This is a genomic window from Exiguobacterium sp. s150, assembly GCF_018618435.1.
Lineage (GTDB): Bacteria > Bacillota > Bacilli > Exiguobacteriales > Exiguobacteriaceae > Exiguobacterium > Exiguobacterium alkaliphilum.
Map to the genome: position 1 here is coordinate 1 of NZ_JACSMC010000022.1, position 43,567 is coordinate 43,567.

Sequence of the window (43,567 nt, forward strand, 5' to 3'; positions counted from 1 at the left end):
TCAGCGCCGAAAGTAGTTGGGGGTCTCCCCCTGTGAGGATAGGACGTTGCCAGGCAACATGAGACGATCAAGCATCTGCTTGGTCGTCTCTTTTTTGTCTATATGCAAAACGATTAAGGAGGTTTTTTGATGACACGCCGATCTAAAAAGAACCCTTTCACATTCATGGAAGTTTTAGAACAACATGTGCGGGAAAGTCGTGTATCCTTTCATGTCCCTGGCCACCATAACGGTACTGTTCACGATCCAAGTTTACCGACAGCGTTCCATAAAATCATGCCGTATGATTTAACCGAGCTCGAGCACTTGGATGATTTACATCAGGCAGAGGGAATCATCCAGCAAGGTGAGGAGGCGCTTGGGACGCTCTATAAAAGTAAAAGTAAATGGTTGGTCAATGGTTCGACCGCGGGAAATTGGAGCATGCTAGCTGCGACTGTAAAACGTGGGGAACGTGTGTATGTACAACGAAATTCACATAAGTCCGTGTGGAATGCGATTGAGTGGTTAGGCTTAGAACCGATTTTATTGTCACCTGAATTGGAACGGGGAAGCGGTATTCCTACGGTCGTCAATTTAGCTACGGTTCAAGAAGCGGTCGAGCGCTATCCAGGTGGTAAAGCACTGCTTCTCACATCACCGACGTATTATGGCGATATGGCTGATATTCAAGCAATCAGTACGTATTTAAACCAACATATGATCCCGTTGCTCGTTGATGAAGCGCACGGTGCGCACTTGATTTACGACGGATTGCCAAGACGTTCAGCGATTTTTGAAGGGGCGAGCGCGGTTGTTCAGTCGGCTCATAAAACGTTGCCTGCTTTTACGATGGGCGCTTGGTTACATTACAAAGAGAATGTCGATGAGAACCGATTGTTTCATGCCCTGTCTTCATTTCAAACGTCTAGTCCGTCTTACTTGATTATGGCGTCGTTAGACCATGCGCGGACTTATCTTGAACACTTGACGGAGCGAGACTGGTCAAGTATTCAAACAAGTCATTTCGCTTTTGTCATGGAATTGAAGCGCGCAGGATTTGCCGTTAAAGTCGGAGACGATTTTACAAAAGTCACGATTCTGACGTATCCGAAAAACGGTTTGATCTTTAGTCGCCACTTAGCATCGATTGGCATAGATATCGAGCTTGCCGCTGAAGATCATGTGTTACTCTGTTTGCCGTTACGGGAAATAAAGATGGAAGAGATTCATCATTGGGTGAAACTGATTCAAAATGCATCGAAACATGTGCCGCTGATTGAGGACGATGAAACGATTTATCCTTACCCTTCTACGGAGCAAGTCTCGAAATTAACTGTGCTTCATGACGTCGTGACAACGGTGAGGCTTTCTTTTCAAGACGCAGTCGGTCAAATTGCAGCGGAAACGATTATCCCTTATCCTCCAGGTATTCCGTGGATCTTAAAAGGGGAAATGGTGACAGAGGAAAAAGTTCGCGTGTTGGTCGAGTGGATTTCTCTCGGGCGGAAGCTTCAAGCGAGCAGACATGTTATGATGAAACAAATCGATGTTATCGTAGAGGAGTTTTAAGTGTGAATGGGATGTTTATTACAGTGGAAGGGCCAGATGGCTCTGGAAAAACGACACAATTGAAATTACTAGAGCAAGCTTTAAGCGCTCAAGGGTATGAAGTCGTCACCACACGTGAGCCGGGGGGAACGAAAGTCGGAAACAGCATCCGCGAGATTTTGTTATCACCTGAACACGATGAGATGACGGCTAGGGTAGAGATGATGTTATATGCAGCCTCGCGAGCCCAAAACGTAGAACAAGTGATTCGACCTGCCTTGTCACGAGGTGCGATTGTCGTCTGTGACCGTTTCATCGATGCTTCGGTCGCCTATCAAGGTTTCGGATTAGGATACGATTTAGAACACGTCCTATCATTAAATGAGTGGGCAACAGGCGGCTTAACCCCAGACTTAACGTTTCTTTTCGATTTGACACCAAGTGAAGCAAGTAACCGTATTCGGGAACGCGGGCAATTGGACCGAATCGAGAGCCGGGACGAAGCGTTCCACCAACGCGTCTATGACGGTTTTCAAACATTGCTTGCGCAGCACCCTGATCGGATGGTACGAATCGATGCGAATGAGACGATTGAATCGATACAAGATGAAGTACTAGATATTACATGTGAGCGATTAAACGAAAAAGGAGTGAACAAAGCATGAAGATGGTAATTGCGATTGTACATGATAAAGATAGCGCCCGTTTATCTGACGCTTTGATTGAAGAGGACTTTCGAGCGACGAAACTTGCGACGACTGGTGGGTTCTTAAAAGAAGGAAACACGACGTTCATGATCGGTGTACCGAAAGAACGACTCGAGGATTTGCTTTCGCTCATCAAATCAAATTGCTCGAGCCGTGATCAGATGATCACACCGATTTCTCCGATGGGTGGCCACGCCGATTCGTATATCCCGTATCCCGTAGAAGTACAGGTAGGCGGCGCTACGGTATTCGTCTTGCCGATTGAAGGATTCCATCAGTTTTAATGGGAGTGGGACAGATGCGTTTTGAACAATTGGCCGCGTCTCAGACCGTTGTCGCCAAAGTGATGGAGAACTCGATTCGGACTGATAAAGTCGGGCACGCCTATATCTTTTCGGGCGATTATGAACCTTACTTGATTGAGACCGCTCAACTGTTTGCCAAGTCACTCTTTTGTGAGGCGCCAGATGGGGTAGAACCTTGTGGAGATTGTCGGAATTGTCGGCGGATGGATTCAGGAAACCTAGTCGATTATCTCGAGATGGAGCCGGACGGGGCAAGTATAAAAAAAGAACAGATTCAACAACTGCTCAGTGATTTGTCGTTACGCGGAGCCGAAGGAGATCGGCAAGTGTATGTGATTCATCAGGCCCATAAAATGACGACGCAGGCGGCGAATAGTCTGCTTAAGTTTTTTGAAGAGCCAGGCGTCGGGAAACTCGCGATTCTTGTGACGACACAGCCGCAACTGTTGTTGCCGACAATTCGCTCACGAGCCCAGCAGCTCGTCTTTCGACCGATTGATCGGAATGAGTTGGCGGATAAGTTGTCTGCGGACGTCGCATGTACGACGGATTTGGCTCGCTTGGCGCTCGCTGTTTATCCGAAATGGGATGACGCCCGTGAAGTGCTTCACAACGAGTGGTTTGTACAGTCGTATGGGCTAGTGGTACAATTAGTTGAAGTATTGACTAAACGACCACAGGAGTTACTCCTATTCGCCCAAGAGAAGTGGCTCGGCCATTTTAAAGGGCGCAATGAGTTACGAGTGGGCCTCGAATTGTTTGAGAGCTGGTTAGAAGAGTCGCTCCGGTTCAAAGTCCGGACGGATTACACGCCGCAACTGTTCACTCGCGAACAGGTGTTGTATCAGGCGTTCATCAGTAATCGTTCGGCGCATAAGATTGTCCATGCGATTGAACACGTCCATGAGGCGATTCGACGACTCGAGGCAAACGTCAATCCTCAATTAACGTTCGAACGGTTAACGTTCGATTTACAGAAAGGATAAGAGAGCGTGCTTGAAGTAGTCGGAGTCCGCTTTAAAGAAGCGGGAAAAATCTATTACTTTTCACCAGGCGAAGCAACGCTTGAACGTGGGGACCATGTCATCGTCGAGACGGTGCGTGGTATTGAATACGGGGAAATCGTCCAAGTCGGGAAACAACTTGGGGAAGATGAAGTCGTTTTACCTCTAAAAACGATTCTTCGTGTCGCTGATCAAAAAGATGCTCAAATCGTCCAAGAAAATCGATTGGCAGCTTTTGACGCTCACGCCGTCTGTGAAGAAAAAATACGTGAACATCGACTGGAGATGAAACTCGTCGATGTTGAATATACATTTGATCGCAACAAAGTCATCTTTTATTTCACGGCAGAAGGTCGGGTCGATTTTCGAGAACTCGTCAAAGATTTGGCGAGCGTCTTCCGCACGCGCATCGAACTCCGTCAAATCGGTGTCCGGGATGAAGCGAAACTACTCAGTGGGATCGGTCCATGTGGCCGTGTCTTATGTTGTTCTTCCTTCTTAGGAGAGTTTGAACCGGTTTCGATCAAGATGGCGAAAGATCAAAACCTTTCCTTGAACCCGAATAAAATTTCCGGTGTGTGCGGCCGTCTCATGTGTTGCTTGAAGTATGAGAATGATACGTATGAAGAGTTGAAGCGTGACTTGCCGGACGTTGGGAAACGAATCAAGATTCCTGAAGGTGACGGACGTGTCATCGGCCTCAACATTTTGGATCAACTGATTCAAGTCGAGTTGAGCGACCGGACCCGTGTTGTGACGTATACGATTGACGAACTCGTTGAGGTCGGTGCGATCAAACGAAAACCGTCGAAACAGTGATGGGGTGCTGAGCAGTGGAACGAATGGATAAAAAGGAAGTTATGATGCGCGTCGATGCCATCGAGCAACAAATGCAGCTGTTGACGGAGCATCTAGGTGTACTGAAAGAGCAGTTGGCCTATTTGCTCGAAGAAAACCAGCATATGTATCTCGAGAATCATCACTTGCGTGAAAAAGTCGAGCAACTTGCAGAAGTGGAGACGACGGATGGCGATGCGCAAATCGCATTGTCGGGCAAAGGGCAAAACAATTTGGCCGCCTTGTATCAAGAAGGGTTCCATATCTGTAATTTGCACTACGGACAAGTACGAAAAGACGGCGATTGTCTTTTCTGCATGTCGATGTTAAATAAACACTAATACATTGGGGCGATAGACGGGGAAGTCACCCGTCCGTCGCCTTTGTCGTTATGTAGGAGGGAACGAAGCGTGACTGTAAAACAAGGGGAGCGGCTCGATGATTTGCTCGGACGCCCCGGAAAAATTATTCAAAGCGACGATGTGTTTTCGTTCTCGTTAGATGCGGTGCTACTCGCTGAGTTCGTCTGGGTACCCATCCAAAAAGGAAACCTAGTCGATTTGTGTGCCGGAACGGGTGCGATTCCGCTCTTCTTATCGTATCGGACAAAGGGGAGCGTCACAGGCATCGAGATTCAACCGAGACTCGTCGATATGGCGAACCGCAGCATCGCGGTGAACCGTCTCGAGCATCGACTGCAGATTATAGAAGGCGACGTCAAAGAAGCGGCGACACGGCTAGGCCACGCCCGTTACGATGTCGTCACGTGTAATCCACCGTATTTTCTGGCAAACGAGACGTCGCTCCGCAATCAAAACGAACACCATACGATTGCGCGCCATGAAGTGCTCTGTACACTCGAGGATTGTATCCAATCGGCGAGTCAGCTCGTCAAACCAGGCGGAAAAGTGGCGTTCGTCCACCGTCCGGAGCGGCTACTCGATATCGTCACGCTCATGCGGACATATCGAATCGAGCCGAAGCGGATGCAGCTCGTCTATCCAAAAGCGGGACGAGCGGCGAATACATTATTGATAGAGGGGTCAAAAGATGGAAAAGCTGGGCTCACGATTTTACCACCGCTTATCGTCTATGAAGATGATGACACGTATACGAAAACGATGCGAGACATCCTCGATGCGTAAGCACTACGTATATATTTTGGAGTGCCAAGACCACACGTATTACACGGGTTATACGAACGACCTCGACAAGCGGCTTCGTACCCATAACGCTGGAAAAGGTGCCAAATACACGCGAGCACGTTTACCTGTAACGCTCTGTTACGTGAAATCGTTTGAGACGAAACGAGAAGCGATGCGTTATGAGTGGTCAATCAAGCAATTGACCCGCGCCCAAAAACAAACGTTGATGGAGGGGACGAGCAATGAACTCACAGAAAAGTTACCAGACTGACGGACCGACGCTTTACATCGTGCCGACCCCGATCGGTAACCTAGAAGACATGACATATCGCGCCGTGCGTACGTTGCGCGAGGTGGACTTGATTGCGGCCGAAGATACACGCCAGACGATGAAACTGTGCCGTCACTTTGAAATCGATACGAAGCTTGTCAGTTACCATGAACATAATAAACAAGTGAGCGGGCCACGGCTGATTGAAGATATCGAGAATGGAAAATCGGTGGCTGTCGTATCCGACGCCGGGATGCCTGGCATCTCTGACCCCGGTAGTGACCTCGTTCGGCTCGCGATTCAAGCGAAGGTACCGGTCGTCGTCTTGCCAGGGGCAAATGCAGCGCTCACAGCGCTCGTCGCGTCCGGACTGCCGACAGAACGCTTTTTATATTACGGGTTTTTGCCACGCAAAAAGAAAGAACGGGTCGACGTGCTAGCGTCGCTTCAATATGAGCCAGGGACGCTCGTCTTCTACGAAGCCCCGCATCGCTTAAAAGAGATGCTACAAGGGGTGAAAGCTGTGCTCGGCAATCGTGACGTCGTACTTGGGCGGGAATTGACGAAGACGTTCGAGGAGTTTTTGCGAGGAACGGTCGGTGAGGCGCTCGCTTGGTGTGAAGGTGAAGTCCGCGGAGAGTTCGTCGTGTTGGTGGGCGGGTCGACCGAGTCGGCTCCGACGCAAGATTGGTGGGAGACGCTCTCGCCGCTCGAACACGTCGATCGTTATATCGAGGACGGGCTAAAGCCGAACGCAGCGATTAAACAAGTGGCGAAAGAGCGTGGTCTCTCACGCAACGACGTCTATGACGCGTATCACGGAGTCGACAAAAAAGAGTAAGCAAGGAGTCCCTTGCTTACTCTTCGTTGTAGTAATTCTCAAGCATGTTTTTCAACTCGACGAGAACACGTTGTGCGCCTTCTGGTGAAAGAATCAACTTTCCGTCCGCCAACTTGAAGTTATCGTCTGATACTTCGCCTGTTACTTGGCAAGTCATGTTCGGCTTATATTTTTTCAAAACGATTTGCTCGTTGTCGACGTAAATTTCAAGTGCGTCTTTCTCAGCAATTCCGAGTGTGCGGCGCAATTCGATTGGAATAACGACCCGACCGAGTTCGTCCACTTTCCGTACGATACCTGTTGATTTCATTTTGTATTTCCTCCTCCGATGATGTCGAAATCTCTTGGTGACATAAATCGTCAAAATTCGACAATGTGGCTACAGCAAAAAGCATACTAAACTTTCCAATTGCAGTCAACTGCTTACTATTGGAATTGTGCTTTTTCGAAAAATGACGATAATGGAACGATATACACCTAAATTTCCCCGTAACGTAGAGCTTTAAACAAAGAAAGGGTTTTTTTGGAACATTTATTTGAATAGGCAACAAATTAATTCCAAACAATTGGTTTGGAAAAAGGTTTGTCGAACCGTGTATAATGGAAATTGCAAATGTCGAAAGGATGGAGAAAAACTATGGCGAAGCCTACTTTTTATATTACGACCCCAATCTATTACCCGAGCGCGAAGTTGCACATCGGTCACGCCTATACGACCGTGGCAGGTGACGCGATTGCCCGCTATAAGCGATTGAAAGGATTTGACGTCCGTTATTTGACGGGCACTGACGAGCACGGACAAAAGATTCAAGAGAAGGCGAAAGAAGCCGGCGTCACCCCACAGGCGTTCGTCGACGAAGTCGTGAAAGATATCAAAGTATTATGGGATCGCCTCGAGATCTCGTACGACGATTATATTCGAACGACGGAAGGCCGTCATAAGGCTGTCGTCGAACACGTCTTTGAGACGCTTCTTAAGAACGGAGACATTTACCTCGGTGAATATGAAGGCTGGTATTCGGTGTCGGACGAGACGTATTACACCGAGTCGCAACTTGTCGACGGCAAGAGCCCCGACAGCGGACATCCAGTCGAACTCGTGCGGGAAGAGTGTTACTTCTTCCGTCTCAGCAAGTATGCGGACCGCCTCATCGAATATTTCGAGTCGCATCCGGACTTTATCTTGCCAGAATCGCGAAAGAGCGAGATGATCAACAACTTCTTGAAGCCGGGTCTTCAAGATTTGGCCGTCTCCCGGACAACGTTCGACTGGGGTGTCCAAGTCCCGTCGAACCCGAAGCATGTCGTCTACGTATGGGTCGATGCGCTCACGAACTATATCTCGTCACTCGGCTACGGGACGGACAACGACGAGTTGTTCAACCGTTACTGGCCGGCTGACGTGCATTTGGTCGGAAAAGAGATCGTCCGTTTCCATACAATCATCTGGCCAGCTCTCCTCATGGCGCTTGACCTTCCGTTGCCAAAACAAGTATTTGCGCACGGTTGGCTCCTCATGAAAGACGGCAAGATGTCCAAGTCAAAAGGGAACGTCGTCGACCCAATTCCGCTCATCGATCGCTACGGCCTCGACTCGCTTCGTTACTACTTGTTGCGTGAAGTCCCGTTCGGCGCGGACGGCACGTTCACACCAGAAGCGTTCGTCGACCGGTTGAACTTCGACCTCGCCAACGATCTCGGCAACCTGCTGAACCGGACCGTCGCGATGATTAAGAAGTACTTCGACGGGAACGTACCAGCGTATGCGGGGAACGTGACGGTGTTCGACGCCGACTTGCTTCGCGTCGTCGAAGAAACGACGTCGAAGACGGAAGCGGCGATGGAGCATATGGAGTTCTCGGTCGCGCTCACAAACATCTGGCAGCTCGTCAGCCGAGCGAACAAGTATATCGATGAGACGCAACCGTGGGTGCTCGCGAAAGATGAAGCGAAACGAGACGAACTCGCGTCGGCCATGACCCACTTGGCTGGCGTCTTGCGCCACGTCGCTGTCATGATTCAACCGTTCATGACACGGGCACCGAAAGAGATGTTCCGTCAACTCGGACTCGAAGGACAAGACATGTCATGGGAAGCGCTCGATACGTTTGCGACCTTTGACGGAGCGGTCGTCACGGACGGCACGCCAATCTTCCCACGTCGCGATGTGAAAGAAGAGGTAGATGCGATTCAAGAAATGATGCGTCAAGCCTCGAAAGCACGTGTCGAAGAGGAAGCAGAGGAAGAGGCAGCGGATGAAGACGTCCGTCCTGAAATCACAATCGACGTCTTTGACCAAGTCGAGTTCCGGGTCGGGCAAATCGTCGAAGCCGATAAAATCAAAAAAGCGAAAAAACTGTTGAAACTTCAAGTCGATCTCGGTAGCGAGACGCGCCAAATCGTCTCGGGCATCGCCGAATGGTATGCACCGGAAGAGTTGGTCGGCAAAAAAGTCATCGTCGTCGCCAACTTGAAGCCGGTCAAGCTCCGGGGCGAGTTGTCTCAAGGAATGATTTTGGCAGCCGATAAAGATGGTAAGTTAGAACTTGCAACCGTATCTGAGAATATGCCGAACGGGGCCATCGTCAAATAATTTTTGAGGGAGACTTCGGTCTCCCTCTGTTTGTTTAAAAAGGAGGATGCACGATGTTGATTGACACGCACACACACATTAACGCCGATCAATTCAAAGATGACGTCGATGAAACGATTAGACGGGCACGTGAGGCGGGGGTGTCCCCGATGCTCGTCGTCGGCTTCGATGATGAGACGATCTCGCGCGCGATCGAACTCGCCGAGACGTACGAAGACATTTACGCGATTGTCGGCTGGCACCCAGTCGATGCAATCGACTGCACACCAACGGACTTGGAACGAATCGAGGCGCTGATGGGGCACCCGAAAGTGATGGCGCTCGGTGAGATTGGACTCGACTATCATTGGGACAAATCTCCAAAAGACGTACAGCAACGTCTGTTCCGTGAACAAATTGCCATCGCGAGGCGCACGAACATGCCAATCGTCATCCACAACCGCGAGGCGACGGCAGACGTGCTCGATCTGTTAGAAGAAGAGCACGCCGAAGAGATTGGTGGCGTCTTCCACAGCTACAGCATGTCGGTCGAACTACTTGAGCGTTGCCTGCGCATGAACTTCTATATCTCACTCGGTGGCCCGGTCACGTTCAAGAATGCGAAAGTCCCAAAAGAAGTGGCGAAACAAGTCCCGCTCGATCGCCTGTTAGTCGAGACGGACTGCCCGTATTTGACGCCGACGCCGTTCCGCGGTAAACGGAACGAACCGGCCTACGTCACCTATGTCGCCGAAGAAATCGCCGCGCTACGAGGTATCTCGCTTGAGGAACTTGCTGAAGCGACGACCGCGAACGCGAAGCGGCTCTTCCGTCTACCGTGATGGTTAAACGAATCGCGCTCAGCGCTGTCGTACTCGTGACAGCGGTACTCGCCTATACGTTGACGCAACCGGAGACGGTGACGATCATCGACGGCACAAACCGAATCGAGCATGAGACGCGGGCGACGTCCGTGTTCGAGGTGCTCGAAGAGACCGGCATCACGGTCGAAGACGCCGATTACGTGACGCCGGCACTCAGTGCGGAACTGTCTGCCGAACGCATGATTTACATCGAACGCGCGAATACGGTCTCACTTCAAATCGGTTATGGGCAGACGGAGACGATTGAGACGCGAGAACGGACCGTCCGCGACGTGTTGCTTCGATACGGGGTGACGGTGCGCGACGGAGACGACGTCTATCCGGACGTGCGCACACCCGTCACATCCGGGATGACGATTCGATATCAACCGGTGCTCGCGGTTAATCTGATCGTCGAGGATGAGGCGAAGACGTTGAATACGATGGCGAAGACGGTCGAGCAAGTGTTGCGCGAAGCCGGAATCAGCGTGTCAGAGCGCGATACGATCGCACCGGCGCTGTCGACAACGCTTCGAGAAGGCATGACGATTACCGTCAATACGAGTCGGGACGTCGTGCAATACGAGAATCGGCTTATCCCGTTTGAGATCGTGAAAGAAGACGATGATACGCTTGAAATCGGTCAAACCGAGGTTGCCCAAGTCGGAGTACCCGGGCTAGAACGGACGCGGTATGCAGTGACGGTCGAAAATGGTACAATTACAAATCGGACCGAGACAAGTGTCGAAACGTTGCAAACCGTGCGTCCGCAAATCATTAAGATTGGGACAAAACCGGTGCCAGAGCCGGCCGAAGAAGCGACGCCGGTTCCGACAGAATCTGAGAGTCCATTCCGTGAAGAGGCCGAAATCAAAATCGAAGAGACACCTCTGCCTGAGGATGTGCTCGATTTTTCAGCGGCCAAACAACTTCTCGTTGAGGCGACCGCCTACACGAATAACCCCGAAGATACGATCACGTTTGACGGACGCGTCTTGACGCGTAGCGGCTATGACGTGACCGATACGATTCTGTACGAAGGGATGCGAATCATCGCGGTCGACCCGTCAATCATTCCGCTCGGGACACGTGTGTATGTCGAAGGGTTCGGTATGGCCATCGCCCTCGATACCGGCAGTGCCATCAAAGGGAATATCATCGACATCCTGATGGACACGAAAGAAGAAGCGGTCACGTTCGGACGGAAGCCGCTCACGATTTGGGTCATCCCGAAGCAAGAAGAGAAAGAAGGAAGCGAAGATGCGTGAAAAAATACAAGAAGTGATTGTCGTCGAGGGACGGGACGATACGACCCGGCTCCAAGAAGTGTATGACGTCGACACGATTGAGACGAACGGGTCGGCCGTCTCGAAACAGACGCTTGAACGGGTGAGGCGCGCCCAAGAGACGCGCGGCGTGATTATTTTGACGGACCCGGACTATCCGGGCGACCGCATTCGCGCCATCGTCGATGAATACGTTCCCGGCTGTAAGCACGCCTACTTGCCCCGGGCCGAGGCGAAAGACAAGCGCGGGAAAATCGGCGTTGAACATGCGACACCGGACACGATTCGCCGTGTGCTCGAGGCCGTGTACGAAGACCGAGTCGAGACCGACTTGCCACTCGTCACGCGAAAAATGGTGCTCGACGCCGATTTGATTGGTGGGGCCGAGGCGTCGAGACGACGAAAACGTCTCGGTGTGTTGCTTCGCATCGGCGAACCGAACGCGAAACAGTTCGTGAAACGAGTCGAGGCGATGCGCGTCACGACCGAGGAGTGGGAACGGGCGCTCAAGCAGTTAGAGGAGGAAAATCATTGAAAGACATTGCAACCATTCATCGGACGAAAACCATTTTAGAACGGCATGGCTTCTCGTTCAAAAAGTCACTCGGTCAAAACTTTTTGATCGACTTGAACATCTTAAATAAAATCGTCGACGCGGCCGAACTCGGTGAAGCGAGCGGCGTGCTCGAGATTGGACCAGGCATCGGATCGCTAACAGAGCAGTCTGCGAAACGTGCGAAAAAGGTCGTCGCGCTCGAAATCGACCAACGCTTGTTGCCGATTCTAGAGGACACGATGGCGCCTTATCCGCACGTCCACGTCATTCACGGAGATGCGCTCGAGCTCGATCTTCCGGCTATCGTCGAGCGTGAGTTTTTGAACGAAGGGATTGACGACATCTCGGTCGTCGCCAACTTACCGTATTACGTGACGACGCCAATCATCATGCGTTTGCTCGAGAGTCAAGTTCCGTTTCGTTCGCTCGTCATGATGATTCAAAAAGAAGTGGCGGAACGCATCGGGGCGAAGCCGGGAACGAAGGCGTATGGCTCGCTCTCGATCGCGATTCAATATTATGCCGAGGCCGACGTGAGTTTTATCGTCCCGAAAAACGTCTTCATGCCGGCACCAAACGTCGATTCCGCCGTCATCACGTTGAAGATGCGCCCGCAGCCTGCCGTCGAAGTAAAAGACGAAGCGTTCTTCTTCGAAATCGCGCGAGCCAGTTTCGCGCAACGGCGTAAAACGATCTTGAACAACTTGACGAATCATCTCGGCAAAGACAAAAAAGTGGAGCTCGAACGCCTGTTGAACGAGGCGGGCATCGATCCGAAGCGTCGAGGTGAAACGTTGACACTCGAGGAGTTTGCACGTCTTGCTGACACAATTTTACCACTTAAAAATAGTTGACGACCGGATTTCGAGTCGCTATAATATTTAATCTTTATTTTCTTTTTTCAATGTGTTATACTTGTAACAGTGAGGTGAAGCGTATGCCAAAGACGTTACAAGAAATCAGACAGAAACTCGAATCGCATGTTGGAGAACGATTGACGTTGAAAGCAAACGGCGGTCGTAAGAAAGTCGTTACTCGGTTTGGAACGCTCGTTGAGACGTATCCCGCGGTGTTCGTCGTCAAATTGGATGAAGACCACCATAACGTGGAACGTGTCTCATATAGCTACGCTGATGTCCTAACGGATACAGTTAAAATTGAATTCAGCAATTGAACGATAAATGAGGGGCGGATGCATTGGCAGCTGCTTCTTTTTTTGTGCGCTCGTTTACGGTACAATGGCGAACAGGAGATACATGGGAAGGGTGAACGATATGCGCACGATTAGTGTGAAAGCGCCGGCAAAAATCAACTTGACGCTCGACGTTCTCGGAAAGCGAACGGACGGCTATCATGAAGTGGAAATGGTTATGACGACGGTCGACTTGTCTGACCGCTTAGAACTTACGGTCCTCGATACCGATGAGATTCGGATTCAATCGGAGCACGCCTACGTCCCGAGCGATCATCGGAACTTGGCGTATCGGGCGGCCGACTTGTTGCGGAAGCGGTTCGGCATCACAAAAGGCGTCGAAATCGTTTTGGATAAACACATTCCGGTGGCGGCCGGACTGGCTGGAGGTTCGAGTGACGCGGCGGCCACGCTCCGCGGGATGAACGAACTGTTTGACCTTGGGCTGTCGCTCGAACAATTGGCTGAGCTCGGGGCGGAGGTCGGTTCCGACGTCTCGTTTTGTGTCATGGGTGGCACGGCCATCGCGCGCGGTCGCGGCGAGAAGTTAGAACTCATTCCGTCACCTCCACCGTGCTACGTCGTCTTGGCGAAACCGAAGATTGGGGTCTCGACGGCTGACGTCTATCGGGCTGTCGACATGGATCAGATGATTCATCCGAATACGGAAGCGATGGTCAAAGCGATTCACGAACGGGACTTTCACACGATTTGTGACAACCTCGGCAACGCGCTTGAGGCGGTCACGCTCGAGATGCATCCAGAGGTTCGTCAAATCAAAGAGACGATGCTCCACTGCGGCGCGGACGGGGTGCTTATGAGCGGGAGCGGCCCGACCGTATTTGCGCTCATCGAACACGAACAAAAAGCCCATCGCGTCTATAACGGGCTGAAAGGATTCTGTCCAGAAGTGTTCGTCGTTCGGATTCTCGGGAAAAAACATTGAACAAAGACGAATGAGTCTGATATATTCTGTTTAGAACATTCGTCTATTATTGGAAAAGTGAAGGGGAATCCGTATGAAAATCCGTAGAAGTGGTCGTCTCGTCGATATGACCCGTTATTTACTCGATCATCCGCATCAGCTCGTCTCGTTGTCGATGTTTTCGAGCCGCTATAAAGCCGCCAAGTCGTCCATCAGCGAAGACTTGGTCATCGTCAGTGAGATGCTCGCCCACGATGGTACCGGCAAGCTCGTCACCGTCCCTGGGGCGGCCGGTGGCGTCATGTTTATCCCAGGTTGGAGCAAAGACAAATCGCTGTCGATGATTGACGGTTTATGCGACCAACTGTCGAAGCCGGAGCGTCTGCTTCCGGGAGGGTACCTCTATTTGACGGACGTGCTCGGTAACCCGCGCCAAGTGAAGCCGATGGGGCAAGTGTTCGCCTCGGTCTTTGCTGACCGAAAAGTCGACGTCGTCATGACGATTGCGACGAAAGGGATTCCGCTCGCGTACGCGGTCGCCGAACAGCTCGGCGTCCCGTTCGTCATCGTTCGTTCGGACAGCCGGGTGACGGAAGGATCGACGGTCAGTATCAACTACGTGTCCGGCTCTTCAAAAGCGATTCGGACGATGGCACTCGCACGTCGTAGTCTGCCGCGCGGTGCGAACGTCTTACTCATTGACGACTTCATGAAAGCCGGAGGTACGATTCGCGGCATGATGAGCTTGTTGAACGAGTTCGAAGCCAACCTTGCTGGTGTCGGTGTACTCATGGAAGCCGAAGGTGCCGAGAAGAAGATGGTCAGCGAATACGTCAGTTTGATGAAGTTGACGAACGTCGATCCAGATGAAGGGCTCGTCACAATTTCACGCGGAAACGTTGAACAGTTCTTAAAGTGATTGGCAAAAATTTGATTTCGTTTTATGATGAAAGGGTATAGAAGTCATACGGAATCAGTTACGTTCGCTAGAAGTCACCTTTACCTTTTATAAAGGACACCTTGGTACAGACAACGATGAAAAGGGGATGCGAAACATGCAGATCACAGACGTAAAAATTCGCAAAGTGGCAACAGAAGGTAGAATGAAGGCGCTCGCCTCGATCACGCTCGATCACGAGTTCGTGGTCCACGACCTTCGGATCATCGAAGGGAGCACCGGCCTGTTCGTCGCCATGCCGAGCAAACGGACACCAGAAGGCATCTTTCGTGATATCGCGCATCCGATTAACGGCGATATGCGTCAAAAAGTCGAAGCGGCCGTGCTAGAAGCGTACGCTGAGATTGACGTCGCCGTCTATGAGATGGAAGAGATGCACGAATCATAATAAGCCAGCGGAACGAAGTATCGTTCCGCTGCTTTTTTGCGTGCGTTTGGTTACGAATCAGTACAACGGTTGAAACGAGGTCGCTGTTTCGATATAGTAGAAACGGTGTAAATAGGATTTATATGCAGAAAAACCGAACTATAGCTATAAAATCACAGTCGATTGAGATAGGAGCGAATCAAGAATGGATCGTTTTGCAGTCATTTTGGCAGCAGGGAAAGGGACGCGCATGAAGTCGAAGCTATATAAAGTACTTCATCCGGTCCTTGGCAAACCAATGGTCGAGCACGTCGTCGACCAACTCGACAAAATCGGGGTCAGTCGTCAAATCGTCATCGTCGGCCATGGGGCTGAAGCGGTACAAGACACACTCGGATCTCGTGTCGACTACGCGGTTCAAGAAGAGCAACTCGGAACGGGCCATGCCGTCCAGATGGCAGAGGCGGAGCTCGCCGGGAAGGCTGGCGCGACGCTCGTCGTCTGCGGCGACACACCGCTTTTGACAGCGGAGACGCTAGAAGCGTTACTCGCGCATCACGAAGCGCAACAGGCGAAAGTGACGGTGCTTACGGCAATCGCGGACGATGCGACCGGATATGGCCGCGTCATTCGTAGTGCAGATGGCAACGTGACGAAAGTCGTCGAGCATAAAGACGCATCTGAAGCCGAACTTGAAATTCGTGAAATCAACACGGGTACGTACGTCTTCGACAACGAGTTGTTGTTTGAGGCGCTCCGTCAAGTCGGCAACGACAATGCACAAGGCGAGTACTACTTGCCAGACGTCATCGCGATCGCAAAAGAGGCAGGCGAAGTCGTGGCCGCACACACGGCTCCGACATTTGACGAGACGATCGGTGTCAATGACCGAATCGCGCTCTCGCAAGCTGAGACGATTATGCGTAAACGGACGAATGAACGCTTGATGCGTGAAGGCGTCACGTTCATGGACCCAGCGTCGACATACATCTCACCGGATGCGGTAATCGGCTCGGACACGATCATCTACCCAGGGACGGTCATTCTCGGGAAGACGGTCATCGGTTCGGAATGTATCATCGGACCGAACTCGGATATCCGCGACAGTGTGATTGAAGACGGTGCAACGGTACGTCAATCCGTCTTGAGCGATAGCCGTGTCGGTAGCAACGCGCAAGTTGGTCCGTTCGCTCACCTTCGTCAACAAGCTGTACTCGGCGCGAACACACGTGTCGGCAACTTCGTTGAAATTAAGAAGTCGACGTTCGGGGACGGGGCGAAGGCCTCGCACCTCAGCTACATCGGTGACGCGTCAATCGGTGACCGCGTCAACCTCGGTTGCGGATCGATCACGGTCAACTACGATGGGACGAACAAGTTCGAGACAATCGTCGAAGCAGATGTGTTCGTCGGTTGCAATGTCAACTTGATCGCACCGGTCACGGTCGGAAAAGGGGCGATTGTCGCCGCCGGCTCGACAATCACGGACAATGTTCCGGAAGAAGCGCTTGCGATCGCCCGTGAGCGTCAAACGAATAAAGAAGGTTACACGAAACGATAAGTTGCTGCCAATTACTATTGAACACGATGGAGGAGAATCCTAAACATGTCTACTGTATATGAACGTGAAATTCGCCTATTTAGCTTAAATTCCAACCGCCCGCTCGCTGAAGAGATTTCAAAAGAAATCGGAATCCCACTCAGCGACTGCCAAGTGAAGCGGTTCAGCGATGGAGAACTTTACATCAACATCGAGGAAAGCGTACGCGGAGACGATGTGTACATCATCCAATCGACGAGCTCGCCGGTCAACGAGACGCTCATGGAGTTGCTCGTCATGATCGACGCGTTGAAACGCGCATCGGTCCGTACGATTAACGTCGTCATGCCGTATTACGGTTACGCACGCCAAGACCGCAAGGCGCGCTCGCGTGAACCGATCACGGCAAAACTTGTGGCTGACCTTCTTACAGTAGCTGGTGCGACTCGATTGATTACAATGGACTTGCACGCCGCTCAAATTCAAGGTTTCTTCAACATTCCAGTAGACCAATTGTTAGGAGTTCCCCTCATCTCGACGTACTTCGAGACAGAAGAATTCAAGTCGAAAGATATCGTCGTCGTGTCACCGGACCACGGTGGTGTCACACGCGCCCGTAAATTGGCGGAGCGCTTGAAAGCGCCGATCGCCATCATCGACAAGCGTCGCCCGGAAGCGAACGTGGCAGAAGTGATGAACATCGTCGGCAGCGTCGAAGGCAAGACGGCGATCTTAATCGATGACATCATCGACACGGCCGGTACGATCACGCTCGCAGCGGATGCCATCGTTCAAGCAGGTGCGAAAGAAGTGTACGCGTCATGTACGCACCCAGTCTTGTCTGGCCCGGCAATGGAGCGTATCGACAACTCGTCAATCAAAGAACTTGTTGTCTTGAACACGATCGATTTACAAGGTCGCGAATGTTCAAACAAAATCAAGCAAATGTCGGTCGCCCGTTTGCTTGGGGAAGCAATTATGCGTGTCCACGAGCACAAATCGGTGAGCACGTTATTCGATTAAAAAACGAGGCCCGAAGGCGTCCGCCTTTGGGCTTTTTTGTTCAGGAGGAAACGGATGAAATGCATCGTCGGCCTTGGGAATCCAGGCAAAAAATATGAGATGACCCGTCACAACGTTGGCTTTTTGGCGATTGACCGTCTCGCCGAGAAACACGGGATTCAATTGGATGAAGCGAAGTTTAAGGCGCTCATGGGAACGGGAAGAATCAATGGAGAACGTGTCGTGCTCGTCAAGCCGCTCACGTACATGAATTTATCGGGTGAGTCGGTTCGCCCGATTTTAGACTATTATAAGATTGACCTCGACGACTTGCTCGTCATCTATGACGACCTCGACATGGTACCCGGCAAACTACGGTTCCGTCCGAAAGGGAGCGCGGGAGGCCATAACGGAATCAAGTCGTTGATTCAGCACCTGGGCACGCAAGACTTTAAACGCTTGAAGCTCGGCATCGGTCGTCCGCCCCATCCGGTGAAAGTCGTCGACTGGGTGCTCATGAATTATCGAAAAGAAGACATGCCAGAATTGAATGATACGCTCGATCAAGCCGTATCCGCGGCAACCGATTTCGTGGATACCGAATGGATCGCGCTCATGAATCGATATAACTAAAGGGTCGCCGTACCCTTTTTTGTCGTATGAGGTGGAGGAAAACAAATGAACGCTCTAGAGAGATTTATGGTGGCGTTGCCTGAAACGAAAACCATTCGCGACAGGTTGCCGAAACTGGACCGTCAGCTCGTGACGGGATTGACGACGAGTGCGAAGGCGCTCGTTTTGGCAGGGCTCGCCAAAGAGACGTCACGACGTCTCGTCGTCGTCACCCACAACATGTATCAGGCCCAAAAAATGTACGACCAACTCGAGGCGTTGATTGGACCGGACAAAGCGTTGCTCTATCCAATCGATGAGACGCTCGCGGGCGAACTGTCGTTAACGTCGAGCCCAGAGCTTTTAGCGACCCGAATCGAGGCCAGGACGCGTCTCCTTCATGAACAAGGAGGCGTCGTTGTCGTGCCGCTCGGCGGCTTGCGTCGTTTCATCCCAAGCCCGGACGATTGGCAAGCGAGTCATCACGTCATTCGACCAGGACAAGAGTTAGAGTTGAAGCCGTTCGCGGAACGACTCGTCACACTCGGTTATGAACGGACCGCGACCGTGACGGCACCAGGTGAATTCTCGGTCCGTGGTAGCATCCTCGATGTCTATCCGCTGACGGAGGCCCGACCGTTCCGTATCGACTTATTCGATACGGAAGTGGATTCGGTCTTCACGTTCGACGCCGAGACACAGCGTTCGCTCGGTGTGGCGAAAGAAGCCGTCATCCCACCAGCGACGGAGTTCGTGGCGTCGGCGGATCAATTGAAAAAAGCTGGAGACGCGTTAAATCGACAATATGAGCGGACGTTGTCGCTCATCGAAACGGAGACGATTCGTCAGGCGCTTGAAGACGGAATTGCCGGTGACATTGAGACGCTTCGGCGAGGGGACGTGCCGAGTCAAATCGGGAAATTCACACCACTCCTCTATAAAGCGACGCTCCTCGATTACGTCGGTGCGGAAGCGGTGCTCATTTTAGACGAAGTCGCGCGAATCGAAGATGCGGCCGATGTGCAAGACCGTGAAGAAGCCGAATGGTTCTCGTCGTTAATCGAACGGGGAGAGTCGGTCTCCAACTATACGCTCGCCGTGCCGATGCATAAAGCGTTCCGTGACTTGAAACAAGTCGCCTTCTCGCTATTGCCGTCACGCCGTTCGGGCATCCCGGAGGCGAACACGGTTCACCTCAGTTGTCGCCCACTTCCGGCGTTCCATGGCCAGATGCATTTGTTGAAGCAAGAAGTCGAGCGTTGGCAGCAAAGTGACCACCGCATCGTCTTCCTCGCCGGAGACAAGGACCGGGCGGACAAAGTCGCGACGCTACTTGAAGATTACGGCATCCCTTCTACGTTTACGAACGTGGACGGGGAACTGTTACCACGTCACGCCCACGTCATGATCGGTCAAATCGAAGGTGGGTTCGAACTCTCGACGAGCCGACTCGTCGTCGTCTCGGAAGAAGAACTGTTCAAACGGGTGGCGAAGCGAAAACGTCAGACGAAGAATTTGACGAACGCCGAACGAATCAAGAGTTACCAAGAGCTGAAACCGAACGACCACGTCGTCCATATCCATCACGGGATTGGGAAGTATCTCGGCATCAAGACGATTGAAGTCGGCGGCATTCATCAGGACTATTTGCATCTCGTCTATGCCGGCGACGATGCGTTGTACGTACCGGTCGATCAAATCGACCTCGTCCAAAAGTACGTCGGCGCCGAAGGTAAAGAACCAAAAATTTATAAGCTCGGTGGCACGGAGTGGAAGAAAGTAAAATCAAAAGTCGCGAAATCAGTCGAAGATATCGCCGACGAGTTGATTAAACTGTATGCGGCACGGGAAGCGTCCGTCGGTTATGCGTTCCCAGGCGATGACGAAGAGATGAGTCAGTTCGAGTCGTCGTTCCCATACGCCGAGACCGAAGACCAAGTCCGCTCGATCGCAGAAATCAAAGCGGACATGGAGCGTTCGCGCCCGATGGACCGCCTTCTTTGTGGAGACGTCGGATACGGGAAGACGGAAGTGGCGATTCGAGCTGCGTTCAAAGCAGTGCTCGCTGGGAAGCAAGTCGCGTTCCTCGTGCCGACGACCGTCCTCGCCCAGCAGCATTACGAGACGATGCTCGAGCGTTTCAGCGAGTTCCCGATTAACGTCTCGGTCATGAGCCGTTTCCGCTCCAAGAGCGAGATGGCGGCGACGAAAAAAGGCTTGAAGGAAGGAACGATTGACGTCGTCGTCGGGACGCACCGTGTCTTGTCAAAAGACGTCACGTTCGCCGACCTCGGTCTCGTCATCATCGATGAAGAGCAGCGCTTCGGGGTGAAGCATAAAGAGCGACTCAAACAGTTGAAGACGAACATCGACGTGTTGACGCTGACGGCGACCCCGATTCCACGGACGCTCCACATGTCGATGATCGGCATCCGCGACTTATCCGTACTCGAGACACCACCGGAGAACCGCTACCCCGTCCAGACATACGTCATGGAGTACGATGGGATTGTGCTCCGCGAGGCGCTCGAGCGCGAACTCGCCCGAGGTGGTCAAGCGTTCTTCCTCTATAACCGTGTCGAAGGCATCGAGCGCAAAGCCGAAGAGATTCGGGCACTCTTGCCGGAAGCGCGCATCGCGACAGCGCACGGACGGATGACCGAGACAGAGCTTGAAAGTCAGCTCATAAGTTTCTTAGAAGGCGAGGCCGATATTCTCGTCTCGACGACGATTATCGAGACGGGCATCGACATCCCGAACGTCAACACGCTCATCGTCTACGATGCGGATAAGATGGGGCTGTCGCAACTGTATCAGCTTCGCGGCCGTGTCGGACGTTCAAATCGGATTGCCTACGCATACTTCACGTACCGGAAAGACAAACGGTTGACGGAAGTGGCAGAGAGCCGATTACAGGCGATTAAAGAATTTACCGAGCTCGGAAGCGGCTTCAAGATCGCGATGCGTGACTTGTCGATTCGCGGTGCCGGTAACCTGCTCGGGGCTCAACAGTCCGGATTCATTGACTCGGTCGGTTTCGACTTGTACTCGCAAATGTTGTCTGAAGCGATCGAAGAGCGGAAGGACCGCATGCGCGGACAGGCCAAACAAGTCGTCTTTAAACCAGAAATCTCGTTCCAAGCCGATGCGTACATCCCGGACGATTACTTGTCGGATAGCGAACTGAAAATCGAGATGTATAAACGTTTCAAATACGTCGATACACCGGAAGCGTTGTTCGCGCTCCAAGACGAGTTGATTGAGCGGTTCGGGGAGTTCCCGGAACCGGTCGCGCTATTGATTCAATTGACACGCCTCCGGATTTACGGCGAGATGGCGCGAGTAGCGCGGATTAAACAAGTGCCAGGCCGCGTCGAGATCGTCTTGACGATGGAGTCGACGACAGCGCTTGACGTCCCATCCTTCATGGAGTGGACGATGCCGCTCGGCCGTAAACTCGGCGTCGGTCAAGACAACGGCGCACTCAAGCTGTCGCTTAGCGGACGCATGCCGGTCGTCGAACTGTTGAATGATGCCGATACGGTCCTCGAAGAGTTGACGAAGAGGTTGGCGCATGCGGCCGTCAAGTAAGTTTGCGACAGGCGTCGTCTTGTTCGCTCTCGCGGGCTATATCACGAAAGTCATCAGCTTCGCGTATCGTGTCCCGTACCAGAACATTGCGGGAGACTTCGGTTTGTATGCTTATCAGACGGTCTATCCGTTCGCAGCAATCGTCGCATCGCTCGGCATGTACGCGATGCCCGTCGTCATCGCAAAGATTGGTGTCGGGGCGAACGGGCCGAAGCGGAAACTCGAAGTGTTGTGGGGGAGCTTTTATATTTTGCTCGGACTCGCCGTCGTACTTGTCATGGGGATGTGGTCGCTCGCGCCGCTCCTTGCGGGCTGGCTCGGCGACCCAAACCTCTCCTCGACACTTCGTGTGATCAGCCTGAGTTATTTGCTCATGCCGGCGCTCGCAGTGCTGAGAGGATCATTCCAATCGATTGACGACTTAAAACCGAGTGCCTTGTCGCAAGTGCTAGAGAACCTCGTACGCGTCACGGTCCTACTTGCCGTACTCGTCATCGGCGTGCACCTCGGACTCGATGCTTACGCCTTGAGCCGCTACGCTTACGCGGCGGCGCTCGTCGGCGGAATCGTAGCAATCGTCGTCCTCAGCGTGTGGGCGAAAGGCTTGCGACTACGGCTCGTCCCGGTCCAAAAGGTGACGCTCCAGGCCGCATTTCGTGTCATCGTGACGACTGGGTTTGCGGTCGGCTTCGCCTCACTCGGCATTCTATGGATGCAACTCGTCGACTCGTTCACGATCGTCAACTTGATGGGGGGCGATTTCGAGGCGAAAGTGAGTAAAGGCGTGTTCGACCGTGGTTATCCGCTCGTCCAATTCGCGATTCTGTTCACGACCGCGCTCGGGATGGCAAACGTGCCGAGCCTTGTACGACATTACCGGGCCCGGCAGATTGAAGCGACGGCGAGCGGTCTTCGCTCGATGATTCGGGTGACGACCGCTGTCGCGGCCGCGGCAACGATTGGACTCATGGGTGTGATGCTCCCGCTGAACGTGGCGTTGTTCGAGAATGCGGACGGGACGTTCGCGCTCGTCCTCCTTTCGACGAGTACGTTCGCCGCGTCCCTCGCCGTCGCGAGCATGACGTGTCTGCAGGCGATTGACCGGGAGCGGACGGCCGCGTTCGGGATGCTTGTCGCGATTGGAATGAAACTCGTGGTCAATCTCATGCTCGTTCCAAACTACGGGATTGAAGGGGCGGCCATTGGGACGTCTGTCGCCTTTTTAGGGATGGCCGCCTTTAACTTTAATCGGCTCGACCGAGTCATCCCGCTCGGCATGCTACGCTTCAAACATTATGGATTACTCGTCAAAACGGTCACGCCGATGGGTCTTGTCCTCTTCGGTTTGAACGTGCTCGCGCTCGATCGGATGACGCACCGCCTCGATGCCTTCGTCTGGCTCGGGGGGATGGTGTTGATCGGGGCCGGCCTATACGCGTGGCGGCTTTGGCGCGAGCGCGTCCTCTCAATCGGAGAGTGGGAGATGATTCCGCTCGGCAACCGTTTCGTCAATTTGATGGATAAAAAGGAGAACTGATATGAGCTTTGGAATTACCGTCGTCGGACTCGGGTCCGGCGAACTTGAACAACTGCCGCTCGGCGTATATCGTCATTTGAAACGACAGCCGCTCGTCTGGTTACGGACAAGGAACCATCCGGTCGTCGACGAACTCGAGGCGGAAGGAATGCACTTCGAGTCGTTCGATTCGGTCTACGAGACGTCGGAAACGTTTGAAGACGTCTACGAACAAATCGTCGCATCTCTCATCGAGAAAAGTGACGAGCTCGCTATTACGTATGCTGTCCCGGGTCATCCGTTCGTAGCCGAACGGACGGTCGAGTTGCTCGTTGAACGAGGCGCGGATGTCACGTTTCTCGGTGGACAGAGCTTTCTGGACGCGATGTTTCAGGCGCTTCGCATCGATCCGATTAATGGCTTCCAGTTGCTCGATGCGACCGCGCTCGATATCGAACGGTTGCAAGTGACGCAACACGTCCTCATCGGACAAGTGTACGACGGCTTCGTCGCCGGGGACGTGAAAGTTCAATTGATGGAACGCTATCCCGATGAACACGTCGTGAAGCTCGTCACGGCGGCCGGGACGAAACACGAGCAGATTCGAGAAGTGCCGCTCTATGAGATGGATCGGGTCGCCGAAGTCGACAACTTGACGACGCTCTACGTGCCGCCGTTGACCGATGAAGCGTATTTAGCTCGCGAGTTTGCGACGCTTCACCACATCATCGCAACACTCCGAGGTCCAAACGGATGTCCATGGGACCGGAAGCAGACGCATGAGTCGCTTCGCAAATATTTGCTTGAAGAAGCGTACGAATTGATTGAAGCGATTGACGAACAAGACGACGATGCCATCATCGAAGAGCTCGGGGACGTGTTGCTTCAAGTCATGCTTCACGCACAAATCGGTGCGGACGAGGGCTATTTCGATATCCGGGACGTCATCGGGTCCATCAGTGAGAAAATGGTGCGTCGACACCCGCACGTTTTCGGGAATGTGACGGTCGCGGATGCCGATGATGTGATTTCGAACTGGAATGCGATTAAGAAGGCCGAAAAAGGGGAAAAGAGAAAATCGCAACTAGACGGCGTACTTATGACACAACCAGGTTTGATGCGAGCCGAACAGCTGCAGAAAAAAGCTGCACACGTTGGATTCGAATGGGATGATGTGAGCGGTGCGTTCGCGAAACTTGAAGAAGAAGTGCGCGAGTGGAAAGAACACCCGGAAGATGAGACTGAGCTCGGGGACGTATTATTTTCAATCGTCAACGTCGCTAGATATTATAAATTGAACGCCGAGCAAGCGCTCGAACGAACGAATCAAAAATTCAAGAGACGGTTTGCATATATCGAGGCGAACGGTTCCGTGGAGGACATGACGCTCGAGCAGATGGATCGACTCTGGAATGAAGCGAAGGAGCAAGGACTATGAGGTTGGATAAATTTTTGAAAGTGTCCCGGTTAATCAAGCGCCGGACGTTGGCCAAAGAAGTAGCGGATCAAGGTCGTATCGAACTGAACGGACAAGTCGCGAAAGCGAGCACGGACGTCAAAGTCGGAGACGAGCTTACAATCCGTTTCGGGAACAAGCTTGTCACGGTCGTGATCGATTCGATTGCAGAACATGCCCGTAAAGAAGACGCGAAAGAAATGTATCGCCTGATCAAAGAAGAAAAGGTGAACAGTGGTACGGAAGCGTAAAAAAAAGGTATACTGAACGTATCAGGACAGGAGGAAGGTGATTCGATGAATGGACGTACCCCGACAGAGCGAAAACAGCGAATTCGGGCTCTCGACGAACGGAGAGAACAGCTGGAAAAAGAACAGAGCCGGCGACGTATCCATCTTCGACGCCGCCTGGCTGCGGCCTCCCTTCTCTTTTTGTTGATGATCGTGCTCATCGGTCAAAGTTACTTCTCGAAAGTCGGTTATGTCTCAGAGCAAGAGCGCAAACAAAACGAAGCGCAAATCGAGTTAAATGAAGTAAAAGGTGAGCAAGCGGAGTTGAAGGAGCAGGTCGAACGTTTACAAGATGAAGAATATATCGCCAACCTCGCGCGCAATGAGTTGTTGTTCTCGAAAGATGGCGAGATTATTTTTTACTTCTCCCCAGAGGAATAAGTCGGTTCGTTGACCGTTGACGAAACGACTCGTATAATTGTAGGGAATCAATCAAAAAAGGAGTACATTATTTTATGTCAATTGAAGTAGGAAGCAAAGTACAAGGTAAGGTTACAGGGATTACGCATTTCGGAGCGTTCGTAGAACTTCCAAACGGGAAGACAGGTTTGGTCCACATCAGTGAAGTGGCGGATTCTTACGTCAAAGACATCAACGAAGTCCTCACAGTCGGCCAGGAAGTCACAGTCAAAATCTTGAACGTCGAAAACGATGGCAAAATCGGGTTGTCCATCAAGAAAGCGGTCGATCGCCCTGTGAGCGAACGCCCTGAACGCCCAGCAGGTGAGCGTTTCTCTCGCGGTCCTCGTCCAGGCGGACCGGGTCAAGGCCAAGGCGGTCCACGCGGCGGCGGTGGCCCACGCGGCGGCGGTCCACGTGGTGGCGGACGTCGTGAAGTGCGACGCGAACCAGAAACGTTTGACACGTTGATGAGCAAATTCTTGAAAGATAGTGATGAGCGTCTCACAACGTTGAAACGTCAAACCGACTCAAAACGCGGTGGACGTGGCGCCAAGCGCGGGTAACCCTTCGTAACACCAATTCGCTTCTACTCATTATATTAAGCTCTTCCTGTAGGAGAGGCACGAACCACAGACGAACATCGTCTGTGGTTTTTTTAGTTTAAAGTTATGAAAAATAACTAAAAAGGGTTGATTTTTTCATGAAGAGCGAGCAAAATAGGAAACATGAAAAAATAGTTATGTTTTATAAGTGAAGGTGGAGAAACAAATGAATGGATGGAAACTTTGGAAAGCGGAGTGGCGGAACATCGCGAAAAACCCTCGCGTCTTGATTCCGATTTTGGCGGTGGCACTCGTACCGCTCATGTACGCGGGCATGTTTTTATGGGCGTTTTGGGATCCGTATGGTCAGATGAAGGATCTCCCTGTCGCAATTGTCAACGAGGACGAAGGGGCGACGTTCAATGAGGATTCGCTCGCTGTCGGAGACGAACTCGTCGACAAGCTGCTCACCTCGGAGGCGTTCGATTTCATCGAGACGACTCGAGCTGAGGCTGAATCGGGATTAAACGACCATGATTATTACATGGCGATTGAAATCCCGAAAGATTTTTCAAAAAAAGCGACGACAGCACTCGAGGACAATCCTGAACAGCTCGAGCTCAAATATATTGCGAATGAGTCATATAATTTTCTAGCGGCTCAAATCGGCGGCTCGGCGATGGAGCAAGTAAAAGGGGAGTTATCGACCGAGGTCGCCAAACAGTACGTCAGCGCCATGCGAGATGGCATTCAAGATGCAGCAGCTGGTCTTGAAGATGCGGCAGATGGGGCAGCTAAACTCGCCGACGGATCCAAGACGGCCGAGAAAGGTGCGACTGAACTTGCCGATGGCACTGCACTTCTCGCTTCGAAACAACAAGAGTTGGCAGACGGAGCAGGGCAGTTAGGTGAGGGTGTGTCCCAACTTGCAACCGGTTCGACCGACTTGGCGGATGGAAGTCAACAAGTGTATGAAGGAAGTGCGGCCCTCTCAGACGGGGCACGACGTGTGGACGAAGGAGCGTCCGCCCTCTCAGACGGGACGAATCGACTCGTCGAAGGGACGACCACGTTCGCGTCAAAATTAGCAGAATTGCATGCGGGTACCACGTCACTTGACGAAGGGATGCAAGATTTAGCCGCAGGACTCAACCAAGCGAAAGCTGGTAGCGCACAGCTCGTCTCTGGATCTAGTGAGTTGGCGAATGGAATATCGAATGCCAAACAAGGCAACGCCGCACTCTTGGCAGGAGAGACCGAACTAATTGACGGCATCGGTCAAATGAAAACAACATTACTCGCTAGCCAAGACGCATTGATGCAACAACTTTCGACGTTGGCAGAATCCGGTCAACCGATTCCGCCAGAAGTGCTTCAACAAGTCGTCAATCGACTTGCGGAAGGGAATCAGGCGACAGCAGCAGGATTTGATGAGCTCGCTTTAGGAGCAAGCCGCATTCGAGACGGGCAAACCGCACTCGATGCCGGTTTGACGAAAGCGGAAGCGGGGGCGAATGAACTTGCTTCTGGTCTAGTTACCCTTGATCAAGGACAAGCCAAATTGAGTGACGGGGCGACGGCGCTCGCAACTGGTTCATCCCAACTCGAGCAAGGAGCGAAAGTAGCCGCCGCAAGTTCGAACGAGCTCGCATCAGCGAGCACGGCGTTGAACGCGGGTGTAGGGCAGTTGAGAGATGGAACGTCTGAATTGGCTTCTGGTAGCACACGTTTGACGGAAGCGACGGGCACGTTGACAGAAGGAAGTAAACAGCTCGCCGCCGGTGCGAAAGACGCAGAGACTGGTACACGCACGCTGACTGATGGGGCAATGCAACTCGCCGATGGCGGGAAGACGGTCGCGTCAGGAAGCAGTGAATTGAGAGACGGCTTGTCTGAACTGGAATCAGGAAACGTCACGCTACGTGACGCATTGGCCGAAGGTGCGGAGCAGGCGTCCATCGAGCTTGGAGACGAGAACGTCGATATGATGGCCGGACCGGTCACGATTGTCAATGAGTCGATTCATAAAGTACCGAACTATGGGACTGGTTTTGCGCCGTACTTCATGTCACTCGGTCTTTTCGTCGGAGCGCTATTGTTGTCGATTGTATATCCGTTATACGATCCAGCCGGGAAACCGAAGCGCAGTCTATCTTGGCTCCTTTCTAAATCCGGAGTGCTCGTTGTCGTTGGATTCGTGCAAGCGCTCGTCTTGAACGTCGCGATGATTCAACTCCTTGGTCTAGAGGTGGAAGCGCCGCTTCGCTTCTTCGGATTCAGTTGGCTCGTTAGCATCACGTTTTTATTAATCGTGCAATTACTCGTGACGACACTTGGCAACCCAGGTCGTTTCGTCGCCATCGTCTTGCTCATTTTGCAATTGACGACGTCGGCCGGAACGTTCCCGCTTGAGTTGATTCCAAGCGCACTTCAACCATTTAACACGCTCTTGCCGATGACATATACGGTCGCGGGATACAAAGAGATTATCTCGAATGACGGCATTCAATATTTACAGTCGGCAACAACTTATCTAGCCTTCGCCTCACTTGCTTGTTTTGGACTTCTATGGAGTTATTTTAGAATTGCGTGGAAGAAAAAATATCGAGGCGTGACAGCAGAAGCATGATGTAAAATGAACAGGAAATCGTGTATAGTGGGAAAGACGACACTATGCACGATTCTTTTTATAAAAAACTTTTAAAAAAGAATTGACACAAATGTGGTGACTGGTTATTATAGAAAATGTGCTTAGGACACAACAATAACATGGCGGTGTAGCTCAGCTGGCTAGAGCGTACGGTTCATACCCGTGAGGTCGTGGGTTCGACTCCCTCCGCCGCTACCATTTTATTTAGGCCCGTTGGTCAAGCGGTTAAGACACCGCCCTTTCACGGCGGTAACACGGGTTCGAATCCCGTACGGGTCACTTACCTAAGCGAACAAGTCATCTCATCTGAGGTGGCTTTTTTTGTTATCTCGAGGAGGAAGAACGATGCCGAACGTATTGGTTGCCGTATCGGGTGGATTGGATTCAGTCGTGTTGCTTCATCGGATGGTGCAGCAGGGTCATGACGTCGCGATTGCGCACGTTCATCACGGGCAACGTCTCGCTTCAAACGAAGAGTATCTTTTCGTCGAACGACTCGCTCATCAATATAACGTGCCGTTCCATGGAAAACGGCTAACCGTCGAAAAAGCGTCACAAGCAGCGTATCGGAAGGCACGATATGCATTTTTTGAGACGGTGATGCGGGAGCATGGCTATCCGGAATTAATGACGGCGCACCATGCCGACGATGTCGTCGAGACCGTATTGATTCAGCTGCATCGAAACGTCGTTGAAGTGACGGGCATCCCAGAACGTCGTCCGTTCGGTGGGGGTGAACTCGTTCGACCGCTATTAAATGAAACAAAGCAACAAATAAAAACGTACGCGCAGCACTATCATCTCGAATGGCGGGAAGATGCGACAAATGCGACCACGGATTATTTACGGAATCAAATGCGTCATCTGATCATCCCGAAACTACGCACGTGTTGGCCAAACCTCGTCAAAGATGTATGTACAGCAGCGCACGCGCAGCAGCAGATGTGGCAACAGCGTTACGTCGCGATGACAGCTTGGGTGGACCAACACGTGTCTGTCGGAATGAAAGCGTTTCATGTGAAACTTGAAGCGATCGCACGGTTAACGGCAGAAGAGCGATATGTCGTTGGCCGGCTTCTATCCCACCGATTTGGGGTACAAGTAGCGGAAGGCATCGAACGACTTTACGAAAGTCGAAGCGGGACTGGGTATTATGATGTCGAAAACGGTTGGCGTTTAGAAAAACAAGATGGAAGGATTTACTTCAGGCCACAGACAGCCCCAATGTCCCTGCCATCTGTGCGCGTCGATACCCTTCCGGCACGCATTCCATTTGGCGACCGCATCGTCTCCATTGAGGGCGTTGAGAGGACAGACGGAATTCCCCTCGACTCAATTCAGCTACCGTTATATGTCCGTTCGACACGTCCGGGAGATCGAATCACTCTGTCAGTCGGAACGAAGAAAGTCGCTCGCGTATTCATCGATGCAAAAGTCCCGAAGGAAAAACGACCGCTCATCCCGTTATTAGTTGACGCAACTGGCCGAATTATCGCTATAGTAGGAATAAGAGTTTCCGATTTTCCGGAGAAGTCGGATGCGAGATGCCCACGATTAATGGTAAAATGATGATTGTGTCGGATTAGAAAGAGGAGGATTTCAAGATGTCATTAAAAAACGATATGGAAAAGGTGCTCATTTCGAGCGAACAGATTCAAGAAAAAGTGAAAGAACTCGCGGCAACACTCAGCGAAGAATATAAAGAAGAGTTTCCGCTTCTCGTCTGTGTATTGAAAGGCGCGATGCCGTTCATGTCAGACCTCGTAAAAGAGATGGACATTCATCTCGAGATGGACTTCATGGACGTATCTACTTACCACGGTGGGACGTCATCGACAGGTGAAGTAAAAATTGAGAAAGATTTAAACACGTCTGTAGAAGGTCGCGACATCTTGATTGTAGAAGATATCATAGACAGTGGGCTCACGCTCGCGTATCTCGTCGACCTCCTCAAGTACCGTAAAGCCAAGTCAGTGAAGATTGTCACGTTACTTGACAAGCCATCGGGCCGTAAGAACGGACTGTCAGCAGATTATAGCGGTTTTATTATTCCGCACGAATTCGTTGTCGGTTACGGGCTCGACTATGAAGAAAAATATCGCAACCTTCCTTTCGTCGGTGTGCTCAAGCCGAGCGTTTACGGGGGCTAACGTTTTTCTTTTGAAAATGTGACGTGGTAAGATAAAAGAAATACCCAAAGTATACACATATACTGAATGGGCGAGAACATCGTTTCTCGGAATAGGAGGCAGAGAATGAATCGTGCAGTGAAAAACACCTTAGTTTTCGGTGTGATTTTCCTAGCCTTGATCTTGTTCCTTCAATATTTACAAAACCCGAGTAGCCAGAGCGAGACGCTCACGTACTCGGAGTTCTTGGAATATGTGGAAGAAGGTCGGATTGAAACGGCGACCGTGCAAGAAATTCCGGGTGCCATCTCGATTACAGGTGATTTAACAGGAGATGACGACCAGCGTTTTGAAACGAACATCCCGGCTAACGAGGCCGAATATGCCGAAGTGCTCTCGTCACTTCGTGCGAATACGAACATTAGTGTCGAAGAAGCGGAGTCGAGCGGGAACTGGTTCAGTATCGTATTTGCGATCTTACCGTTCATCATCATCTTCATCTTGTTCTTCTTCTTGCTCAACCAAGCCCAAGGTGGCGGCGGTGGCGGTCGTGTGATGAACTTCGGGAAATCGAAGGCGAAACTATACGACCAAGAGAAGCGCCGCGTGACGTTCAAGGACGTTGCCGGAGCGGACGAAGAGAAGCAAGAACTGATTGAGGTTGTTGAGTTCTTGAAAGACCCGCGCAAGTTCTCGAAACTTGGTGCGCGGATTCCAAAAGGTGTTCTTCTTGTCGGTCCTCCAGGGACAGGTAAGACACTCCTCGCTCGTGCAGCGGCGGGTGAAGCCGGCGTACCATTCTTCTCGATTTCAGGTTCTGATTTCGTTGAGATGTTTGTCGGGGTCGGGGCATCACGTGTCCGTGACTTGTTCGAGAATGCGAAGAAAAACGCACCGTGTATCATCTTCATCGATGAGATTGACGCGGTCGGACGTCAACGTGGTGCCGGTTTAGGTGGCGGCCACGATGAGCGTGAACAGACGCTTAACCAACTTCTTGTTGAAATGGATGGATTCAGTGATAACGAAGGCATCATCATGATTGCCGCGACGAACCGTCCGGACATTCTTGACCCGGCCCTTCTCCGTCCGGGACGTTTTGACCGTCAAATCACGGTCGACCGCCCTGACGTGAAAGGCCGTGAAGAAGTCTTAAAAGTCCATGCACGCAACAAGCCGCTCGATTCGACGGTCGACTTGAAGTCGATCGCGCAGCGGACACCTGGTTTCTCAGGTGCGGACTTGGAGAACTTGCTCAACGAGGCGGCGCTCGTGGCAGCCCGCTCGAACCGTGCGGCTGTTTCGATTGTCGATGTGGAAGAGGCGATTGACCGTGTCATCGCTGGCCCTTCGAAGAAGAGTCGCGTCATCTCGGAGAAAGAACGAAACATCGTCGCTTACCACGAGGCAGGTCATACGATTATCGGGATTGAACTTGAGAACGCCGATGAAGTGCATAAAGTGACGATTGTCCCACGCGGAAACGCGGGCGGTTACGTCGTCATGCTTCCGAAAGAAGACCGTTACTTCATGACAAAACCTGAGCTTGAAGACAAGATCGTCGGACTCCTCGGCGGTCGTGTCGCCGAAGATATTATTTTCGGTGAAGTATCGACGGGTGCGAGCAATGACTTCCAACGCGCGACTGGAATCGCACGGAAGATGGTCATGGATTACGGGATGAGCGACAAGCTCGGACCGCTCCAGCTCGGTTCGAACCATGGCGGTCAAGTGTTCTTAGGCCGTGATTTCCAAACGGAACAAAACTACTCGGATGCCATCGCGCAAGAAATCGATCTCGAGATTCGTGAAATCATCAACCGTTGCTACGCGAAAGCGAAGCAAGTGTTGACGGATCGTCGCGCTGATCTCGAACTCGTTGCGAAGACGCTTCTTGAAGTCGAAACACTCGACTCGAAGCAAATTCGTCACTTGATTGAGACACGCGAGTACCTCCCGCACGAGCCGGCAGAACCGACCGATGCAACGAACGATTCAGACGAGGCGAAGAAAGATGAGGCGGCCGTCAAGCACGGACAAGTCATCGATCAACCCGAGTCTGTTCAAGAAGTGAAGCCGGATGTCGTCCCAGAAGGCGATAAGCCTGAAGCGACACCGACAGAACGGCCGAACAACGATTCACGGTAAGTGGAAGAGACGAATGCCCTTCATGAGGCATTCGTCTTTTTTCGTGTTATAATTCGAGCGAACTGTAATTGACAACAAAGTGAGGAAACATATCATGATTTTAGTGATCGATGTTGGGAATACAAATATTGTTCTTGGGATGTACGATGGAGAGACGCTCGTTCACCATTGGCGCATCTCGACGGACCGCACGAAAACGACCGATGAGTACGGGATGCTCGTTAAGTCATTGTTTGACCATACGAACGTCTCGTTTGACCAAATCGATGGCGTCATTCTCTCGTCTGTCGTCCCGCCGGTCATCTTTCCGCTCGAACAGATGTCGCAACGTTACTTCAACGTCCGGCCGATTGTCGTCGGTCCTGGCGTAAAGACAGGTCTCGATATTCACGTCGACAATCCGCGTGAAGTCGGTGCAGACCGCATCGTCAATGCGGTCGCCGGAATTGCCAAATATGACGGGCCGCTCATCATCGTCGACTTCGGGACGGCGACGACGTATTGTTATATCGATGCGAACCGGCGTTATCACGGCGGTATTATCTCGCCGGGTATTATGATCTCGGTCGAGGCGCTCTATCAACGTGCCGCAAAGTTACCGCGTATCGAACTTGCCACTCCGCCAACCGTCATCGGAAAGAACACGATTCAAGCGATGCAGTCGGGGACGTACTATGGGTATGTCGCCCAAGTCGATGGCATCGTCAGTCGCATGAAACGAGAAGTCGGGGAAGCGACCGTCATCGCGACGGGTGGACTCGCCCGATTGATTAGCGAACATGCGGAAACCATCGATGTCGTCGATTCGTTCTTGACGCTTGATGGGCTTCGCCTCATTTATGAACGCAACCAGAAATGAATACAAAGGAGTTACACGATATGATTCAACCAGAACAACAAGCATTACTTGACCAAATGAAAGCCGATTACCTCGTCCGTGCCCTCGGGTTCAATGGTGAGGTCCGTGCCTTTGCCGTCCGCACGACAAAGACGATTTTTGAAACACAACTCCGTCATCAGACGACACCGGTCGCTTCAGCAGCCCTCGGTCGAACGATGACGATTGGGACAATGATCGGGGCGATGCAAAAAGGGGCGGCGCGTGTCACCCTTAAAGTCGAGGGGGATGGCCCAATCGGAAAGATTATCGTTGACGCGGATACGGCAGGCGACGTGCGTGGATACGTCTCGCATCCGCGTGTCGAAGGTGGCACGTTCGTCAACGACCATGGCCTTACAAAGCTCAAAGTCGGCGAAGCGGTCGGACGTGGGACAATTTCGGTCATTAAAGACCTCGGTTTAAAAGATTACGTCGGTGGGTCATCTGAAATTCAAACGGGTGAAATCAGTGAAGACTTCACGTACTACTTCGCCACTTCGGAACAAGTGCCGTCAGTCGTCGGTGCCGGCGTTCTCGTTCTTCCTGAAGACGAGTCGATTCTCGCAGCAGGTGGCATCATCGTTCAATTGATGCCAAACGCGTCAGAAGAGACGATTCAAAAACTCGAAACCGCATTGAAGACGTTCCCGCCGGTATCGGTGTTAATCGGAGAAGAAAAGACACCGGAAGAGATGCTCGAGATGCTTCTTGGCGATAGTCTAGAACTACTTGACCAAAAACCGGTCCAATTTAACTGCACGTGTAGCCGTGACCGCATGGAAAGTGCGATTATCGGGCTCGGCGCCGAAGAGATTCGTCAAATGATTGAAGAAGACGGCGGCGCGGAAGCGGTTTGTCACTTCTGTGGTGAAAAGTATCACTTCTCGGCAGAACAGCTCGAGGCAATGAAACAACAAGCGCGTTAAACGGCTTCGTTCCAAATTGCATATTTTCAATTCAATAGGGTATGATTACATTATCGGAATAGTCGGAATTATGAGGAGGAAGTAACATGCGTATCGTAGATTCAGTGACAGACTTGATTGGGAAGACACCGATTGTAAAATTGAACGGACTGACCGGTCCAGAAGACGCAACGGTTTATATGAAGTTAGAGTATATGAACCCAGGCTCAAGCGTAAAAGATCGAATCGCGCTCGCGATGATCGAGGCAGCTGAAAAAGAAGGCATCTTGAAGCCAGGCGACACCATCATCGAACCGACAAGTGGAAACACGGGGATCGGGCTTGCGATGGTTAGCGCGGCGAAAGGGTATAAAGCGATTCTCGTCATGCCGGAGACGATGAGCATGGAGCGTCGCAACTTGCTTCGCGGTTACGGGGCGGAGCTCATCTTGACGCCAGGTCCTGAAGGAATGGGCGGCGCGATTCGTCGCGCGACCGAAGAAGCGGAAGTGAACGGATACTTCCTGCCTCAACAATTCAACAATGCGGCCAACCCAAACGTCCACGAGATGACGACGGGACCTGAGATTGTCGACGCGTTCGAGGCCTCAGGATTGGACGTCGATGCGTTCATCGCTGGTGTTGGAACGGGTGGCACGATTACAGGTGCCGGTAAAGTGTTGAAGGCGAAATATCCGGACGTGAAAATCTTGGCAGTTGAACCTGTTGATTCGCCGGTCCTTTCAGGCGGAAAGCCGGGGCCGCATAAAATCCAAGGCATCGGCGCAGGGTTCGTCCCATCGATTCTCGATACGGAGATTTATGAAGGTGTCCTGCAAATCACGACGGACCAAGCGTTCGAATACGCTCGACTCGCGGCACGGACGAACGGGGTCCTCGGTGGCATCTCGTCAGGCGCGGCCATCGCAGCAGCGGTCGATACGGCGAAACAACTCGGCAAAGGCAAAAACGTGCTTGCGATCATTCCATCAAACGGAGAACGCTACTTGAGCACGCCGCTCTACCAATTCGACGAAGAATCGGACAGTGTCCGTTCATAATGTACGGGGCAGTTCCTAGAAGACAACTTCTTTCGGGAACTGCCTTTTCTTGTGTACAATTAGAGGCATGAACTAGAAGAACGGGGGAATCGGATGTGCGGACGACAGCGTTCAAAACAATCCATATGACAAAACAGAAGATGTATGACACGTATTTAACGTTGACGGAAGGGAAGTCGCATTACGCCTGGCTCGAGAGTGGACGGGCCGGTCGGTATACGATGGCGGGCGTCGAGCCGTTCGGAACGCTTCACGTGAAAGATCACACGGGAACCTTGACGACGGAAACGGGGGTTGAGACGCTACATGGTCGTCCACTTGATATCGTCGAAACGGTCCGTTCGCGTTACGCGGTTAAACGTCCGGATGGGGCCCCGCCATTCTTTGGCGGGATGATCGGCTATGTGAGCTATGACGTGGCTCGAACGCTCGAACGATTACCTCGTGAAGCGGCTGATGACTTGGCGACGCCCGACGTTTCGTTCTTGTTGTTCGATGAAGTGGCCGTCTTCGATGAAGACGAGTCGCTCTTGTACGTCATGGTCACGGCAGAAGGAAACGTCGAGGCAAAGCTCGATCGGTTCGCGGCACTTTGGCAGACGGAGACACATTACGCTTTCGCACCCGTCGCCGATCGTGACGTGGAGCGGGCGCGGTCCCTATCGCAAGCACAGTTCGTCGCGGCGGTGCAGACGATTCAAGCATATATCGTGGAAGGCGACGTGTTCCAAGTCAACTTGAGCGTCAGACAATCCGAGCCGCTCCTCGCCGACCCGCGCCACGTCTATGACACGCTTCGTGAGATGAACCCGTCACCGTATATGGGTTACTTCAAAGACGATTTTTTGACGATGGTATCGGCGTCGCCCGAGCTGTTAATTGAGAAGCACGGTTCTGCCATCTCGACACGCCCGATCGCCGGGACGCGGCCGCGGGGACGTGACGAGGCGGAAGACATGGAACTGGCCCGAACGCTGTTAGATAACGAGAAAGAGCGGGCCGAACATGTCATGCTCGTCGATTTGGAACGAAACGATCTTGGGAAAGTGGCGGCATACGGCACCGTCCACGTCGACGAGTTGATGGTCATCGAAAAGTACTCGCACGTCCAACATATCGTCTCAAACGTCCGCGGTCTGATTCGGGACGATGTTTCCGGTGCTGAAGCGCTCGGGGCGATGTTCCCGGGCGGAACGATTACAGGGGCGCCGAAAATTCGGACGATGGAGATTATCGAGGAACTCGAACCGGTTCGGCGCGGCATTTATACCGGCTCGTACGGTTGGCTCAGTTGGGCCGACGACCTCGTCTTCAACATTACGATTCGGACGATGGTCGTCAAAGACGGGGTGGCACACGTTCAAGCCGGCGCGGGCATCGTCATCGACTCGGACCCGGTCGCCGAATATGAAGAATCGTTGTCAAAGGCGAAAGCGCTCTGGGCGGCGAAAACGAAAGCGGAGGAGACAACATGATTTTACTCATCGACAACTATGATTCATTCACATATAACTTGGTGCAATATTTCGGTGAGCTCGGCGAACAACTCGTCGTCCGCCGGAACGACGACATCACGCTCGAGGAAATCGAGGCGCTGGCTCCGAGCTATCTCGTCATCTCGCCGGGACCATGTACCCCGAATGAGGCCGGCATCAGTGTGGAGGCGATTCGTACGTTTGCCGGGAAAGTTCCGATTCTTGGCGTCTGCCTCGGTCATCAAGCGATCGCGCAAGCGTTCGGTGGCGAAGTCGTCCATGCCGAGCGGCTCATGCACGGGAAGACGTCGAACATTCGGCATGACGGCAAGACGCTCTTTCAAGACGTCCCCCAAGATACGGTCGTCACGCGATATCATTCGCTCGCCGTTGACCGTGCGTCGCTCCCGGACTGTCTCGACGTGACGGCCGAGACGCGGGAAGGTGAGATTATGGCGCTCCGCCACAAGACGTTGCCGATTGAAGGGGTGCAATATCATCCGGAGGCGATTTTGACGGAGCATGGCAAAGAGATGATTCGAAACTTTATCGAGGTGTATCGTCATGTGGCTATGGCATAACGGCGAGTTACGTGGAAGCGATGAAGTGTGCATCCCCGTGTCCGATCACGGTTTCCTGTACGGAATGGGGTTGTTTGAAACGTTTCGGACGTTTGACGGGAAGCCGTTCTTGTTCGATGCGCATTGGGAGAGACTCACTGACAGTTTAGACGCGCTGTGGATCGACTTGCCTTATCGAAAGCGAGACATCGAACAAGCGATTCAAGACGTCGTTCGACAAAACGATGCCCCAAACCTTTACATTCGCCTCAACGTATCGGCGGGCGTCGCACCACTCGGGCTTCACGACGGACGGTATGGGCGGCCGAACGTGACGCTCCTCGTCAAGCCGCTCGCCGAAGCGTTCGCACCGGTTGAAAAGCGACTCGAGGCGTTGCCGTTTCCGCGAAGCCGGCCTGAAGCCGCGTTTCGTTTGAAATCGCATCATTATATGAACAATATTCTCGGGAAACGTGCCTTGATTGACCGTGAGGCCGAAGGGTTGTTTGCGGATGAGAGTGGAAGCGTCGTAGAAGGGCTCGTCTCGAACGTATTTTGGACGGAACGGGACGGTCGTCTCTTTACGACACCGCTCTCATCGGGCGCGCTCGCCGGTGTGACCCGGAAATGGGTAATGGAGACGTTTGACGTATCGGAGCGGGCTGTCACGTTTGAAGAGTTGGCCGAGGCCGAAGAAATTTGGCTGACGAACTCGATTCAACAAATTGCGCCGGTGACCGATTTTTCTGGCCGCCGTTTCCCTGGTAAAGAAGGAGCGCGCTTCACGGAGGTGTGGCAACGTGTATTGAAGACGATTGAAAAGGAGAGTGCGACATGACGAACGTGATGGGGATTTTGAATGTGACACCGGATTCATTCTCGGATGGTGGCCGCTATACGGTGCTTGACGATGCGATTGCGCATGCGAGGCAACTCGTCGAGGATGGGGCCGATGCGATTGATGTCGGCGGCGAGTCGACACGGCCAGGGGCGCAGTTCGTATCAGCTGAAGAAGAGATTGAACGGGTCGTCCCGGTCATTCGCCGATTAAAAGCAGAGCTCGACGTGTTGGTTTCGATTGACACGTACAAGCCGGAAGTCGCGCGAGCGGCCGTCGAAGCCGGGGCGGATATCATCAACGATGTCTGGGGATCGAAATGGGGCGACCGCTCGATGGTGCAGGTGGCCAACGCGTATGGCGTCCCAATTATTTTGATGCACAACCGGGACAATCGGAATTACGGACATTTCATCGAAGAAGTCGTCGGCGACATTCAAGAATCGATTGAGCTCGCGCACGAGGCAGGTTTGTCGGACGAGTTGATTTGGCTCGACCCGGGCATCGGTTTACCGAAAGACTATGCACAGAACCTTGAACTGATGAACCGGCTTGATGTCATCACGAACCTCGGGTACCCGGTTCTGCTCGGGACGTCCCGGAAGTCGTTTATCGGACAGGCGCTCGACTTACCGACCGAGGAACGTCTAGAAGGGACGATTGCGACGACGTGTCTCGGCATTATGAAAGGTTGCGCTTGGGTAAGGGTGCATGACGTACGTGCGAATAAACGGGCGGCGCGGATGATGGACGTGATGTTAGGAGGCGGACAACATGGATAAGATGTTTGTGACCGGGATGCGCTTTTACGGGTATCACGGTGTGTTTGAAGAAGAAAATCGACTCGGGCAGCGATTTAATATCGATTTGATGTGTGAACTCGACCTGGCACCGGCCGGATGGTCGGATGATTTAGATGACGGGGTCAGCTACGCCGGTTTGTATCAAGTGACAGAAGCGATCGTCTCGGGCGAACCGGTCAACCTGCTCGAGACGCTCGGCGAACGGATCACGCAAGCCGTGCTCGCCCACAGCGATAAGATTCAAAGCGTGACCGTCAAAGTGATCAAACCGGACCCGCCGATTCCGGGACACTACGACTCGGTCGCCATCGAGATGACGCGGAGGCGAAACGGATGATGTATATCGCACTCGGTTCAAACATCGGTGAGCGGGCCCGTTACTTACACGAGGCGATTGAAGCGATGGAGGCGGAAGGGCTTCGTGTCACGAGTCGGTCGTCCGTCTATGAGACGGCACCGGTCGGATATACGGACCAGCCCTCGTTCTATAATATGGTCGTTGCAGTCGTCACGGCACGTTCGGCCGAAGACGTCCTCGACCGGTTACAACACATCGAGCGACAGCTTGGGCGGGAACGTCTCTTTAAGAACGGCCCCCGTACAATCGACCTTGACATCTTGGTTTATAACGGCGAAGATATACAATCGAAGCACTTGTCTGTACCGCATCCGCGGATGCATGAACGCGCTTTTGTCCTCGCCCCGCTCGCGGAAATCGCTCCGACGCTCGTGGTGAGAGGCCAGACGGTTCACGACCTGCTCCTCGCGCTACCGGAAGCGGAACGGCGCGATGTAGTCCGGCTTGAATCGTTACAGTCGCTCGTTGAATCGGTTTAACGTCTATAAAAGGAAGTGGAGCTATGTCAGGTTTTAAGATTGGAAACGTGGACATTAAGAATCGGGCCGTGCTCGCCCCGATGGCCGGCGTCACGAATCCGGCATTTCGTCTCATCGCGAAAGAGTTCGGTGCCGGGCTCGTCTGTGCCGAGATGGTGAGCGATAAAGGGATTTTGTTAGAGAACGCGCGGACGCTACGGATGCTGTACGTCGATGAGCGAGAAAAACCGCTCAGTCTTCAAATCTTTGGCGGGTCGAAAGAGACGCTCGTACAGGCGGCGAGGTACGTCGACCAAAATACGAATGCGGACATTATCGACATCAACATGGGTTGCCCGGTCCCAAAAGTGACGAAGTGTGAGGCGGGCGCGAAGTGGTTACTCGACCCGGAGAAAGTGTATGAGATGGTAAATGCCGTCTCGAATGCGGTCGAAAAACCGGTCACCGTCAAAATGCGTCTCGGTTGGGACGAGGATCACATCTACATTCTCGATAACGTCCGAGCGGCCCAGTCGGGTGGCGCCTCGGCGATTGCGATCCACGGGCGGACCCGTTCCCAACAATATGAAGGTACGGCGAATTGGGAATGGATTGGCGAAGCGAAAAAGATTGCGACCGTTCCGATTATCGGGAATGGCGATATCTCGACACCGCAAGAAGCGAAACACGCGATCGACCATTACGGCGTCGATGCCGTCATGATCGGCCGGGCCGCTTTAGGGAACCCGTGGATGCTTTACCAGACGGTTCAATATTTAGAGACAGGTGAACTCCCGCCAGAACCGGCAGCGCGGGAGAAGATTGATATATGCATGCTTCACCTCGATCGATTGATTGCCATCAAAGGCGAGCTGACGGCAGTGCGGGAAATGCGTCAACACGCGGCCTGGTACTTGAAAGGATTGAAAGGGAGCGGCCCGGTTCGCAAGCAAATCAATGAGGCTGAATCACGTGATACGTTCGGGATCATTTTGTACCATTTCGTCGAGCAACTCGAACGACAGATGCAAGAAGTGTGAACTAGTGTAAAAAAGTGATTTATGGTAAGCTTGTTTGGCGAAAAAGCGCTACGCAATGAGCGAACGGCTCAGGCTGTGCTGTTGGCCATCGGGTCGACAGTTTTTTATTAGAGAGAAACCCAATACGTATAGAGGAGTGAATGGAGTAGTGAGTCACGAGTTGGAAATGAACGACCAAATGCAGGTGCGTTTTGAAAAGATGACGGAAATGCGCGAACGCGGCTTAGACCCGTTCGGTCAGCGGTTCGAACGCTCGGCCCATGCCGGTGAATTGCACGAACAATATGAGGCGATTGAGAAAGAAGCGCTCGCTGAACAAGCTGTCGACGTGACGCTTGCTGGCCGAATCATGACGAAGCGTGGGAAAGGGAAAGTCTTCTTTGCCCACATCCAAGACGTCACTGGCCAGATTCAAATTTATGTTCGCAAGAATGATGTCGGTGACGAGGCGTTCGATTTGTTTAAATCGTCTGACCTTGGTGACATCGTCGGTGTGAAAGGGAAATTGTTCAAAACGAACGTGGGAGAATTGTCGATTCACGTTGAAGCGTTTGAACTGTTGACGAAAGCGTTGCGACCGCTTCCGGATAAATACCACGGACTTAAAGATGTCGAACAACGTTATCGCCAACGTTATCTCGACTTAATCACAAACAATGATTCACGTCAGACGTTTATTTTGCGTAGCCGAATCATCTCGGAAATCCGTACTTTTTTAAATCAACGCGGTTACCTTGAAGTGGAAACGCCGATGCTTCATACGATTGCCGGTGGTGCAGCGGCCCGTCCGTTCTTGACGCATCACAATGCACTCGATATGGAACTATATATGCGAATTGCGATTGAGCTCCACTTGAAGCGCCTCATCGTCGGTGGACTTGAGCGCGTCTATGAAATCGGACGCGTCTTCCGTAACGAAGGAATCTCGACACGTCACAACCCAGAGTTCACGATGATTGAGCTATATGAAGCATATGCGGATTATAACGACATCATGGATTTGACGGAAGAATTGGTTGCGCACGTCGCGAAAGAAGTGCTAGGCACGACAGATGTCCAGTACGGTGAAGATACGATTCATCTCGGAATCGGTTGGAAACGTGCCCACATGGTCGACTTGGTGAAAGAGGAGACAGGTGTCGACTTCTGGCAACAGATGTCGGATGAAGAAGCACGCGCACTTGCGAAAGAGCACGGTGTCGAAGTTCAAGATCATATGACGTTCGGTCATATCGTCAATGAATTCTTTGAACAAAAAGTAGAAGAGACGTTGCTTCAACCGACTTTCGTCACTGGCCATCCGGTCGAAGTGTCACCACTTGCGAAAAAGAATGATCAAGACCCACGCTTCACGGACCGCTTTGAGTTGTTCATCGTCCGTCGTGAACACGCGAACGCGTTCACGGAGTTGAACGACCCGATCGATCAACGTGAGCGTTTCGAAGCACAGTTGCTTGAGAAAGAAGCGGGGAATGATGAAGCACACGAACTCGATAACGATTTCCTAGAGGCGCTCGAATATGGCATGCCACCGACTGGCGGTCTCGGAATCGGAATTGACCGTCTTGTCATGTTGCTCACAGATGCACCATCAATTCGTGACGTCTTACTCTTCCCAACAATGCGTCACCAGCAATAAATGCCGACTTCACGTGGCTTTGCCCCCGTCCCAGCTTGACTGGCCGGGGGTGTTTTTATCCGTTTTAAAATTATTTTTAAAAAGTTTTTGAAAAACACTTGCCTTTCAGTTCGACATACGGTAAATTAATAAACGTTGCCGCTGATGGCAGCGGAAAGAAATAAAAAAGTGGTTGACAACTGTGTCGATGACTTGTATTATTTTAAGAGTCGCCAATGAGCGATAGACGAACTTTGAAAACTGAACGATGAGGCAAAAATAAGTTTTAAATTTTGAATGAAGCGCAAGCTTCGTCATTTCAAGAGCTATATCA

General features: G+C 52.2%; 44 protein-coding genes and 2 tRNA genes. 44 read left to right on the top strand and 2 right to left on the bottom strand.

The features are described 5' to 3' along the window. Positions 1-129: 129 nt before the first annotated feature. The 9 genes from KNP76_RS10865 to rsmI all read left to right on the top strand — a co-directional run bounded on the left by KNP76_RS10865 (position 130) and on the right by rsmI (position 6,640). Positions 130-1,551, top strand: a complete 1,422-nt coding sequence (locus KNP76_RS10865) for an aminotransferase class I/II-fold pyridoxal phosphate-dependent enzyme (protein ID WP_251137446.1) — start codon at positions 130-132, stop codon at positions 1,549-1,551. 2 nt (positions 1,552-1,553) lie between these two features. Further along, positions 1,554-2,195, top strand: coding sequence for a dTMP kinase (gene tmk / locus KNP76_RS10870; RefSeq protein WP_214844545.1), 642 nt, complete (start codon positions 1,554-1,556; stop codon positions 2,193-2,195). Next, positions 2,192-2,521, top strand: a complete 330-nt coding sequence (locus tag KNP76_RS10875; protein ID WP_034803672.1) for a cyclic-di-AMP receptor — start codon at positions 2,192-2,194, stop codon at positions 2,519-2,521. The genes tmk and KNP76_RS10875 overlap by 4 nt, the downstream gene beginning before the upstream one ends. Positions 2,522-2,535: 14 nt before the next feature. After that, positions 2,536-3,528, top strand: coding sequence for a DNA polymerase III subunit delta' (locus tag KNP76_RS10880; protein ID WP_214844546.1), 993 nt, complete (start codon positions 2,536-2,538; stop codon positions 3,526-3,528). Positions 3,529-3,534: 6 nt separating this feature from the next. After that, positions 3,535-4,365, top strand: a complete 831-nt coding sequence (locus KNP76_RS10885; protein ID WP_034817188.1) for a PSP1 domain-containing protein — start codon at positions 3,535-3,537, stop codon at positions 4,363-4,365. A gap of 23 nt (positions 4,366-4,388) precedes the next feature. Continuing rightward, positions 4,389-4,724, top strand: a complete 336-nt coding sequence (yabA, locus tag KNP76_RS10890) for a DNA replication initiation control protein YabA (protein WP_034803771.1) — start codon at positions 4,389-4,391, stop codon at positions 4,722-4,724. A 69-nt stretch (positions 4,725-4,793) separates the two neighbouring features. Next, on the top strand, positions 4,794-5,528 hold the full coding sequence (locus KNP76_RS10895; protein WP_034817186.1) for a tRNA1(Val) (adenine(37)-N6)-methyltransferase: 735 nt from the start codon (positions 4,794-4,796) through the stop codon (positions 5,526-5,528). Then, positions 5,521-5,799 (top strand): GIY-YIG nuclease family protein, encoded by a 279-nt coding sequence (locus KNP76_RS10900; protein ID WP_034803681.1) that lies wholly within the window; start codon positions 5,521-5,523, stop codon positions 5,797-5,799. Before KNP76_RS10895 ends, KNP76_RS10900 begins: the two co-directional genes overlap by 8 nt. Further along, positions 5,771-6,640, top strand: coding sequence for a 16S rRNA (cytidine(1402)-2'-O)-methyltransferase (gene rsmI, locus KNP76_RS10905; RefSeq protein ID WP_214844547.1), 870 nt, complete (start codon positions 5,771-5,773; stop codon positions 6,638-6,640). The genes KNP76_RS10900 and rsmI overlap by 29 nt, the downstream gene beginning before the upstream one ends. A gap of 16 nt (positions 6,641-6,656) precedes the next feature. Here rsmI and KNP76_RS10910 read toward each other — a convergent pair whose 3' ends face one another. Further along, positions 6,657-6,950, bottom strand: coding sequence for a transition state genes transcriptional regulator AbrB (locus KNP76_RS10910; protein ID WP_034803687.1), 294 nt, complete (start codon positions 6,948-6,950; stop codon positions 6,657-6,659). Positions 6,951-7,277: 327 nt separating this feature from the next. Here KNP76_RS10910 and metG point away from each other — a divergent pair, with 327 nt between their 5' ends. From metG to lysS, 35 genes are all read left to right on the top strand, one after another. Continuing rightward, positions 7,278-9,233, top strand: coding sequence for a methionine--tRNA ligase (gene metG, locus KNP76_RS10915; protein ID WP_214844548.1), 1,956 nt, complete (start codon positions 7,278-7,280; stop codon positions 9,231-9,233). A 53-nt stretch (positions 9,234-9,286) separates the two neighbouring features. After that, positions 9,287-10,054, top strand: a complete 768-nt coding sequence (locus tag KNP76_RS10920) for a TatD family hydrolase (protein WP_034817179.1) — start codon at positions 9,287-9,289, stop codon at positions 10,052-10,054. Continuing rightward, a complete protein-coding gene (locus KNP76_RS10925) occupies positions 10,054-11,343 on the top strand; it encodes a 3D domain-containing protein (RefSeq protein WP_034803696.1) in 1,290 nt (429 codons plus the stop codon). Before KNP76_RS10920 ends, KNP76_RS10925 begins: the two co-directional genes overlap by 1 nt. Beyond that, positions 11,336-11,896, top strand: coding sequence for a ribonuclease M5 (gene rnmV, locus KNP76_RS10930; RefSeq protein WP_034803698.1), 561 nt, complete (start codon positions 11,336-11,338; stop codon positions 11,894-11,896). The genes KNP76_RS10925 and rnmV overlap by 8 nt, the downstream gene beginning before the upstream one ends. Beyond that, positions 11,893-12,771 (top strand): 16S rRNA (adenine(1518)-N(6)/adenine(1519)-N(6))-dimethyltransferase RsmA, encoded by an 879-nt coding sequence (gene rsmA, locus KNP76_RS10935; protein WP_214844549.1) that lies wholly within the window; start codon positions 11,893-11,895, stop codon positions 12,769-12,771. The genes rnmV and rsmA overlap by 4 nt, the downstream gene beginning before the upstream one ends. Positions 12,772-12,854: 83 nt before the next feature. After that, entirely contained in the window at positions 12,855-13,091 is a 237-nt protein-coding gene (locus KNP76_RS10940; protein ID WP_021065751.1) for a Veg family protein, read from the top strand. 100 nt (positions 13,092-13,191) lie between these two features. Beyond that, positions 13,192-14,055: a 4-(cytidine 5'-diphospho)-2-C-methyl-D-erythritol kinase gene (ispE, locus tag KNP76_RS10945; protein ID WP_034803702.1), complete on the top strand. Its 864-nt coding sequence runs from the start codon at positions 13,192-13,194 to the stop codon at positions 14,053-14,055. 73 nt (positions 14,056-14,128) lie between these two features. Then, positions 14,129-14,953: a pur operon repressor gene (gene purR / locus KNP76_RS10950; protein ID WP_214844550.1), complete on the top strand. Its 825-nt coding sequence runs from the start codon at positions 14,129-14,131 to the stop codon at positions 14,951-14,953. Between the two features lie 136 nt (positions 14,954-15,089). Further along, positions 15,090-15,380 carry a septation regulator SpoVG gene (gene spoVG / locus KNP76_RS10955; protein ID WP_214844551.1) on the top strand — a complete coding sequence of 97 codons (291 nt, stop codon included), beginning with the start codon at positions 15,090-15,092 and terminating at the stop codon, positions 15,378-15,380. A 184-nt stretch (positions 15,381-15,564) separates the two neighbouring features. Further along, positions 15,565-16,920, top strand: a complete 1,356-nt coding sequence (gene glmU / locus KNP76_RS10960; protein WP_214844552.1) for a bifunctional UDP-N-acetylglucosamine diphosphorylase/glucosamine-1-phosphate N-acetyltransferase GlmU — start codon at positions 15,565-15,567, stop codon at positions 16,918-16,920. A 45-nt stretch (positions 16,921-16,965) separates the two neighbouring features. Continuing rightward, complete coding sequence (locus KNP76_RS10965) at positions 16,966-17,922, top strand: ribose-phosphate diphosphokinase (protein WP_034803710.1); 957 nt, start codon at positions 16,966-16,968, stop codon at positions 17,920-17,922. 54 nt (positions 17,923-17,976) lie between these two features. After that, the gene (gene pth, locus KNP76_RS10970; RefSeq protein WP_034803713.1) at positions 17,977-18,534 is read left to right on the top strand and encodes an aminoacyl-tRNA hydrolase; all 558 of its coding nucleotides are present in this window, start codon (positions 17,977-17,979) and stop codon (positions 18,532-18,534) included. A 45-nt stretch (positions 18,535-18,579) separates the two neighbouring features. Continuing rightward, positions 18,580-22,104 (top strand): transcription-repair coupling factor, encoded by a 3,525-nt coding sequence (mfd, locus tag KNP76_RS10975; RefSeq protein WP_214844553.1) that lies wholly within the window; start codon positions 18,580-18,582, stop codon positions 22,102-22,104. Next, entirely contained in the window at positions 22,088-23,641 is a 1,554-nt protein-coding gene (locus tag KNP76_RS10980; protein ID WP_214844554.1) for a polysaccharide biosynthesis protein, read from the top strand. The genes mfd and KNP76_RS10980 overlap by 17 nt, the downstream gene beginning before the upstream one ends. Before the next feature lies 1 nt (position 23,642). Beyond that, positions 23,643-25,058 (top strand): bifunctional methyltransferase/pyrophosphohydrolase YabN, encoded by a 1,416-nt coding sequence (gene yabN, locus KNP76_RS10985; protein ID WP_214844555.1) that lies wholly within the window; start codon positions 23,643-23,645, stop codon positions 25,056-25,058. Continuing rightward, entirely contained in the window at positions 25,055-25,327 is a 273-nt protein-coding gene (locus tag KNP76_RS10990; RefSeq protein ID WP_034817168.1) for an RNA-binding S4 domain-containing protein, read from the top strand. Before yabN ends, KNP76_RS10990 begins: the two co-directional genes overlap by 4 nt. A 45-nt stretch (positions 25,328-25,372) precedes the next feature. Beyond that, positions 25,373-25,747: an FtsB family cell division protein gene (locus KNP76_RS10995; protein WP_214844556.1), complete on the top strand. Its 375-nt coding sequence runs from the start codon at positions 25,373-25,375 to the stop codon at positions 25,745-25,747. Between the two features lie 74 nt (positions 25,748-25,821). Continuing rightward, complete coding sequence (locus KNP76_RS11000) at positions 25,822-26,331, top strand: S1 domain-containing RNA-binding protein (protein ID WP_034803728.1); 510 nt, start codon at positions 25,822-25,824, stop codon at positions 26,329-26,331. Positions 26,332-26,536: 205 nt separating this feature from the next. After that, a complete protein-coding gene (locus KNP76_RS11005) occupies positions 26,537-28,939 on the top strand; it encodes a YhgE/Pip domain-containing protein (RefSeq protein ID WP_214844557.1) in 2,403 nt (800 codons plus the stop codon). Positions 28,940-29,081: 142 nt separating this feature from the next. After that, positions 29,082-29,158, top strand: a tRNA-Met gene (locus KNP76_RS11010). 9 nt (positions 29,159-29,167) lie between these two features. Beyond that, a tRNA-Glu gene (locus tag KNP76_RS11015) sits at positions 29,168-29,239 on the top strand. Between the two features lie 66 nt (positions 29,240-29,305). Then, positions 29,306-30,529 carry a tRNA lysidine(34) synthetase TilS gene (tilS, locus tag KNP76_RS11020; RefSeq protein WP_214844558.1) on the top strand — a complete coding sequence of 408 codons (1,224 nt, stop codon included), beginning with the start codon at positions 29,306-29,308 and terminating at the stop codon, positions 30,527-30,529. A gap of 35 nt (positions 30,530-30,564) precedes the next feature. Next, positions 30,565-31,110, top strand: coding sequence for a hypoxanthine phosphoribosyltransferase (gene hpt / locus KNP76_RS11025; protein ID WP_214841968.1), 546 nt, complete (start codon positions 30,565-30,567; stop codon positions 31,108-31,110). 105 nt (positions 31,111-31,215) lie between these two features. After that, positions 31,216-33,237: an ATP-dependent zinc metalloprotease FtsH gene (ftsH, locus tag KNP76_RS11030; RefSeq protein ID WP_214844559.1), complete on the top strand. Its 2,022-nt coding sequence runs from the start codon at positions 31,216-31,218 to the stop codon at positions 33,235-33,237. A 94-nt stretch (positions 33,238-33,331) separates the two neighbouring features. Next, on the top strand, positions 33,332-34,096 hold the full coding sequence (locus tag KNP76_RS11035; RefSeq protein WP_214841975.1) for a type III pantothenate kinase: 765 nt from the start codon (positions 33,332-33,334) through the stop codon (positions 34,094-34,096). A gap of 20 nt (positions 34,097-34,116) precedes the next feature. After that, on the top strand, positions 34,117-35,043 hold the full coding sequence (gene hslO / locus KNP76_RS11040; RefSeq protein WP_051622478.1) for an Hsp33 family molecular chaperone HslO: 927 nt from the start codon (positions 34,117-34,119) through the stop codon (positions 35,041-35,043). A gap of 86 nt (positions 35,044-35,129) precedes the next feature. Continuing rightward, positions 35,130-36,083 (top strand): cysteine synthase A, encoded by a 954-nt coding sequence (cysK, locus tag KNP76_RS11045; RefSeq protein ID WP_214844560.1) that lies wholly within the window; start codon positions 35,130-35,132, stop codon positions 36,081-36,083. 125 nt (positions 36,084-36,208) lie between these two features. Continuing rightward, positions 36,209-37,558, top strand: a complete 1,350-nt coding sequence (locus KNP76_RS11050) for an anthranilate synthase component I family protein (RefSeq protein ID WP_214844561.1) — start codon at positions 36,209-36,211, stop codon at positions 37,556-37,558. Continuing rightward, a complete protein-coding gene (gene pabA / locus KNP76_RS11055) occupies positions 37,555-38,139 on the top strand; it encodes an aminodeoxychorismate/anthranilate synthase component II (protein ID WP_034803748.1) in 585 nt (194 codons plus the stop codon). The genes KNP76_RS11050 and pabA overlap by 4 nt, the downstream gene beginning before the upstream one ends. After that, positions 38,123-38,956 (top strand): aminotransferase class IV, encoded by an 834-nt coding sequence (locus KNP76_RS11060; RefSeq protein ID WP_034817155.1) that lies wholly within the window; start codon positions 38,123-38,125, stop codon positions 38,954-38,956. The genes pabA and KNP76_RS11060 overlap by 17 nt, the downstream gene beginning before the upstream one ends. Then, entirely contained in the window at positions 38,953-39,738 is a 786-nt protein-coding gene (gene folP, locus KNP76_RS11065; protein ID WP_214844562.1) for a dihydropteroate synthase, read from the top strand. The genes KNP76_RS11060 and folP overlap by 4 nt, the downstream gene beginning before the upstream one ends. After that, positions 39,731-40,096, top strand: coding sequence for a dihydroneopterin aldolase (gene folB / locus KNP76_RS11070; RefSeq protein WP_214844563.1), 366 nt, complete (start codon positions 39,731-39,733; stop codon positions 40,094-40,096). The genes folP and folB overlap by 8 nt, the downstream gene beginning before the upstream one ends. Then, a complete protein-coding gene (gene folK, locus KNP76_RS11075) occupies positions 40,093-40,596 on the top strand; it encodes a 2-amino-4-hydroxy-6-hydroxymethyldihydropteridine diphosphokinase (protein ID WP_034803757.1) in 504 nt (167 codons plus the stop codon). The genes folB and folK overlap by 4 nt, the downstream gene beginning before the upstream one ends. Before the next feature lie 23 nt (positions 40,597-40,619). Beyond that, positions 40,620-41,615: a tRNA dihydrouridine synthase DusB gene (gene dusB / locus KNP76_RS11080; protein WP_034803760.1), complete on the top strand. Its 996-nt coding sequence runs from the start codon at positions 40,620-40,622 to the stop codon at positions 41,613-41,615. A 148-nt stretch (positions 41,616-41,763) separates the two neighbouring features. After that, positions 41,764-43,254, top strand: a complete 1,491-nt coding sequence (gene lysS, locus KNP76_RS11085; protein ID WP_034803763.1) for a lysine--tRNA ligase — start codon at positions 41,764-41,766, stop codon at positions 43,252-43,254. A gap of 105 nt (positions 43,255-43,359) precedes the next feature. On the opposite strand, the gene KNP76_RS11090 is transcribed toward lysS, so the two are convergent. Then, positions 43,360-43,567 (bottom strand): hypothetical protein (locus tag KNP76_RS11090; protein WP_214844564.1); only part of this gene is annotated, 208 nt, incomplete at its 5' end.

Coding starts and splice junctions, on each gene's coding strand:
- KNP76_RS10880 (WP_214844546.1), top strand. CDS start 2,536: ATGCGTTTTGAACAATTGGCCGCGTCTCAGACCGTTGTCGCCAAAGTG.
- KNP76_RS10980 (WP_214844554.1), top strand. CDS start 22,088: ATGCGGCCGTCAAGTAAGTTTGCGACAGGCGTCGTCTTGTTCGCTCTC.
- ispE (WP_034803702.1), top strand. CDS start 13,192: ATGCGCACGATTAGTGTGAAAGCGCCGGCAAAAATCAACTTGACGCTC.
- folK (WP_034803757.1), top strand. CDS start 40,093: ATGATGTATATCGCACTCGGTTCAAACATCGGTGAGCGGGCCCGTTAC.
- KNP76_RS10920 (WP_034817179.1), top strand. CDS start 9,287: ATGTTGATTGACACGCACACACACATTAACGCCGATCAATTCAAAGAT.
- yabN (WP_214844555.1), top strand. CDS start 23,643: ATGAGCTTTGGAATTACCGTCGTCGGACTCGGGTCCGGCGAACTTGAA.
- tilS (WP_214844558.1), top strand. CDS start 29,306: ATGCCGAACGTATTGGTTGCCGTATCGGGTGGATTGGATTCAGTCGTG.
- glmU (WP_214844552.1), top strand. CDS start 15,565: ATGGATCGTTTTGCAGTCATTTTGGCAGCAGGGAAAGGGACGCGCATG.
- KNP76_RS10965 (WP_034803710.1), top strand. CDS start 16,966: ATGTCTACTGTATATGAACGTGAAATTCGCCTATTTAGCTTAAATTCC.
- hpt (WP_214841968.1), top strand. CDS start 30,565: ATGTCATTAAAAAACGATATGGAAAAGGTGCTCATTTCGAGCGAACAG.
- mfd (WP_214844553.1), top strand. CDS start 18,580: ATGAACGCTCTAGAGAGATTTATGGTGGCGTTGCCTGAAACGAAAACC.
- KNP76_RS10995 (WP_214844556.1), top strand. CDS start 25,373: ATGAATGGACGTACCCCGACAGAGCGAAAACAGCGAATTCGGGCTCTC.
- yabA (WP_034803771.1), top strand. CDS start 4,389: ATGGATAAAAAGGAAGTTATGATGCGCGTCGATGCCATCGAGCAACAA.
- KNP76_RS10925 (WP_034803696.1), top strand. CDS start 10,054: ATGGTTAAACGAATCGCGCTCAGCGCTGTCGTACTCGTGACAGCGGTA.
- folP (WP_214844562.1), top strand. CDS start 38,953: ATGACGAACGTGATGGGGATTTTGAATGTGACACCGGATTCATTCTCG.
- KNP76_RS10940 (WP_021065751.1), top strand. CDS start 12,855: ATGCCAAAGACGTTACAAGAAATCAGACAGAAACTCGAATCGCATGTT.
- KNP76_RS11060 (WP_034817155.1), top strand. CDS start 38,123: ATGTGGCTATGGCATAACGGCGAGTTACGTGGAAGCGATGAAGTGTGC.
- rnmV (WP_034803698.1), top strand. CDS start 11,336: ATGCGTGAAAAAATACAAGAAGTGATTGTCGTCGAGGGACGGGACGAT.
- KNP76_RS10990 (WP_034817168.1), top strand. CDS start 25,055: ATGAGGTTGGATAAATTTTTGAAAGTGTCCCGGTTAATCAAGCGCCGG.
- KNP76_RS10875 (WP_034803672.1), top strand. CDS start 2,192: ATGAAGATGGTAATTGCGATTGTACATGATAAAGATAGCGCCCGTTTA.
- KNP76_RS10865 (WP_251137446.1), top strand. CDS start 130: ATGACACGCCGATCTAAAAAGAACCCTTTCACATTCATGGAAGTTTTA.
- rsmI (WP_214844547.1), top strand. CDS start 5,771: ATGAACTCACAGAAAAGTTACCAGACTGACGGACCGACGCTTTACATC.
- purR (WP_214844550.1), top strand. CDS start 14,129: ATGAAAATCCGTAGAAGTGGTCGTCTCGTCGATATGACCCGTTATTTA.
- KNP76_RS11035 (WP_214841975.1), top strand. CDS start 33,332: ATGATTTTAGTGATCGATGTTGGGAATACAAATATTGTTCTTGGGATG.
- spoVG (WP_214844551.1), top strand. CDS start 15,090: ATGCAGATCACAGACGTAAAAATTCGCAAAGTGGCAACAGAAGGTAGA.
- KNP76_RS11050 (WP_214844561.1), top strand. CDS start 36,209: ATGACAAAACAGAAGATGTATGACACGTATTTAACGTTGACGGAAGGG.
- KNP76_RS11000 (WP_034803728.1), top strand. CDS start 25,822: ATGTCAATTGAAGTAGGAAGCAAAGTACAAGGTAAGGTTACAGGGATT.
- pabA (WP_034803748.1), top strand. CDS start 37,555: ATGATTTTACTCATCGACAACTATGATTCATTCACATATAACTTGGTG.
- pth (WP_034803713.1), top strand. CDS start 17,977: ATGAAATGCATCGTCGGCCTTGGGAATCCAGGCAAAAAATATGAGATG.
- KNP76_RS10900 (WP_034803681.1), top strand. CDS start 5,521: ATGCGTAAGCACTACGTATATATTTTGGAGTGCCAAGACCACACGTAT.
- ftsH (WP_214844559.1), top strand. CDS start 31,216: ATGAATCGTGCAGTGAAAAACACCTTAGTTTTCGGTGTGATTTTCCTA.
- hslO (WP_051622478.1), top strand. CDS start 34,117: ATGATTCAACCAGAACAACAAGCATTACTTGACCAAATGAAAGCCGAT.
- KNP76_RS10910 (WP_034803687.1), bottom strand. CDS start 6,950: ATGAAATCAACAGGTATCGTACGGAAAGTGGACGAACTCGGTCGGGTC.
- cysK (WP_214844560.1), top strand. CDS start 35,130: ATGCGTATCGTAGATTCAGTGACAGACTTGATTGGGAAGACACCGATT.
- KNP76_RS11005 (WP_214844557.1), top strand. CDS start 26,537: ATGAATGGATGGAAACTTTGGAAAGCGGAGTGGCGGAACATCGCGAAA.
- dusB (WP_034803760.1), top strand. CDS start 40,620: ATGTCAGGTTTTAAGATTGGAAACGTGGACATTAAGAATCGGGCCGTG.
- folB (WP_214844563.1), top strand. CDS start 39,731: ATGGATAAGATGTTTGTGACCGGGATGCGCTTTTACGGGTATCACGGT.
- metG (WP_214844548.1), top strand. CDS start 7,278: ATGGCGAAGCCTACTTTTTATATTACGACCCCAATCTATTACCCGAGC.